Annotated in this window: 57 protein-coding genes and 1 other RNA gene (2 of these 58 cut by a window edge); 29 read left to right on the top strand and 29 right to left on the bottom strand. The window is 67.3% G+C overall.

The window, feature by feature from the left end; all coding sequences use genetic code 11:
- Positions 1 to 29, bottom strand: partial view of a peptidase gene (locus HNP02_RS39290; RefSeq protein ID WP_184446073.1) — the 5' end (the start) only. The gene continues 808 nt to the left of window position 1, outside the view; the window shows 29 of its 837 coding nt (coding positions 1-29); the start codon lies at positions 27 to 29; its stop codon lies beyond the left edge, outside the window.
- Positions 1 to 1137: the 5' portion of a peptidoglycan hydrolase RipC gene (ripC, locus tag HNP02_RS39285; RefSeq protein WP_221318522.1), read on the bottom strand. Its footprint begins 3 nt before the window's first position; only the first 1137 of its 1140 coding nucleotides appear in the window; the start codon lies at positions 1135 to 1137; its stop codon lies beyond the left edge, outside the window. The genes HNP02_RS39290 and ripC overlap by 32 nt, the downstream gene beginning before the upstream one ends.
- Before the next feature lie 151 nt (positions 1138 to 1288).
- On the bottom strand, positions 1289 to 1573 hold the full coding sequence (locus HNP02_RS39280) for a hypothetical protein (RefSeq protein WP_221318521.1): 285 nt from the start codon (positions 1571 to 1573) through the stop codon (positions 1289 to 1291).
- A gap of 91 nt (positions 1574 to 1664) precedes the next feature.
- Between HNP02_RS39280 and HNP02_RS39275 the strand changes: the two genes are divergently transcribed.
- Positions 1665 to 3488, top strand: coding sequence for a DEDD exonuclease domain-containing protein (locus HNP02_RS39275; protein ID WP_184446072.1), 1824 nt, complete (start codon positions 1665 to 1667; stop codon positions 3486 to 3488).
- Here the strand turns inward: HNP02_RS39275 and trpD are convergent.
- Complete coding sequence (gene trpD / locus HNP02_RS39270; RefSeq protein WP_184446071.1) at positions 3472 to 4557, bottom strand: anthranilate phosphoribosyltransferase; 1086 nt, start codon at positions 4555 to 4557, stop codon at positions 3472 to 3474. The genes HNP02_RS39275 and trpD overlap by 17 nt on opposite strands.
- Positions 4558 to 4666: 109 nt before the next feature.
- Between trpD and HNP02_RS39265 the strand changes: the two genes are divergently transcribed.
- The 4 genes from HNP02_RS39265 to HNP02_RS39250 are packed head-to-tail and all read left to right on the top strand — an operon-like array spanning position 4667 to position 8959.
- Positions 4667 to 5278 carry a heme-copper oxidase subunit III gene (locus tag HNP02_RS39265; RefSeq protein WP_184446070.1) on the top strand — a complete coding sequence of 204 codons (612 nt, stop codon included), beginning with the start codon at positions 4667 to 4669 and terminating at the stop codon, positions 5276 to 5278.
- Between the two features lie 32 nt (positions 5279 to 5310).
- Positions 5311 to 6132 (top strand): c-type cytochrome, encoded by an 822-nt coding sequence (locus tag HNP02_RS39260; RefSeq protein ID WP_184446111.1) that lies wholly within the window; start codon positions 5311 to 5313, stop codon positions 6130 to 6132.
- Positions 6129 to 7313, top strand: a complete 1185-nt coding sequence (locus tag HNP02_RS39255) for a ubiquinol-cytochrome c reductase iron-sulfur subunit (RefSeq protein ID WP_255507475.1) — start codon at positions 6129 to 6131, stop codon at positions 7311 to 7313. Before HNP02_RS39260 ends, HNP02_RS39255 begins: the two co-directional genes overlap by 4 nt.
- Entirely contained in the window at positions 7310 to 8959 is a 1650-nt protein-coding gene (locus tag HNP02_RS39250; protein ID WP_184446068.1) for a ubiquinol-cytochrome c reductase cytochrome b subunit, read from the top strand. The genes HNP02_RS39255 and HNP02_RS39250 overlap by 4 nt, the downstream gene beginning before the upstream one ends.
- Positions 8960 to 9054: 95 nt before the next feature.
- Here HNP02_RS39250 and HNP02_RS39245 read toward each other — a convergent pair whose 3' ends face one another.
- The 4 genes from HNP02_RS39245 to HNP02_RS39230 form a co-directional block, all read right to left on the bottom strand.
- On the bottom strand, positions 9055 to 9696 hold the full coding sequence (locus HNP02_RS39245) for a DUF2561 family protein (protein WP_184446067.1): 642 nt from the start codon (positions 9694 to 9696) through the stop codon (positions 9055 to 9057).
- Positions 9696 to 10508, bottom strand: coding sequence for a hypothetical protein (locus HNP02_RS39240; RefSeq protein WP_184446066.1), 813 nt, complete (start codon positions 10506 to 10508; stop codon positions 9696 to 9698). The genes HNP02_RS39245 and HNP02_RS39240 overlap by 1 nt, the downstream gene beginning before the upstream one ends.
- A gap of 158 nt (positions 10509 to 10666) precedes the next feature.
- Positions 10667 to 11086, bottom strand: coding sequence for a cytochrome c oxidase subunit 4 (locus HNP02_RS39235; RefSeq protein ID WP_184446065.1), 420 nt, complete (start codon positions 11084 to 11086; stop codon positions 10667 to 10669).
- Positions 11087 to 11095: 9 nt separating this feature from the next.
- The gene (locus HNP02_RS39230; RefSeq protein ID WP_184446064.1) at positions 11096 to 12127 is read right to left on the bottom strand and encodes a cytochrome c oxidase subunit II; all 1032 of its coding nucleotides are present in this window, start codon (positions 12125 to 12127) and stop codon (positions 11096 to 11098) included.
- A gap of 138 nt (positions 12128 to 12265) precedes the next feature.
- On the opposite strand from HNP02_RS39230, the gene asnB reads away from it, so the two are divergent.
- Positions 12266 to 14197, top strand: coding sequence for an asparagine synthase (glutamine-hydrolyzing) (gene asnB / locus HNP02_RS39225; RefSeq protein WP_184446063.1), 1932 nt, complete (start codon positions 12266 to 12268; stop codon positions 14195 to 14197).
- Here asnB and HNP02_RS39220 read toward each other — a convergent pair.
- A complete protein-coding gene (locus tag HNP02_RS39220) occupies positions 14194 to 15168 on the bottom strand; it encodes a carbohydrate kinase family protein (RefSeq protein ID WP_184446062.1) in 975 nt (324 codons plus the stop codon). The two genes, asnB and HNP02_RS39220, sit on opposite strands and share 4 nt — an antisense overlap.
- A 108-nt stretch (positions 15169 to 15276) precedes the next feature.
- Between HNP02_RS39220 and HNP02_RS39215 the strand changes: the two genes are divergently transcribed.
- Entirely contained in the window at positions 15277 to 15876 is a 600-nt protein-coding gene (locus tag HNP02_RS39215; RefSeq protein ID WP_184446061.1) for a hypothetical protein, read from the top strand.
- Positions 15877 to 15886: 10 nt separating this feature from the next.
- Here the strand turns inward: HNP02_RS39215 and HNP02_RS39210 are convergent, their stop codons facing one another.
- The gene (locus HNP02_RS39210) at positions 15887 to 16246 is read right to left on the bottom strand and encodes an iron-sulfur cluster assembly accessory protein (RefSeq protein ID WP_184446060.1); all 360 of its coding nucleotides are present in this window, start codon (positions 16244 to 16246) and stop codon (positions 15887 to 15889) included.
- Between the two features lie 19 nt (positions 16247 to 16265).
- Positions 16266 to 17378 carry a glycerate kinase gene (locus tag HNP02_RS39205; RefSeq protein WP_184446059.1) on the bottom strand — a complete coding sequence of 371 codons (1113 nt, stop codon included), beginning with the start codon at positions 17376 to 17378 and terminating at the stop codon, positions 16266 to 16268.
- Positions 17379 to 17459: 81 nt separating this feature from the next.
- On the opposite strand from HNP02_RS39205, the gene HNP02_RS39200 reads away from it, so the two are divergent.
- The 4 genes from HNP02_RS39200 to HNP02_RS39185 are packed head-to-tail and all read left to right on the top strand — an operon-like array spanning position 17460 to position 20487.
- Positions 17460 to 18137 carry a DUF3043 domain-containing protein gene (locus tag HNP02_RS39200; protein WP_184446058.1) on the top strand — a complete coding sequence of 226 codons (678 nt, stop codon included), beginning with the start codon at positions 17460 to 17462 and terminating at the stop codon, positions 18135 to 18137.
- A 6-nt stretch (positions 18138 to 18143) separates the two neighbouring features.
- Positions 18144 to 18695 carry a bifunctional adenosylcobinamide kinase/adenosylcobinamide-phosphate guanylyltransferase gene (locus tag HNP02_RS39195; RefSeq protein WP_184446057.1) on the top strand — a complete coding sequence of 184 codons (552 nt, stop codon included), beginning with the start codon at positions 18144 to 18146 and terminating at the stop codon, positions 18693 to 18695.
- A complete protein-coding gene (gene cobT / locus HNP02_RS39190) occupies positions 18692 to 19765 on the top strand; it encodes a nicotinate-nucleotide--dimethylbenzimidazole phosphoribosyltransferase (RefSeq protein ID WP_184446056.1) in 1074 nt (357 codons plus the stop codon). Before HNP02_RS39195 ends, cobT begins: the two co-directional genes overlap by 4 nt.
- Positions 19762 to 20487, top strand: a complete 726-nt coding sequence (locus tag HNP02_RS39185; protein ID WP_184446055.1) for an adenosylcobinamide-GDP ribazoletransferase — start codon at positions 19762 to 19764, stop codon at positions 20485 to 20487. The genes cobT and HNP02_RS39185 overlap by 4 nt, the downstream gene beginning before the upstream one ends.
- A 5-nt stretch (positions 20488 to 20492) precedes the next feature.
- On the opposite strand, the gene HNP02_RS39180 is transcribed toward HNP02_RS39185, so the two are convergent.
- Both HNP02_RS39180 and gcvT read right to left on the bottom strand, forming a co-directional pair.
- Positions 20493 to 21599 (bottom strand): branched-chain amino acid aminotransferase, encoded by a 1107-nt coding sequence (locus tag HNP02_RS39180; protein WP_184446054.1) that lies wholly within the window; start codon positions 21597 to 21599, stop codon positions 20493 to 20495.
- A 22-nt stretch (positions 21600 to 21621) separates the two neighbouring features.
- Positions 21622 to 22719 (bottom strand): glycine cleavage system aminomethyltransferase GcvT, encoded by a 1098-nt coding sequence (gcvT, locus tag HNP02_RS39175; RefSeq protein ID WP_184446053.1) that lies wholly within the window; start codon positions 22717 to 22719, stop codon positions 21622 to 21624.
- Between the two features lie 77 nt (positions 22720 to 22796).
- On the opposite strand from gcvT, the gene HNP02_RS39170 reads away from it, so the two are divergent.
- A complete protein-coding gene (locus HNP02_RS39170) occupies positions 22797 to 24335 on the top strand; it encodes a leucyl aminopeptidase (protein ID WP_184446052.1) in 1539 nt (512 codons plus the stop codon).
- 9 nt (positions 24336 to 24344) lie between these two features.
- Here HNP02_RS39170 and HNP02_RS39165 read toward each other — a convergent pair whose 3' ends face one another.
- Positions 24345 to 24698 carry an oxidoreductase gene (locus HNP02_RS39165; RefSeq protein WP_184446110.1) on the bottom strand — a complete coding sequence of 118 codons (354 nt, stop codon included), beginning with the start codon at positions 24696 to 24698 and terminating at the stop codon, positions 24345 to 24347.
- Between the two features lie 179 nt (positions 24699 to 24877).
- Between HNP02_RS39165 and sucB the strand changes: the two genes are divergently transcribed.
- From sucB to HNP02_RS39140, 5 genes are read left to right on the top strand one after another with little or no spacing between them, the layout of a single operon-like run.
- A complete protein-coding gene (gene sucB, locus HNP02_RS39160; RefSeq protein WP_184446051.1) occupies positions 24878 to 26620 on the top strand; it encodes a 2-oxoglutarate dehydrogenase, E2 component, dihydrolipoamide succinyltransferase in 1743 nt (580 codons plus the stop codon).
- A gap of 4 nt (positions 26621 to 26624) precedes the next feature.
- Positions 26625 to 27545: a TIGR01777 family oxidoreductase gene (locus HNP02_RS39155; RefSeq protein ID WP_184446050.1), complete on the top strand. Its 921-nt coding sequence runs from the start codon at positions 26625 to 26627 to the stop codon at positions 27543 to 27545.
- Positions 27546 to 27570: 25 nt separating this feature from the next.
- Entirely contained in the window at positions 27571 to 28248 is a 678-nt protein-coding gene (gene lipB / locus HNP02_RS39150; RefSeq protein ID WP_184446049.1) for a lipoyl(octanoyl) transferase LipB, read from the top strand.
- Positions 28245 to 29189, top strand: coding sequence for a lipoyl synthase (lipA, locus tag HNP02_RS39145; RefSeq protein WP_184446048.1), 945 nt, complete (start codon positions 28245 to 28247; stop codon positions 29187 to 29189). Before lipB ends, lipA begins: the two co-directional genes overlap by 4 nt.
- A gap of 4 nt (positions 29190 to 29193) precedes the next feature.
- The gene (locus HNP02_RS39140; protein ID WP_184446047.1) at positions 29194 to 29949 is read left to right on the top strand and encodes a DUF4191 domain-containing protein; all 756 of its coding nucleotides are present in this window, start codon (positions 29194 to 29196) and stop codon (positions 29947 to 29949) included.
- 3 nt (positions 29950 to 29952) lie between these two features.
- Here the strand turns inward: HNP02_RS39140 and HNP02_RS39135 are convergent, their stop codons facing one another.
- On the bottom strand, positions 29953 to 30429 hold the full coding sequence (locus tag HNP02_RS39135; protein WP_184446046.1) for an RDD family protein: 477 nt from the start codon (positions 30427 to 30429) through the stop codon (positions 29953 to 29955).
- Between the two features lie 120 nt (positions 30430 to 30549).
- On the opposite strand from HNP02_RS39135, the gene glnA reads away from it, so the two are divergent.
- Positions 30550 to 31986, top strand: a complete 1437-nt coding sequence (gene glnA, locus HNP02_RS39130) for a type I glutamate--ammonia ligase (RefSeq protein ID WP_184446045.1) — start codon at positions 30550 to 30552, stop codon at positions 31984 to 31986.
- Between the two features lie 522 nt (positions 31987 to 32508).
- Here glnA and merB read toward each other — a convergent pair.
- The 3 genes from merB to HNP02_RS39115 form a co-directional block, all read right to left on the bottom strand.
- Positions 32509 to 33126 (bottom strand): alkylmercury lyase family protein, encoded by a 618-nt coding sequence (gene merB / locus HNP02_RS39125; RefSeq protein WP_184446044.1) that lies wholly within the window; start codon positions 33124 to 33126, stop codon positions 32509 to 32511.
- Between the two features lie 80 nt (positions 33127 to 33206).
- Positions 33207 to 33506 (bottom strand): alkylmercury lyase, encoded by a 300-nt coding sequence (locus tag HNP02_RS39120; protein WP_184446109.1) that lies wholly within the window; start codon positions 33504 to 33506, stop codon positions 33207 to 33209.
- A complete protein-coding gene (locus HNP02_RS39115) occupies positions 33496 to 33933 on the bottom strand; it encodes a MerR family transcriptional regulator (RefSeq protein ID WP_184446043.1) in 438 nt (145 codons plus the stop codon). The genes HNP02_RS39120 and HNP02_RS39115 overlap by 11 nt, the downstream gene beginning before the upstream one ends.
- 520 nt (positions 33934 to 34453) lie before the next feature.
- Here HNP02_RS39115 and HNP02_RS39110 point away from each other — a divergent pair.
- From HNP02_RS39110 to HNP02_RS39100, 3 genes are read left to right on the top strand one after another with little or no spacing between them, the layout of a single operon-like run.
- On the top strand, positions 34454 to 34636 hold the full coding sequence (locus HNP02_RS39110; RefSeq protein ID WP_184446042.1) for a hypothetical protein: 183 nt from the start codon (positions 34454 to 34456) through the stop codon (positions 34634 to 34636).
- Between the two features lie 53 nt (positions 34637 to 34689).
- Positions 34690 to 35127, top strand: a complete 438-nt coding sequence (locus tag HNP02_RS39105) for a DoxX family protein (RefSeq protein ID WP_184446041.1) — start codon at positions 34690 to 34692, stop codon at positions 35125 to 35127.
- Positions 35128 to 35173: 46 nt separating this feature from the next.
- Positions 35174 to 35725: a class I SAM-dependent methyltransferase gene (locus HNP02_RS39100; protein ID WP_184446040.1), complete on the top strand. Its 552-nt coding sequence runs from the start codon at positions 35174 to 35176 to the stop codon at positions 35723 to 35725.
- A 3-nt stretch (positions 35726 to 35728) separates the two neighbouring features.
- Here HNP02_RS39100 and HNP02_RS39095 read toward each other — a convergent pair whose 3' ends face one another.
- The 7 genes from HNP02_RS39095 to HNP02_RS39065 form a co-directional block, all read right to left on the bottom strand.
- Positions 35729 to 36589 (bottom strand): TIGR03619 family F420-dependent LLM class oxidoreductase, encoded by an 861-nt coding sequence (locus tag HNP02_RS39095; protein WP_184446039.1) that lies wholly within the window; start codon positions 36587 to 36589, stop codon positions 35729 to 35731.
- Positions 36586 to 37218: a PaaI family thioesterase gene (locus HNP02_RS39090; protein WP_184446038.1), complete on the bottom strand. Its 633-nt coding sequence runs from the start codon at positions 37216 to 37218 to the stop codon at positions 36586 to 36588. Before HNP02_RS39090 ends, HNP02_RS39095 begins: the two co-directional genes overlap by 4 nt.
- Before the next feature lie 10 nt (positions 37219 to 37228).
- Positions 37229 to 40207: a bifunctional [glutamine synthetase] adenylyltransferase/[glutamine synthetase]-adenylyl-L-tyrosine phosphorylase gene (locus HNP02_RS39085; protein ID WP_184446037.1), complete on the bottom strand. Its 2979-nt coding sequence runs from the start codon at positions 40205 to 40207 to the stop codon at positions 37229 to 37231.
- 37 nt (positions 40208 to 40244) lie between these two features.
- A complete protein-coding gene (locus HNP02_RS39080; protein WP_184446036.1) occupies positions 40245 to 41582 on the bottom strand; it encodes a glutamine synthetase family protein in 1338 nt (445 codons plus the stop codon).
- A 55-nt stretch (positions 41583 to 41637) separates the two neighbouring features.
- Positions 41638 to 43170 (bottom strand): alpha/beta hydrolase, encoded by a 1533-nt coding sequence (locus HNP02_RS39075; RefSeq protein ID WP_184446035.1) that lies wholly within the window; start codon positions 43168 to 43170, stop codon positions 41638 to 41640.
- 98 nt (positions 43171 to 43268) lie between these two features.
- Complete coding sequence (locus HNP02_RS39070; protein WP_184446034.1) at positions 43269 to 44780, bottom strand: alpha/beta hydrolase; 1512 nt, start codon at positions 44778 to 44780, stop codon at positions 43269 to 43271.
- 45 nt (positions 44781 to 44825) lie between these two features.
- On the bottom strand, positions 44826 to 46217 hold the full coding sequence (locus tag HNP02_RS39065) for a wax ester/triacylglycerol synthase family O-acyltransferase (RefSeq protein ID WP_184446033.1): 1392 nt from the start codon (positions 46215 to 46217) through the stop codon (positions 44826 to 44828).
- 157 nt (positions 46218 to 46374) lie between these two features.
- Between HNP02_RS39065 and panB the strand changes: the two genes are divergently transcribed.
- Entirely contained in the window at positions 46375 to 47226 is an 852-nt protein-coding gene (panB, locus tag HNP02_RS39060) for a 3-methyl-2-oxobutanoate hydroxymethyltransferase (RefSeq protein WP_184446032.1), read from the top strand.
- Here the strand turns inward: panB and HNP02_RS39055 are convergent, their stop codons facing one another.
- Positions 47227 to 48006, bottom strand: a complete 780-nt coding sequence (locus HNP02_RS39055) for an enoyl-CoA hydratase/isomerase family protein (protein WP_184446031.1) — start codon at positions 48004 to 48006, stop codon at positions 47227 to 47229.
- Positions 48007 to 48029: 23 nt separating this feature from the next.
- Complete coding sequence (locus HNP02_RS39050; protein ID WP_184446030.1) at positions 48030 to 48713, bottom strand: TetR/AcrR family transcriptional regulator; 684 nt, start codon at positions 48711 to 48713, stop codon at positions 48030 to 48032.
- Positions 48714 to 48859: 146 nt separating this feature from the next.
- Between HNP02_RS39050 and HNP02_RS39045 the strand changes: the two genes are divergently transcribed.
- The 4 genes from HNP02_RS39045 (at position 48860) to HNP02_RS39030 (ending at position 53905) form a co-directional block, all read left to right on the top strand.
- On the top strand, positions 48860 to 49624 hold the full coding sequence (locus HNP02_RS39045) for a DUF1989 domain-containing protein (protein WP_184446108.1): 765 nt from the start codon (positions 48860 to 48862) through the stop codon (positions 49622 to 49624).
- Positions 49621 to 50217 (top strand): urea amidolyase associated protein UAAP2, encoded by a 597-nt coding sequence (locus tag HNP02_RS39040; protein ID WP_184446029.1) that lies wholly within the window; start codon positions 49621 to 49623, stop codon positions 50215 to 50217. The genes HNP02_RS39045 and HNP02_RS39040 overlap by 4 nt, the downstream gene beginning before the upstream one ends.
- Complete coding sequence (locus tag HNP02_RS39035) at positions 50214 to 52244, top strand: 5-oxoprolinase/urea amidolyase family protein (RefSeq protein WP_184446028.1); 2031 nt, start codon at positions 50214 to 50216, stop codon at positions 52242 to 52244. Before HNP02_RS39040 ends, HNP02_RS39035 begins: the two co-directional genes overlap by 4 nt.
- 146 nt (positions 52245 to 52390) lie before the next feature.
- Entirely contained in the window at positions 52391 to 53905 is a 1515-nt protein-coding gene (locus HNP02_RS39030; protein ID WP_184446027.1) for a CYTH and CHAD domain-containing protein, read from the top strand.
- Positions 53906 to 53912: 7 nt separating this feature from the next.
- Here the strand turns inward: HNP02_RS39030 and rnpB are convergent.
- Positions 53913 to 54312: RNase P RNA component class A (gene rnpB, locus HNP02_RS39025), an RNA gene on the bottom strand.
- A gap of 29 nt (positions 54313 to 54341) precedes the next feature.
- Between rnpB and HNP02_RS39020 the strand changes: the two genes are divergently transcribed.
- The 3 genes from HNP02_RS39020 (at position 54342) to HNP02_RS39010 (ending at position 55705) form a co-directional block, all read left to right on the top strand.
- Positions 54342 to 54794 (top strand): helix-turn-helix domain-containing protein, encoded by a 453-nt coding sequence (locus tag HNP02_RS39020; protein ID WP_184446026.1) that lies wholly within the window; start codon positions 54342 to 54344, stop codon positions 54792 to 54794.
- Between the two features lie 10 nt (positions 54795 to 54804).
- Complete coding sequence (locus HNP02_RS39015; RefSeq protein ID WP_184446025.1) at positions 54805 to 55224, top strand: VOC family protein; 420 nt, start codon at positions 54805 to 54807, stop codon at positions 55222 to 55224.
- Positions 55225 to 55312: 88 nt separating this feature from the next.
- Positions 55313 to 55705, top strand: coding sequence for a DUF6632 domain-containing protein (locus tag HNP02_RS39010; RefSeq protein WP_184446024.1), 393 nt, complete (start codon positions 55313 to 55315; stop codon positions 55703 to 55705).
- Here the strand turns inward: HNP02_RS39010 and HNP02_RS43435 are convergent.
- Positions 55692 to 55817, bottom strand: a complete 126-nt coding sequence (locus HNP02_RS43435; protein ID WP_255507474.1) for a hypothetical protein — start codon at positions 55815 to 55817, stop codon at positions 55692 to 55694. The two genes, HNP02_RS39010 and HNP02_RS43435, sit on opposite strands and share 14 nt — an antisense overlap.
- Positions 55818 to 56289 lie beyond the last annotated feature (472 nt).

The following is a 56289-nucleotide window of genomic DNA, read 5'->3' as shown; positions in this document are numbered from 1 at the left end:
GTACCGGCGGACGTTGTGAATCGGCGCATTGTCCACCGGGGCGACCCGAACCGGAGTCCCGTAGGTGGAGGCATGCACCATCATGCCGTCGCCGATGTAGATCCCCACGTGCGAGGCATCCGAGTAATAGGTGACGAGATCGCCGGGCTGCATCTGGTCCATCGATACCGACTGGCCACCCTGCGCAAGGGCCTGACTGGAGTGCGGCAGGTTGATGCCTGCCTGCTGGAACGCCCACATCACCAGACCGGAGCAGTCGAACGAGCCCGGCCCTGACGCGCCCCACGAGTACGGCGACCCGATCCGGGTGAGCGCTGCCTGCACGGCGACCATGCCCTCGGCGCCGGGGCCCGGCATGGGCAGGGCGGCTTCCGGCGGCGCGATGTCGCCACCAGGGGCGGCAGCCAGCACCTCGGGGCCACCGTCACCCGGCGGCACCGCGTCGGGTGCGGGCACTGCCTCGGGCGCCGGCGCGGGCGGTATGGCCGCAAGGGCCTCCCGCTGAGCCGGGGTGAGAATCGAGTACTGCGACTTGACGACGGCGATCTGCACCTGCAGCTTGCTTTGCTTGGATTGCAGGTCCGCGCGCACCGCGGCGGCCTGTTCGGCGGCAGTCTTGGCATCTGCGGCGGACTTGGCGGACGCCGCCTCCGCGCTGGCGGCCGTAACACTGGTGGTTTTGAAGTTCTGCATCTGCACCGACATCTCGGTGGCCATCACCCGCTGCACGGCGAGTTGGTCGATCAGGCCCTGCGGCGACGATGCGGTCAGCATCGCGTCGAGGCCGTCGGTACGGCCGCCCATGTACTGCGCTGCAGCAACCCTGTCGACGCCGCTCTGGAACGTTGCCAGTTGCACGGTGGCCGCATCGACGGCCGCCTGGTCGGCGGCGTGCTGGGCATCGGCGGTCTGCTGCGCTGCCAGCTTGTCCTTGAGGTCGAGCTCCGCGGAGTGCATGGCTTCGGTGGTCGACTCGGCCTGACGAGAAAGCTCGTTCAGCTTTGCCAGCGCGTCGTCTGCGGGGTCGGCGTGCACGCTTCCGACGAGGGCTCCGCCGAAGACCATGAGGCCGGCTATCGCACCGATGACGGGTCGTCGAATACCACCTGTGCTCCAGTGCGTGCAGTCAAGCCTCAAGTTTTGCGTCCTTACAACTGCCGTTGCGAGCCGCGTCGAACTGCTCTTAGGTCTCAGACAGGTTACGAAACGGCATCGGGGTTGTCCATTGGAAGCCGCAAATTTAACAGGCGCCCCGGAATAAATTTCGCTGTACCCGTGGCGCGTGTCGTCAAGCGACTCCCGATTGACGCCCGCGATGAATTGGCACTAGCCGCAGGCGCGGTGCCAACCCTACGTCGGCCAGCACGTCGAGCGCGCGACGTTCGTCATCCTGCAAGGTTTCTGGCACCCCGAGCAGGACACTCACCACGCAGTCCTTGCAGCCGTGTCCACGGACTGCGCAGTCATCGCAGTCGATGACGACGGACCCGGTATCGCCCCCGGTATGTCCTTCGTCCTGCCCCGGTGTCTCGCGTTGCGAGACATCCCTCGTCGCTTCGCTCGCCTCGTCCATCGCGGCGCTCCTTTCTGTTCGTTTGATCGCACGCTAACGACACGCTCTGACAAATCACATCGATGTCAGTCGAGCGCCCTACGGTCACGACATGGCTGGATCTCGCCTCGCCAACGCCGAGCAACTGGCCTTCGACATGGACGAGGTATCGCTGCGCGACACGACGTTCGTCGTGGTCGACCTGGAGACCACGGGCGGGCGGGCCAGCGAGTCGATGCCGGGCCGGGGCGACCACGACCAGATCACCGAGATCGGCGCCGTCAAGATCCGCGGCGGGGTCGTGCTCGGCGAACTGGCCACCCTCGTCGATCCCGGCCGGTCCATCCCTCCGCAGATCGTCGCGCTCACGGGCATCACGACCGCCATGGTGTGCGACGCCCCGCGCATCGAGTCAGTGCTGCCCGCGTTCCTGGAGTTCTCCCGCGGCGCGGTTCTGGTGGCGCACAACTCCGGTTTCGACATCGGCTTCCTCAAGGCCGCGGCCAAGCGGTGCGAACTCGCCTGGCCGCAGCCGCCGGTGCTGTGCACGGTCAAGCTGGCGCGCCGCGTGCTGACCCGCGACGAGGCGCCAAGCGTGCGCCTGTCCGCACTCGCGCAATTGTTCGGTGCGACAACAACACCGACCCACCGCGCGCTCGACGACGCCCGCGCCACCGTCGACGTGCTGCATGCCCTGATCGAACGGGTCGGGAATCAGGGCGTGCACTCCTACGCCGAGCTGCGGTCGTATCTGCCCGACGTGACGCCGAAGCAGCGCGCCAAGCGCCACCTGGCCACCAGCCTGCCGAACCGGCCGGGGGTGTACCTGTTCCGCGGCCCCGCCGACGAGGTGCTCTACGTCGGAACTGCGGTGGATCTACGGCGGCGCGTCGGTCAGTACTTCAACGGCGCCGACCCGCGCACCCGGATGAAGGAAATGGTGGCGCTGGCCACCCGCGTCGACCACGTCGAGTGCGCGCACGACCTCGAGGCGGGCGTGCGGGAACTGCGGCTGCTTGCCGCACATGCGCCGCCGTACAACAAGCGATCGAAGTTTCCGCACCGGTGGTGGTGGGTGGTCCTCACCGACGAGCCCTTCCCCCGCTTCTCTGCGGTGCGGGCGCCCAAGCACGACCGCGCCATCGGTCCGTTCCGGGCCCGCGCCGACGCCATCGAGACCGCGACGCTGCTGGCTCAGTTCACCGGGGTGCGCACCTGTGGCGCGCGACTTGGCCGTTCGGCACGGCACGGGCCCGCCTGCGTCGAGCGCGAGCTGTCGCCGTGCCCGGCGCCACGCGATGTCGCAGCCGACGGGTATGCCGCGGGACCACTGCGCGCGCACCGCCTCATCGCAGGCGACGACGGCGCGGCGCTCTCGGAGGCCCTCGCCCACATCGAGGACCTGGCCGCCCATGGCCGATACGAGAGCGCTGCCCGCCTGCGCGATCACACCGCGACAGCCATCGATGCCCTGTGGCGCGGTCAACGACTGCGTGCCCTGTCCGCGGTGGCCGAACTGGTGGCGGCCCGCCCCGACGACAGCGGCGGCTGGCATCTGGCGGTGATCCGCCGCGGCCAGCTCGGCGCGGCGGGCAACGCACGGCGCGGAGTTCCGCCGATGCCCGTGGTCGACGCGATTTGCGCTGCGGCGCAAGTGATTCTGCCTGCCGCGGCACCGCTGGGTGGCGCGCTGGTCGAGGAGTCGGCACTCATCGCCCGCTGGCTGTCCCATCCTGGAGTGCGGATCGTGCGCACCGACAATGACTCCGAATCCGGTTACGCCACACCGCTCGCTGCGGCAGGACGGTTGGCCGAGTGGGCGGCCCAGGCCCGATCGGCGAGGATCGCCGCCGAGCAGGCCGTTGGGGACGACTACGACGTCCTCTACGGACCGCGCCGGGCGTCCCTGCGGCCTGCGCTCAGACCTTCTGGGTGAACCGCGCCCACTTCGCGAGCAGCTTCTCGGCCGCGCCCGAGTCGATCGCCTCACTGGCACGCGCCAGCCCGGCCTCCCATGCGGGCACCCACTTGGCATCGCTGGACAGCCCGGCGTGGGCGACCATCGCGCCCGCCGCGTTGAGCGCCACCGCGTCGCGCACCGGCCCCTTGGCCCCGCTGAGCACGGCGCGCACCGATGCCGCGTTGGCCTCGGCGTCACCGCCGATCAGCTGGCTCAGGTCGGCGCGCTGGAAGCCGAACGCCGCGGGATCGAACGTCAGCCGCTCGACGGTGCCCTTCTGCACCCGCCAGATGGTGCTGGTCGTGGTGGTGGTCAGCTCGTCGAGTCCGTCGTCGCCGTGTACCACCAGCACGCTGGACCCACGCGTGGCGAACACCCCTGCCATCACCTCGGCGAGGTCTCCCCAGGCGCACCCGATCAGGCCTGCGCGCGGCGCGGCCGGATTGGTCAGCGGCCCAAGCAGATTGAAGACCGTTGGCACACCGATCTCGCGGCGCACCACGGACGCGTGCCGGTAGGACGGATGGAACTGCGGTGCGAACGCGAAGCCGATGCCGACCTCGGCCACGCAGCGGGTGACCTCGTCGGGTCCAAGATCGATCCTGACGCCGAGGGCCTCGAGCGTGTCGGCACCGCCGGACAGCGACGACGCCGCCCGGTTGCCGTGCTTGACGACGGGGATCCCGCTGGCGGCAACGACGATGGAAGCCATCGTCGACAGGTTGACGGTGTTCGCCCCGTCGCCTCCGGTGCCCACCACGTCGACGGCGTCCGCGGGGATCGAACCCGGCGGCATGCGGCGGGCGTGCCGAAGCATGACCTCGGCCAGCTCGGTCACCTCTGCCGAAGTCGGACGCTTCATCTTCATCGCCACGGCGAAGCCGGCGATCTGGGCGGGCGTCGCGGACCCCGTCATGATCTGATCCATGGCCCAGCCGGCCTGTCCGGTCGCCAGCGTCTGACCGGTCGTCAGACGCCCGAGAATCTGGGGCCAAGTGGGGGAAACGTCGGATGCCACGCGGCTGAGCCTAGCCGTCGGCCACATGCCCTCCGTCTGCTCCCGGAACGGACCCTCCGTCTCCTCCCGGAACAGAAAACGACGAATCTCGCGACCCGGGTGGAGTTAATCAACTACAAAGCGTCATACTTCATGTGTGACGAGTGCTGTAGGGACCTCGGGAACCGCGATCACTGCCCGCGTGCATTCGCTGAACCGGCCCAATATGGTCAGTGTCGGCACCATAGTCTGGCTTTCCAGCGAATTGATGTTCTTTGCTGGGTTATTCGCCATGTACTTCACCGCACGCGCCCAAGCTGCCGGTGACTGGCCGCCGCATCCCACCGAGCTGAACCTGTATCAGGCAGTGCCGGTGACCCTGGTGCTCATCGCGTCGTCGTTCACCTGTCAGATGGGTGTGTTCGCGGCCGAGCGCGGCGACGTCTACGGCTTGCGGCGCTGGTACCTGATCACCTTCCTGATGGGCGCCTTCTTCGTCGGCGGTCAGGCCTACGAGTACTACCACTTGGTCACCCACGGCACGACGATCCCCGGCAGCGCCTACGGCTCGGTCTTCTACCTGGCCACCGGATTCCACGGCCTGCACGTCATCGGCGGCCTGGTTGCGTTCATCTTCCTGCTGATGCGGACGACGATGAGCAAGTTCACCCCTGCGCAGGCCACCGCCGCGATCGTCGTGTCGTACTACTGGCACTTCGTCGACATCGTGTGGATCGCTCTGTTCGCCACCATCTACTTCGTGCGATGAGCTCTACTGACGAGCAGCCAGCCAAAAAGCCGATGAGAAGGGGTTCGATGACCAGCAAGTCCCGCCGTCGGCTACGCCGACGCCTCTCGGCAGCAGTGTTGCTGCTGATCGGACTCGCCTTCGCCGGTGGCCTCGTTGCCATCCTGACGCCGCAGCCGCAGGTTGCCGTCGCCGACGAGTCGCAGCTCGGCCTGCTGCGCACCGGCAAGCAGCTCTTCGAGACCTCGTGCGTGACGTGCCACGGCGCCAACCTGCAGGGTGTGCCCGACCGCGGCCCCAGCCTGATCGGTACCGGCGAGGCCGCCGTGTACTTCCAGGTGTCCACCGGTCGCATGCCTGCGATGCGTGGCGAGGCGCAGGCCCCGCGCAAGGACCCGATCTTCGACGAGCATCAGATCGACGCGCTCGGCGCCTACGTGCAGGCCAACGGTGGCGGTCCGACCGTCCCGCGTGATCAGAACGGCACGGTGGCCCAGGACATGCTGATGGGTGACGACGTCGCCCGTGGTGGCGATCTGTTCCGGCTCAACTGCGCGTCATGCCACAACTTCACCGGCAAGGGTGGTGCGCTGTCCTCGGGCAAGTTCGCGCCGCCACTCGACGAGGCCGAGCCGGCGCAGATCTACACCGCGATGCTGACCGGCCCGCAGAACATGCCGAAGTTCGGCGACCGCCAGCTCAGCCCCGAGGAGAAGCGCGACATCGTCGCCTACGTCCACGAGGCCACGAACACGCCAGATCCCGGCGGCTACGGCCTCGGTGGCTTCGGCCCGGCGCCGGAGGGCATGGCGGCATGGATCATTGGGATGGTCGCGATCATCGGCGTGGCCATGTGGATCGGATCGCGAGCATGAGCAACTCGGAGGGCACGCCCAACGAACTTGAGCCGACCGAGGCCCAGCTGGCAGAGATGTCACGCGCGGACCTCGTGCAGCTCGGCGGCCGGATCGACGGCGTCGAGACGGTCCTCAAGGAGCCACGCTGGCCGGTCGAGGGCACCAAGGCCGAGAAGCGCGCCGAGCGCTCCGTGTCGTATTGGCTTCTGTTCGGCGGCCTTTCGGGTCTCGCGCTGCTGCTGGTCTTCTTGTTCTGGCCGTGGGAGTACAAGCCGTTCGGGTCCAAGGGCGAACTTCTCTATTCGCTCGCCACCCCGCTCTACGGCGTCACGTTCGGCCTGTCGATCCTGGCGATCGGCATCGGAGCCGTGCTTTTCCAGAAGAAGTTCATCCCCGAGGAGATCTCGATCCAGGATCGCCACGACGGCGCCTCCCCCGAGCTCCAGCGAAAGACCGTGGCGGCCAACCTCACCGACGCACTCGAGGGTTCGACCCTCAAGCGGCGCAAGCTGATTGGCCTGTCGCTTGGCGTCGGGCTCGGCGCGTTCGGGCTCGGCACGGCCGTCGCGTTCATCGGTGGCCTGATCAAGAACCCGTGGAAGCCGGTCGTCAAGACCGCCGACGGTCTGAAGGCCGTGCTGTGGACGTCGGGCTGGACCCCGCGGTTCCACGGCGAGACCATCTACATGGCGCGGGCGACCGGCGTGCCAGGCGAGTCGCCGTTCGTCAAGATGCGGCCAGAGGACATCGACGCGGGCGGCATGGAGACCGTGTTCCCGTGGCGCGAGTCCGACGGTGACGGAACGACTGTCGAGTCGCACGAGAAGCTGACCGAGCTCGCGATGGGCGTGCGCAACCCGGTGATGCTGATCCGCATCCGGCCGGAGGACGAACACCGCGTCGTCAAGCGACAGGGCCAGGAGAGCTTCAACTTCGGCGATCTCTACGCATTCACCAAGGTGTGCTCGCACCTGGGCTGCCCGTCGTCGCTCTACGAGCAGCAGACCTACCGCATCCTGTGCCCGTGCCACCAGTCGCAGTTCGACGCCCTGCATTTCGCACGGCCGATCTTCGGCCCTGCGGCACGCGCGTTGGCCCAGCTTCCGGTAACCATCGACAAAGATGGCTACCTAGTGGCAAACGGAGACTTCATCGAACCCGTCGGACCGGCCTTCTGGGAACGGAATTCAATGTCATGAGCACAAAACTTGCAGAGATGGCAGCCGCACAAGGCGATGCGATCGACTCGCGCTACCACCCCTCGGCTGCGGTGCGTAGACAGCTCAACAAGGTCTTCCCGACGCACTGGTCGTTCCTGCTCGGGGAGATCGCCCTCTACAGCTTCATCGTCCTGCTCCTGACCGGCACGTACCTCACGCTGTTCTTCGATCCGTCCATGGCCGAGGTCACCTACCACGGCGTGTACCAGCCGCTCAACGGCGTGCAGATGTCGCGCGCCTACGAAACCACGCTCGACATCAGCTTCGAGGTCCGCGGCGGCCTGTTCGTGCGCCAGATCCACCACTGGGCCGCGCTGCTGTTCGCCGCGTCGATCATGGTGCACCTGGCCCGCATCTTCTTCACCGGAGCGTTCCGCAGGCCACGTGAAGCCAACTGGGTCATCGGCTCGATCCTGTTGATCCTGGCCATGTTCGAGGGTTACTTCGGCTACTCGCTGCCCGACGATCTGCTGTCCGGCACGGGCCTGCGGGCGGCGTTCTCGTCGATCACGCTTGGCATGCCCGTGATCGGAACCTGGCTGCACTGGCTGCTCTTCGGCGGCGACTTCCCCGGTGAGATCATCATTCCGCGCCTGTACGCCCTTCACATTCTGCTGATTCCCGGAATCATGTTGGCGCTCATCGGCGTTCACCTGGCGCTCGTGTGGTTCCAGAAGCACACCCAGTTCCCCGGGCCCGGCCGCACCGAGAAGAACGTCGTCGGCGTGCGCGTCATGCCGGTGTTCGCGGTCAAGTCCGGTGCGTTCTTCGCCATGACCGTCGGCATCCTCGGCCTGATGGGTGGCCTGCTGCAGATCAACCCGATCTGGCAGCTTGGCCCATACAAGCCCTCCCAGATCTCGGCAGGCAGCCAGCCTGACTTCTACATGATGTGGACCGACGGCATGGCCCGTATGTGGCCGGCGTGGGAGATCTATCCGTTCGGCCACACGGTGCCCGCGGCCGTCGCGGTCGCGCTGATCATGGGCCTGGTCTTCACGCTCCTGATCGCCTACCCGTTCCTCGAGAAGAAGTTCTCGGGCGACAACGCGCACCACAACCTGCTGCAGCGGCCGCGTGACGTTCCGGTGCGTACCGCGATCGGCGCCATGACCATCGCGTTCTACATGGTGCTGACCTTCGCGTGCATGAACGACATCATCGCGCTCAAGTTCCACATCTCGTTGAACGCGACCACGTGGATCGGCCGCATCGGCATGGTGGTGCTGCCCGCGATCGTCTACTACCTCACCTACCGGTGGTGTGTCGGACTGCAGCGCAGCGACCGCGCGGTGCTCGAGCACGGCATCGAGACGGGCATCCTCAAGCGCCTGCCCCACGGCGCCTACATCGAGCTGCACCAGCCACTCGGCCCGGTCGACGACCACGGCCACCCGATTCCGCTGGAGTACCAGGGCGCACCTCTGCCCAAGCGGATGAACAAGCTGGGCTCCGGCGGCGCAACGGGTACCGGCAGCTTCCTCTTCGCCGACCCCGTGTCCGAGAGCGACGCCCTGGCCGAGGCCGCACACGCGACCGAACGCAAGGGAATCATCGCGCTCAAGGAATACCAGGACGACGAGCACGGCTCCAACGGGAACGGCTCCTCGAACGGTCATCACTGATCGGTCGGGGCTAGCTTCTCGCCGCGCCGACATCTGCACCACGGCTGTGGAATTGCGCTGCCAACGACCCTCGGACAGATCTCGCCGACGTAGCGTCAGGCCAGGACGTCGCGCAGCTGGCGCAGGAAGAACCACGGGACGGCCGGCATCCCCACCGTGACGATGGCGGCCAGCCCGTAGGCGACCCATCCCGCAGTGTCGCTCTCGGTCGCCATGAGATACGTGCCGACACCGATCAGCGCCGTCGCCGCGCCGATCGCGCCAGCAATGACGAGGGAGCTGCGCAGCCAAATCTGGTCGACGGCAGCGGTCGGGAAGCCGACGCGGCTGCTCGCAGGCGGCACCGCGCTGCGGCGGATGGCCGGACCGCCCACCGTGCTCAGTCTGGTGGTGGCCGCGACCGGATCGCCGAACCCGGCCCGTTCCGTGGTCGCGGTGCGGGCGGCGGGTCGCGGGGTGCCGCCGACGGCGGAGCGCCTGGCCCGGATCAGCAGCGGCACCGCGCCGACGATGACGGCGGCCGAGATTGCGATCACCGCGTACAGCAGCCACGGCGTATCCGAACCGGAGGTGGTGGCCGTGTGGTCACTGCCAAGGTCCACCAGAGCCACGACGGCGGCCACTCCCGCCCCGAGGGCGGCCAACCAGAGCGCCGCACACACGGCGGCCAGAATGCGGTCGGTTTGGTCCAAGGTGCCGGGATTGAGCCGCGGTCGGCTCGTGTCGTCTTGTGTCATCAACAGTTGGTCTGCCAGTCGTTGTTGTTCTGCGACGCGATCGTCTGACCGTCGCTCGTGGTGATCGAACAGTTCAGCCTGCTCAACCGCAACAGGCTGGAGGCCTGCACCGAGCCGAATTCAGACATCGAGATCGGGGTCACCGTCAGTGACCACGGGATGTACACGTTCTGTTGGGTGCGCTGGCGACCCGACGCATCGGTGTAGGTGACCGAGATGCGGTCCAGCGGCGCCTTCGTGCCGGTGACGGTATAGGTGATGAACCTCGGCCCGGCCTGCACGCTCGTCGTGGGCAGCACAGCCGACGGCGGCGGCGGTGCCGGTGCTTCGACGACGGGCGGCGCGGGCTCCTGGGTCACGGTGACCGTCTCCGGCGGCGGGGGCGGCGGTTCCTCGGTGGTCGGGGGCGGCGGAGGAGGCGGTGGCGGAGGCGTCGTCGTGCTGGTGGTCGTGGTGATCTCGTCCTGCACGGGAGGCGCGGACTTGCTGGTGCTCGTCGACGGCGTCGCAAGGTTTTCGTTATCGGTACGGGCGACAAGCACCGTTACCGACGTGACGAGCGCGACTGCGGCGATGATGGCAACCACGCCGACGATCCACGGCCAGCGCGGTGGCGGTTCATCGTTGGCCAGTTCGTTCACCGGCTCGTGGGTGTCGTAGTCGTAGAGCGCCGGGTCGGGCGGTACGTACGGCCCGCTGGTGAACTGCTCGGATTCGGGAGCGGAGTACGCCCGCGAATAGATCTCGGTCTCGCCGGTGCTGGTCTTTTCCTGCGCCGGTTCGTCCGACCCAGGAGGATTCGGCCCGCTCATCTACGCCTGTCCTTCTCGACTGCCAATCGGCGCGACGTCACCTCGGAGACTGTGACTGACCGTGCCTCGGCAACAGTACCCAACGGGACGGTTGAGCGGATCTCGTGATGCCGTACGTCGGTCAACTGGGGCCGTATCGTGACCCGGCCCGGTGCGGGTCAGTGCTTCTCGGGTCCGGTGTAGTACTCGAACACCAGGCCGGCAGCCGTCGCGAGCACGAGTACCGCCCCCGCGGCGATCAACCATGGCAGCCACAACGCGACCGCGACCGCGGTCACCGACGCGGACAGCGCGATCAGCAGCGGCCACCAGCTGCCCGGGCTGTAGAAGCCGAGCTCCCCCGCGCCGTCGGAGATCTCGGCGTCCTCGTAGTCCTCGGGTCGGGTGTCGAGACGGCGCGCGACGAACCGGAAGAACGTGCCGGTGATGAGGGTCAGGCCCGTGGTGAGCACCAATGCGGTGGTGCCCGCCCATTCGATGCCGCCATAGGCGTAGAGGGCCGTCAGCGTCCCGTACAAGACGGTGCAGAGGGCGAAGAACGCGGTCAGGAACTCGAACAGCCTGGCTTCGATGTGCATGCGATGTCCCTACTTGCTCGCCTGGGGTGCCTGCTCGCCGCGACGCGTCTCGAACGGGTGCGTGGTGACCGCCTCCGGCGGCAGACCGATGGCCCGCAGCGCGTCGGCGTTCGTCCCGTTCGGGTGGTCCTCGCGGTACTGAAGGTAGGCCTTGAAGTCGTTGGGCTCAACGACGCGCACCTCGAAGTTCATCATCGAGTGGTAGGTGCCGCACATCTCGGTGCAGCGACCGACGAATGCGCCGGTCCGCTCGATGGTGCTGATCTGGAAGACGTTGTCCGAGTGGTTGGCCGCGGGGTCGGGCATGACGTCGCGCTTGAACAGGAACTCGGGCACCCAGAATCCGTGGATCACGTCGGCCGACGCGATCTGGAATTCGATGCGCTTGCCCTTGGGCAGCACCAGAATCGGGATCTCGGTGCTGGTGCCGATGGTCTCGACCTTGTCGAAGTTCAGGTAGGTGCGGTCCTCGGGGTTGAGGCCGCGGATCGGGCCGACGATTTCCTCACCGTGGGCGTCCACCCCCTCGGGCTTGGACGCCATGGCGGCCTTGCGGGCCGGGTCGGCGCCGTCGTAGCTCAGCGTGCCGTCGGTGAAGGCGATCTTTTGGTAGCCGAACTTCCAGTTCCACTGGAACGCCGTGACGTCGATCACGACCTCGGGATTGGGGTCCTTGTGCAGCATCTTCTCCTGCACCACGACGGTGAAGTAGAAGAGCACCGAGATGATCAGGAAGGGCACCACGGTGAGCACCAATTCCAAAGGCATGTTGTAGCCGAACTGGCGCGGCAATTCGGTGTCGGTCTTCTTCTTCCGATGGAACGCGCTAGTCCAGAAGATCAGGGCCCAGACCATGACGCCGACCACCAGTGAGGCGATCACCGAACCGATCCACAGCTCGCGGTTTAGCTTGCCTTCGGGAGTGATGCCGTACGGCCATCCGAGGCCGAGCACCTCCGACCAGCTGCACCCGCTGAGCAGGAGCGTCGTCCCACCCAAAACCACTGACAACGCGACCAATCGGAGCCCACGAGCGGACACGTTGGCGCCTCCTAGAAGTCGGTGAAGCTAGGCGAATACTACGCAGCGTAGACCACCGTGGAGGGCAGGAGCGAAGCGACCGGGGAATGTGGTGGAACCGAGTCTCGATACACCTCACCGAACCGGCATACTGGCGCGGTGTGCGGACTTCTGGCCTATCTGACTGATCCGTCCATCGACGTCACCACCGAGGCCGTCGACGCGGTGTCGGGGGCCTCCCACCTGATGCGTCATCGCGGCCCCGACGAGCCGGGCACCTGGTCGGACGGCTCCGTCGTGCTGGGTTTCAACCGGTTGTCGATCATCGACATCGCGCACAGTCACCAACCGCTGCGCTGGGGCCCGCCCGAGGCATCGGACCGCTACGTGCTCGTGTTCAACGGCGAGATCTACAACTACCTCGAACTTCGCGACGAGCTCGCCCGTGACCACGGCGCGGTGTTCGCCACCGAAGGCGACGGCGAGGCGATCCTCGCCGGCTACCACTACTGGGGCACCGCGGTTCTGACCCGGTTGCGGGGCATGTTCGCCTTCGCGCTGTGGGACACGGTGGAAGGCGAGTTGTTCTGCGCACGTGACCCCTTCGGCATCAAGCCGCTGTACATGGCGACAGGTCCTGGCGGCACCGCCGTCGGCAGCGAGAAGAAGTGCCTGCTCGACCTCGCGCCCACCGCAGGCTTCGACGTCGCCATCGACGAGCGCGCCGTACAGCACTACACGGTGTTGCAGTACGTGCCGGAACCCGAGACGCTGCAGCGCGGCATCCGACGGCTCGAATCGGGCAGCTACGCCCGCATCCGGCCAGGGCAGGCACCCGTCGTGACCCGGTACTTCGAACCGAAGTTCAAGGCCGTCGCCTTCAACGCGGGCTCCGAGCAGGAGCGCTACGACGAGATCACCGCGGTCCTCGAGGACTCGGTCGCCAAGCACATGCGGGCTGACGTCACGGTCGGCGCGTTCCTGTCCGGCGGCATCGACTCGACCGCAATCGCGGCGCTGGCGATGCGGCACAACCCGCGGCTGATCACGTTTACCACCGGGTTCGAACGCGAGGGCTTCTCCGAGGTCGACGTCGCGGTGGCATCGGCGGAGGCCATCGGGGCGCGGCACGTGACGAAGGTGGTCAGTCAGGCCGAATTCGTCGCGGCGCTGCCCGAAATCGTCTGGTATCTGGACGAACCCGTCGCCGACCCCGCTCTGGTGCCGCTGTTCTTCATCGCGCGAGAGGCGCGCAAGCACGTCAAGGTGGTGCTCAGCGGTGAGGGCGCCGACGAGCTGTTCGGTGGCTACACGATCTACCGGGAACCGTTGTCGCTGAAGGCATTCGACTATCTGCCCCGGCCGGTGCGCCGATCCCTCGGCAAGGCCAGCAAGCCGCTGCCCGCCGGGATGCGGGGCAAGAGCCTGCTGCATCGCGGATCATTGACGCTCGAGGAGCGCTACTACGGCAACGCGCGCAGCTTCTCCGACGAGCAGTTGCGGGCGGCGCTGCCCGGATTCCGGCCGGAGTGGACCCACACCGACGTCACCGCGCCGCTCTACGCGTCCTCCGATGGGTGGGATCCCGTCGCGCGCATGCAGCACATCGACCTGTTCACCTGGCTGCGCGGCGACATCCTGGTCAAGGCCGACAAGATGACCATGGCCAATTCACTGGAACTGCGGGTGCCGTTCCTTGACCCCGAGGTGTTCGCGGTGGCAAGCAAGCTGCCGTATGACCAGAAGATCACCCGGTCCACGACGAAGTACGCGCTGCGCCGCGCGCTGGAGCCGATCGTGCCCGCGCACGTGCTCAACCGCCCGAAGCTCGGCTTCCCCGTGCCGATCCGGCACTGGCTTCGTGCGGGCGAACTGCTCGACTGGGCTTATGCGACGGTGGCGGCTTCGCAGGCAGGCCATCTGGTTGACCTCGACGCCGTGCGCCGGATGCTCGACGAACACCGCAACGGCGTCACCGATCACAGCCGCAGACTGTGGACCGTGCTGATCTTCATGCTGTGGCACGCGATCTTCGTCGAGCACAGCGTCACGCCCGCGATCAGCGAGCCGACGTACCCCGTACAGCTTTAGGACAGCGCAGCGGCGATTTCGGTGCCTGCGTCGGCACCGTAGGCATCGGAGATCCTGGCGATCGCCGCTGCCTTGTCCCACGTCCACTCCTGCGGGCCGGGCGCCTCGAACACCAGCACGGCGACCATCGAAGCGAGCTGCGCGGCTCGCTCGAGGCTCAACCCGGCGCTGCGCCCGGTGAGGAAGCCGGCCCGGAACGCGTCACCGATGCCGGTCGGATCGGCCTGATGCGTCTCGGGGACGACTCCGACGTGGACGACGTCTCCGGTGGAGGACACCAGGTCGACGCCCTTGGGGCCGAGCGTAGTGACGCGCAGGCCGATCTGGCTCATCACCTCGGCTTCGCTCCAGCCGGTCTTCTGCAGCAGCAGTTCCCACTCGTAGTCGTTGGTGAACAGAATGGCGGCGCCGCCGATCAGCCGCCGGATGTCTTCGCCCTTCATGTACGCCAACTGCTGCGACGGATCCGCGGCGAACGGCAGCCCGAGTGCACGGCACTCCTCGGTGTGCAGGAACATCGCCTCGGGGTCGTTGGCGCCGATGATGACGAGTTCCGGTGTGCCCGTTCTGGATACGGTGTCGGCGAGCTTGATGGTGCGGGCCTCGGACATCGCACCGGGGTAGAACGACGCAATCTGGGCCATGTCCTCGTCGGTGGTGCAGACGAACCGCGCGGTGTACGCCGATTCGGCGACGAGCACGCTCTCGCAGTCGACACCGTGCGACGTCAGCCAACCCTGGTAGTCGTCGAAGTCCTTGCCAGCCGCTCCGATCAGGGTCGCGTCTCCCCCGAGCACGCCGATCGCGAACGCCATGTTGCCCGCGACGCCGCCGCGATGGATGACGAGATCGTCGACCAGGAAGCTCAACGACACCTTCTCCAGATGGTCTGCCAGCAACGCTTCGGAGAACTTGCCGGGGAACCTCATCAGATGGTCGGTCGCGATCGACCCGGTCACAGCAATGGTCACGAAACGTCACCCTTCATTTCATTAAGCACGTCTACATAAGCGTACCGAGACGGGCGGCTGCGCTGGACCCGCGGTCTCCGCAGGACGGTGCGCTAGCCTAACAACGACATGGCAGGTCCATACCCGTACCCCGAATCGTTCCCTCAGCACACGCCCTATCCGAATCAGGTGCCGTCGCCGTATCCAGGTGCGCTGCCGCCGCCCGTGCCCTACCCGGGCAAGCCGCGCCGCCGTGGCTTTCTGATTGCCGGTATCGCCCTGCTGGTGGTCGTCGCACTCGCCGCCGCGGCGGTGACGGTCTTCTTCGTCCTGCGGCGCAACGACGCCGCGGAGGCCCCACTCACGCCGGCGTCGGCGAAGACGTCGATCCAGGGCTTCCTCGACGCACTCAGCAGGGGTGACGACGAAGAGATCGCGCGGCACGCATCGTGCGGCGTCTTCGACGAGATCAAGGACAAGAAATCGGACATGGCGCTGGCGAATTTGGCCAGCGATGCCTTCCGCAGGCAGTTCGGCAGTGCCAAGGTGACGTCGATCGACAAGATCGTGACATGGTCGCCCAACCAGGCTCAGGTGCTGTTCACCATGCAGGTGACGCAGGCCGGGCGGTCGCAGGCCGAGTCCTCACGGCAGGCCGTAGCTCAACTGCTGATCCAGAGCCACGAAGTCCTGGTGTGCTCGTACCTACCGCGAACCGGCCAGTACTAGGCCGCTGCGCTCAGTTGAACGAGTCGCCGCAGGCGCACGACCCGGTGGCCTGCGGGTTGTCGATCGTGAAGCCCTGCTTCTCGATGGTGTCGACGAAGTCGATGGTGGCGCCCGTCACATAGGGGGCACTCATCCGGTCGACCGTCAGCCTGACGCCGCCGAAGTCGGCGTTCAGGTCACCGTCCATCGTCCGGTCGTCGAAGAAGAGGTTGTACCTCAGGCCCGCACACCCGCCGGGCTGGACTGCGATGCGCAGCGCCAAATCGTCGCGACCCTCTTGGTCCAGCAGCGACTTCGCCTTGGACGCGGCCGCATCGGTCATTACCACGCCATGGGTGGTTGTGCTGACAGCTTCGTCCTGAACGCTCATTGCTTCTCCCTGTGCATACTCATGCCTCGGATGTCTCAACGGTACCTTGTTCTCCGGGTATTCCCGACTCCAGCGGCCACCCGGCCCCGGTTCTGCGCGCCAGTCCGGTCAACTGGTTCGCCGCATCGTCCATGGCCAGCTGGATCGAGCCCGCGTAGTCCGTGATCGAGTGGGCGGCGGCGATTCCCGCGGCGTGCAGCGCATCGGCGTCGAGCGTGACCTGGCCTGCCAGGACCAGCACGGGCGTATCGCGTGCGCCGGCGGCCAGCGCGCTGACCACCTTGCCGTGCAGCGACTGATCGTCGAACCTGCCCTCACCGGTGATGATGAGCTCGGCGACGTCGAGGTCGGCGGCCAGCCCGGTGTGTTCGGCGATCACCGCGGCTCCGGATTCCCTGCGGCCGCCCAGCGCCAGCAGCGCGGCTCCGATCCCGCCTGCCGCACCAGCGCCGGGTTCGGCACCGACGTCACGGCCTGCCACCGCGTTGAGCTCGACGGCCCACGCGGCGAGCCTGGCCTCGAGCAACGCGACCGTGTCGGGGTCCGCACCCTTCTGCGGCCCGAACACCGCCGCGGCCCCCATCGGGCCGAGCAGTGGATGTTCGACATCGGTCGCGGCGATCAGCTCGACGCCGACGAGCCGGGCTCTGGCGGCAGACAAACCGCCGAGCGCGTCGACCAGCGCGCGGCCCCCGTCGGTACACGAGCTGCCGCCGAGGCCGACGACGATGCGCTCGGCGCCCGCATCGACCGCGTCGCCGATGAGCTGTCCGACTCCCCCGCTGTGCGCCTGGATGGCGGTATCGACGGTCGGCGGTCCTCCGAGCAGGGCCAGACCACACGCCTGCGCACATTCGACGTAGGCCGTCGCCGACGCGTCGTCGAACACCCACTCCGCGGTGACGTCATCGGCGAGGGGGCCGCGCACGGTCGCCGTGCGCAGTCCGCCGACACGGCTGGCCAGCACTCCGACGAAGCCGGGGCCGCCATCGGACTGCGGTGCGGAGATCAGCACGTCGTCGGGCCGGGCGCTACCCCAGCCAGTCGCGATCGCGTCGGCGGCCTGCACGGCGGTGAGGCTGTCGCCGTAGCAGTCCGGGGCGATCAGCACGCGTAGTACGGGGCCCGTCATGCCAGCAGAGTAGGTGCCGGGTTGACGGGGTGCATGCCCGGGCGGGAATAACCAGCACGGGACTGAAGTAACCTGGCACACGTGAATCTGCTGGGCCGCAAGAAGGCCAATCCCGCACCGGAGGAGTCCGGAGCGGTCGAGTTGGGCGTCGAGGACGATGCCGCAACCCGCGAGGCCACCCCCACGGCCCCGAAGGGTAGGCCGACTCCCAAGCGCAGCGAGGCCGCACGCAAGCGCGGACCGGTCGCTCCCGCGCCGATGACGTCGGCCGAGGCCCGCAAGCGGCGCAAGGAGCTGGGCGGTCCGAAGCTCAGCAAGGATGAGCGCAAGGCGGAGAAGGTCACCCGTCGCGCCGCCATGTCCGAGCGTCGCGAGAAGATGATGGCAGGCGAGGACGCCTACCTGCTGCCGCGTGACAAGGGTCCGGTCCGCCGTTTCGTCCGCGACATCGTGGACTCCAGGCGCAACATCCTCGGCCTTTTCATGCCCGCCGCGCTCGGCCTGGTGTTCATCATGCTGTCGGTGCCGTCGCTCAAGGTTCAGCAGATGCTGTCGCCCGCGATGCTGGCGCTGGTCCTGATCATGGCCATCGACGGGTTGATGATCGGCCGTCGGGTGAACAAGGCGGTCGACGCGAAGTTCCCCGACAACGTCGAAAGTGGTTGGAAGCTGGGCTTCTACGCCGCGAGCCGTGCCTCTCAGCTGCGCCGGATGCGGGCGCCGCGCCCGCAGGTCAACCGCGGCGACAAGATCGCCTGAGCCGCGGTGCGTGCGCTGGTTCTCGGCGGAATCCGCTCAGGCAAGTCGCAGTGGGCCGAAGGCGCGATCGCACGGGCTGTATCCCCGACCCAGCCGGTGCGTTACCTGGCCACCGGAACCGTCGCCGCTGACGACCCCGAATGGTCGGCACGGGTCGCCATCCACCGGAAGCGACGCCCCTCACACTGGTCGACCGTCGAAAGTCAGGACGTGGCAACGCAGTTGCGCGCCGAATCCGATACCGCGACGCTGGTCGACGACATCGGCGGCTGGCTGGTCGCGGTGATGGACCGGCGCGACGCCTGGACCGGCGGCCTGGTGAGCAATGACGTCGACGACCTGGTGGCGGCCGTCGGCGCGTTCCGCGGACCGCTCGCCTTGGTCAGCCCCGAGGTCGGGTTGACGGTGGTCCCGGCGACGCAGGCGGGACGACGCTTCGCCGACGAGTTGGGCGTGGTAAACCAACGCCTGGCCGCGCAGTGCGACCGGGTGGTGCTCGTCGTCGCCGGGCAGCCGCTGACGGTCAAGGACACATCGACGCGCGAGGAAGAATCATGACGCAATTTCCCGACATCGCGGCACCCGACGCGGCAGTCGAGGCCCAAGCACGGGCCCGTCAGGAGACGCTCACCAAGCCGTCCGGCGCACTCGGCAGGCTCGAGGACCTCTCGGTGTGGGTGGCGGCGTGCCAGGGCGTGTGTCCGCCACGCCAGTTCGAACGGCCGAGGGTGGTCGTCTTCGCAGGTGATCACGGCGTCACGGCCGCGGGGGTTTCGGCCTACCCCGCCGAGGTAACCGCGCAGATGGTGGCCAACTTCGACACCGGTGGGGCAGCCATCAACGTGCTGGCCGAGCTGGCAGGCGCCGGAGTGCGGGTGGTCGACGTGGCGGTGGACAGCGAAGCACCGCTGTCGCCGTCGATCGGCGCGCACAAGGTGCGCCGCGGCAGCGGAAACATCGCCGTCGAGGATGCGTTGAGCGCCGACGAAACCGACGCCGCGATCGAGGCAGGCCGCCGGATCGCCGACGAAGAGGTGGACGCCGGGGCCGACCTGTTGATCGCGGGCGACCTGGGCATCGGAAACACCACCGCCGCAACGACGTTGATCGCGGCGTTGACCACTTCCGAGCCGGTCGCCGTGGTGGGCCGGGGCACGGGCGTCGACGACGCAGGCTGGGCCCGCAAGACCGCGGCCATCCGGGACGCCCTGTTCCGGGCCCGCGCGGTCCGATCGGATCCCGTTGGGCTGCTGAGGGTTTGCGGCGGCGCCGACCTTGCGGCCATGGCGGGATTCGTGGCACAGGCAGCCGTGCGGCGCACGCCGGTGTTGCTCGACGGCGTCGTGGTGACGGCCGCGGCGTTGGTCGCCGAGCGGATGGCGCCGGGCGCGAAGCAGTGGTGGCAAGCCGGCCATCTGTCCACCGAGCCCGCGCATACGCTGGCCTTGCAACAGCTGGCGCTGGACCCGATCGTCGATCTCGGGATGCGCCTCGGCGAGGGCACGGGAGCAGCCATAGCGCTGCCGGTCCTGCGGGCTGCGGTGGCCACGCTGGCGTCGATGGCGACGTTCGGCGAGGCCAGCGTGTCCGAGCAAGTAACCGAGCAAGTCACCGACCCGGCGCCGTGATCGGTTCCCTCGCTTCGGCGTTCGCCTTCGGCACGGTGATCCCGGTCCGCGCCAGGCAACCGCTTGGGCGAGGCACTCTGACCGCGCTCCCCGTGGTCGGGGTCGCGCTGGGTGGACTCGCCGCGGGGACGACGTGGATGGCGGCCGAGGGCTTCGGCGAGGGCAACGCCCTGACCGGCATCCTTGCCGTGGCCGTGCTGCTGCTCGTCACCCGCGGCCTGCACATCGACGGGTTGTCGGACACCGTGGACGGCCTCGGCTGCTACGGACCGCCAGAACGTGCGCTGGCGGTGATGCGAGATGGAACGGCGGGCCCCTTCGGCGTGGCGGCGGTCGTCGTCACCATCGTGGTGCAGGGCCTGGCGTTCTCCACGGCGAGCCTGGTCGCGATCGTGGTGGCCGTCGCCGCGGGCCGGGTGGCCGTCGTTCTGGCCTGCCGCCGATCAATACCCGCCGCCGAAGGCAGCTCACTGGGCGCGCAGGTGGCGGGCACCCAACCGGCGTGGGTGGTGGCGGGGTGGATCGTCGCCGTCGCGGCGGCGGGCGCGCTCGCCACGCCGCGACCGTGGCAGGGGCCAATCGCCGTGCTGGTGGCAGTGGCGGTCGCCGCGTGGGTGGTGGCGCACTGCGTCCGACGGTTCGGCGGCATCACCGGCGACGTGCTGGGTGCCGTTGTCGAAGTGAGCACCACCGTGGCCGCGCTTGGCCTTGCGGTGCACTGACCGATCTAACCCAGTTGGGTCATCCAGCCGTGAGTATCGGCGAAGGTGCCCCGCTGAATGCCGGTCAGCGTGTCGCGCAGCGCCATGGTGACCTCGCCCGGTTCGCCGTCGGCGATGGTGAACTCGCCGTCACCGGACTTCACCCGGGCCACGGGCGTGATGACGGCGGCGGTACCGCACGCGAACACCTCGGTGATCTCGTGCGCCGCCGCCTTCTTCTGCCATTCGTCGACGTCGATCTTGCGTTCCTCGACGCCATAGCCCGCGTCACTTGCCAACTGCAGCAACGAGTCCCGGGTGATTCCCGCCAGAAGCGAACCGCTCAGCTCGGGCGTGACGAGCCGTGCCGACCCGCCGCTGCCGAACACGAAGAACAGGTTCATCCCGCCCATCTCCTCGACGTAACGGCGTTCGATCGCGTCGAGCCAAACCACCTGATCGCACCCCTGCTCGGCGGCTTCGGCCTGGGCAAGCAGTGAGGCCGCGTAGTTGCCGCCGAACTTCGCCGCGCCGGTGCCGCCGGGGCTGGCGCGCACGTATTCGGTGGACAGCCACACCGACACCGGCTTGATGCCGCCCTTGAAGTACGCACCGGCCGGAGAGCCGATCACCATGTAGCGGTACTGCGTGGCAGGGCGCACGCCAAGGCCCGGTTCGGTGGCGAAGATGAACGGCCGCAGGTACAGCGACTCCTCGCCGCCTGCCGCTGGCACCCAGTCACCATCGACGGCGATCAGCTGGCGCAACGACTCGATGAACAGCTCGGGAGGCAATTCGGGTATGGCAAGCCTGCGCGCGGAGCGGCCCAGCCGGGCGGCGTTCGCATCGGGCCGGAACGACACGATCGATCCGTCCGTCCACCGGTAGGCCTTGAGCCCCTCGAAGACTTCCTGGGCGTAGTGCAGCACGATCGCCGACGGGTCCAACTCGATCGGGCCGTACGGGACCACGGCGGGGTCATGCCAGCCGCTGCCCTCGGTGTAGTCGATCGACACCATGTGATCGGTGTGGAAGCGGCCGAAACCGGGCTCGTGCAGGATTTCGGTACGTACCTCGTCGCTCGCCGGAGTCGCATTGCGGGCAAGCGTGAATTCGAGGGGGCCATCGGTCATGTGCCGATTGTATAACCCGTGACTAGCGAGTTTTGGCCTCCACGAACGGTGGCGCGACGACCTCGCACTCGAGCGACCTGCCGCGCACGTCGACCGCGACCCGCTGGCCGTCGACGACACCGGCGTCGGTGTCGATCAGAGCCAGCGCAACACCGAGTTTCAGTGTCGGAGAGAAGGTTCCCGAGGTCGTCACCCCGACCGGCCGACCGTCGACGAGCACGGTCGTGTCGGCACGCAGCACCCCCCTTCCGACGGCACGCAAGCCACGGAGCAACCGGCGCGGGCCTGCTTCCTTCTCGGCGAGCAACGCCTCGCGGCCCCAGAAGGCGTCCTTCTTCCATCCGATCGCCCATCCGCAGCGCGCCTGTAGCGGCGAGATGTCCAGCGACAGTTCGTGCCCGTGCAGCGGATAGCCCATCTCGGTGCGAAGGGTGTCGCGGGCACCGAGACCCGCAGGCTGCCCGCCCGCTGCCGTGACTTCCTCGACCAGGGCGTCGAACACCACCGACGCGCGGTCCCAGGCCGGCAGCAGTTCATAGCCGTGTTCTCCGGTGTAGCCCGTGCGGCAGACCCTGACGGGGACGCCACCGAACTCGGCGTCGGCGTAGCCCATGTAGTCCATGTCGGTCGGGAGCCCGAGCCGGGAGACCACGTCGGCGGCCTTCGGACCCTGCACGGCCAGCACGGCATAGGAGCGGTGCTCGTCGGTGATCGTCAACCCCGCGGGCGCGCGCTCCTTCAGTGCGGCCACGACGGCAGGCGTGTTGGCGGCGTTGGGCACCAGGAAGATCTCGTCGTCGGAGACGTAGTACGCGATCAGGTCGTCGATGACGCCACCAGAATCGTTGCAGCACAGGGTGTATTGCGCCTTGCCCGGTGCGATCCGGCGGAGGTCGTTGGTGAGCGCGGAGTTGACGTACTCCGCCGCGCCCGGCCCCCGCACCAGGGCCTTGCCGAGGTGGCTGACGTCGAACAGCCCGACCGCCGACCGCGTGGCGTTGTGCTCGCTGACCGTTCCCGCATAGGACAGGGGCATCAGCCAGCCGGAGAATTCAGCGAAACTCGCCCCGAGCTCGCGGTGCCGGTCCTCGAGCGGACCGGACAGCAGGTTGTCACTCACGCCAGGCACAGTAATGCCCCCCCGGTCGCTGCGCTCCTGCCCCGCCGGTTCGGTGCCCACGAGTAGGCTCGATCCCCGTGAGCACTCTTCCCGGCCACCAGTCCCCCGCCGTCACCGTGTCCGCCACCCTCCCCAAGCGCCGTGCGGCCTCGGCAGTGCTGATCGTCCCCGTGGTCACGGGTGACGACGACACCGCGACGGTCGTATCGAACCCCTTCCTCGACGCCGAGGCCGTCGGCGAGATCGAGGTGGCGCTGAAGGCACTCGGAGCCAAGGGCAGCACCGAGCAGATCACCCGCGTGGTGGCGCCGTCGCTGCCGGTGTCCAGCGTGCTGGCGGTCGGCCTTGGCAAGTCGTCCGACGCGTGGTCCTCCGACGTGATCCGCCGGGCAGCAGGCGTGGCCGCACGTTCCCTTTCCGGCACCGAGGCCGTCGTCACCACTCTGTCCGAGCTCGATCTGGCGGCCACGATCGAGGGGCTGATCCTCGGTGCCTACCGGTTCACCGACTTCCGCAGCGCCAAGACCGCTCCCAAGGAGCCCGGGCTGGCCACCATCACCGCGCTGTCCACCGCGAAGGGCGCCAAGGCAACTGCGGCGCGCGCGGCCAACATCGCCACCGCGGTGGCGACTGCCCGCGATCTGGTCAACACCCCGCCGAGTCATCTGTTCCCCGACGAGTTCGCCAAGCGCGCAAGGGCTTTGGGAGAATCGGTCGGCCTGGAGGTCGAGGTCCTCGACGACAAGGCGCTGGCCAAGGCCGGCTACGGCGGCGTGGTTGGCGTCGGCAAGGGATCGTCGCGTCCGCCCCGGCTGGTCCGACTGACGCACAACGGGGGCAAGTCGAAGGCGCGCACGCAAGGAGCAAAGGCAGCCAAGGCCAAGAAGGTGGCGCTGATCGGCAAGGGCATCACCTTCGACACCGGCGGCATCTCGATCAAGCCTGCCGCCAACATGCATCAGATGACCTCCGACATGGGCGGAGCCGCGGCGGTCATCGCCGCCGTGGTGCTGGCCGCCAAGCAAGAACTGCCGATCGACGTGGTGGCCACCGTTCCGATGGCCGAGAACATGCCGTCGTCCACCGCGCAGCGGCCCGGCGATGTGCTGACGCAGTACGGCGGCATCACGGTGGAGGTGCTCAACACCGACGCCGAGGGCCGGCTGATCCTGGCCGACGCAATCGCGCGGGCGTGCGAGGACGACCCCGACTACCTGATCGAGACCTCGACGCTGACCGGCGCGCAGACGGTCGCACTCGGTGCGCGCACGCCTGGCGTGATGGGCAGCGACGAGTTCCGCGACCGCGTTGCGGCGCTGTCGCAGGGCGTCGGCGAGAACGCATGGCCGATGCCGCTGCCCGAGGAGCTCAAGGACGATCTCAAGTCGACGGTCGCCGACCTCGCCAACGTCAGCGGTTCCAGGTACGCGGGCATGTTGGTCGCCGGGGTGTACCTGCGCGAGTTCGTCGCCGACGGCGTGCAGTGGGCACACATCGACGTCGCGGGCCCGTCCTACAACACCGGCGGGCCGTGGGGTTACACCGGAAAGGGTGGCACGGGGGTGCCGACGCGCACCATGTTCGCGGTCCTCGAGGACATCGCCGAAAACGGGTAGCTGCGAGCGTCAGCCGTCCTCGAGTTGGCGACGCAGTTCGCGATCTCGCAGGATGCGCTGCCGCGCGTCGTAGTCCCGCATCCGTTGCGGATAGCCGACCTTCTGCACGTCGTAAACCGGGATCTTGAGCCGGTCGCTGAGCTTGCGGGCGCCCGAGTCGCCGCCCGTCCGACGCCGGGTCCATTGGCCGTCGGCGGCTACCAGACAGACGGTCACTTCCGTGACCGTGGTCTTGGGTTCGACGAACGCCTCAACGCCCTCGTGCGCGGCGACCCAGTTCCGCAAATACGTCAGATCAGCCGCAGCATCGCGGCCGTCAGAGCGCTTGGAACCGCTGCGGCGCAACTTGTCGAAGAGTCCCAACTCGGTGTGACTCCCTTCGCTGTGCAGGTGGCGTGATACCGGGTTAGGCCACATCGCCTCATTCGATAGTGCCAGAGCGGATAGTCCACCGGTCTGCGGCGAACGAAGCGCGCGGACGTGACAGGATGGGGGCCGACATTCGGCAGGTGACGAAGACCATTCGAGGGAGTCAAGAAACTATGGCCATCTCCGTTCAGATGCCCGCACTCGGTGAGAGCGTCACGGAAGGGACCGTCACTCGTTGGCTGAAGCAGGAAGGCGACACCGTCGAAGTCGACGAGCCCCTGCTGGAAGTCTCAACGGACAAGGTCGACACCGAGATCCCGTCGCCTGCGGCCGGTGTGTTGACGAAGATCGTCGCCCACGAGGACGACACCGTGGAGATCGGCGGCGAGCTGGCGCAGATCGGTGAAGCAGGCGAAGGCGGCGGCGACGCTCCCGCCGCGGCGAAGGAACCAGAGCCAGAACCCGAGCCCGAGCCCGAGCCGGAACCGCAGCAGGCCGCCGAGCCAGAGCCCGAGAGCGCGCCGGCGCCCGCAGCCGACGGCGGTGGCGGTGATGCGACCTCGGTGACGATGCCCGAACTGGGAGAGTCGGTCACCGAGGGCACCGTCACGCGTTGGCTCAAGAAGGTCGGCGACAGCGTCGAGGTCGACGAGCCGCTGGTCGAAGTATCCACGGACAAGGTCGACACCGAGATCCCGTCCCCCGTGGCAGGCACGTTGGTGTCGATCACGGCGGAGGAGGACGACACCGTCGCCGTCGGTGGCGAGCTCGCCAAGATCGGCGCCGCGGGATCGGCCCCGGCGCCAGCCGCGAAGCCCGAACCCAAACCGGAGCCCAAGCCCGAGCCGAAGCCGGAACCCAAGGCCGAGCCGAAACCCGAGCCCAAGCCGGAACCCAAGCCCGAGCCGAAGGCCGAACCCAAGCCCGAGCCCGCCGCGCCCGCTGCTTCGTCCGGTTCAGCGGACTCCGACGCCAACCCGTACGTCACACCGCTGGTGCGAAAGTTGGCGACGGAGAACGGCATCGATCTGGCCTCGGTCAAGGGCACCGGCGTCGGTGGCCGCATCCGCAAGCAGGACGTGCTCGCCGCGGCGGAGGCCAAGAAGGCTCCCGCACCGTCGGCACCCGCACCCGCTGCGGCCGCGACGAAGGCCGCACCTACAGCAGCCACCCCTGCACCCGCGCTGGCGCACCTGCGCGGAACCACGCAGAAGGCCAACCGGATTCGGCAGATCACGGCCAAGAAGACCCGGGAGTCGCTGCAGACCACCGCGCAGCTGACGCAGACCCACGAGGTCGACCTGACCAAGATCGTGTCGCTACGGGCAAGGGCCAAGGCGAGTTTCGCCGAACGCGAAGGCGTCAACCTGACGTTCCTTCCGTTCTTCGCCGTTGCGGTGATCGACGCGCTCAAGGCGCACCCGAACGTCAACGCCAGCTACAACGAGGACACCAAGGAGATCACCTACTACGACGCCGAGCACCTCGGCTTTGCGGTCGACACCGACCAGGGTCTGCTCTCCCCCGTCGTGCACAACGCGGGCGACCTGTCCATCGGCGGCCTCGCCAAGGCGATCGCCGACATCGCGGCGCGTGCCCGGTCGGGCAACCTGAAGCCGGACGACCTGTCGGGTGGCACCTTCACGATCACCAACATCGGCAGCCAGGGCGCGCTGTTCGACACCCCGATCCTGGTGCCGCCGCAGGCGGCGATGCTGGGCACCGGTGCGATCGTCAAGCGGCCACGCGTCGTCGTCGACGACAACGGCAACGAATCGATCGGTGTCCGGTCGGTGTGCTACCTGCCGCTGACCTATGACCACCGGCTGATCGACGGAGCCGATGCGGGACGCTTCCTGACCACCATCAAGCGTCGACTGGAAGAGGCAGCGTTCGAGGCCGACCTGGGGCTCTGAGCCGGTGGCCAACGGAACCAGTCGAACCGCAGTAGCGATCGCGGGTTCCTCCGGACTGATCGGGTCGGCGCTGACGTCCGCCCTTCGCGCGGCCGACCACCAGGTGTTGCGAATCGTCCGGCGGGCACCGTCGAGCGCCGACGAGGTGTTCTGGAATCCCGACACCGGCGAGTTCGACTCCGACGCACTGCGCGGGGTCGACGCCGTGGTGAACCTCTGTGGGGTCGGCGTCGGCGAGAAGCGCTGGTCGGGTGCCTTCAAGCAGAGCCTGCGCGACAGCCGGATCGGCCCGACCGAGGTGCTGTCGAGCGCCGTCATCGCGGCCGGTGTGCCCACGCTCGTCAACGCCAGCGCGGTCGGTTTCTACGGCGACACCCGTGGCCGCATCGTCGACGAGACGTCGCCTGCGGGAAGCGGCTTCCTGGCCGGACTGTGCGAGGACTGGGAGGCGGCGACGGAGTCCGCACAGCATGCGGGCACGCGGGTGGTGCTGGTGCGCACCGGTCTGGTGCTGTCACCCGCCGGCGGGATGCTGGGCCGCATCAAGCCGCTCTTCTCGCTGGGTTTGGGCGCCCGCCTCGGCAACGGCAAGCAGTACTTGCCGTGGATCAGCCTCGAGGACGAAGTACGGGCGCTGCTGTTCGCCATCGCCCACGACGACGTTGCCGGTCCGGTGAATCTGACCGGACCCGCACCGGTGACCAATGCCGAGTTCACCGCCGCGCTCGGCCGGGCCGTGAACCGTCCGACCGCCCTGTTGGTGCCAGGGTTCGTCTTGCGCACCGCGCTTGGCGAGTTCGCGGACGAAGGTCCGCTCGGCGGGCAGCGGGCGATCCCGGCCGCACTCGAGCGGGCCGGGTTCGAGTTCCACCACAACACCATCCGCGAGGCGCTGGCCTACGCCACCGCCCCCAAGGACACCTAGACCGGCGCCGAGTACCGTCGAATCCGTGGCGGCATCATCGGTTCGGTCAGCACGCACCCCCCTTGACGTGCGCCGGTTGGGCACCATCGACTACTCCAGCGCATGGGAACTGCAGCGCGAACTGGCCGACGCGCGCGTCGCTGGCGGTCCCGACACCCTGCTGCTACTCGAGCATCCGTCGGTGTACACCGCGGGCAAGCGCACCGAGCCCCACGAGCGGCCGGTCGACGGCGTCCCCGTGATCGACACCGATCGTGGCGGCAAGATCACCTGGCACGGCCCCGGCCAGCTGGTCGGATATCCGATCATCGGGTTGGCCGAGCCCATGGACGTCGTGAAGTTCGTTCGCCGCCTTGAGGATTCGCTCATCGCGGTGTGCGCATCGCTCGGGTTGTCAACCGGAAGGGTCGAGGGCAGGTCAGGTGTGTGGGTTCCCGGCCAGGACGGCCGACCGGCCCGCAAGGTCGGCGCGATCGGCATCCGGGTGGCCCGCGCGACGACACTGCACGGCTTCTCGCTGAACTGCGACTGCGACCTTGGCGCGTTCTCGACGATCGTGCCGTGCGGGATCTCCGACGCCGGGGTGACGTCGCTGAGCGCCGAACTCGGCCGCCCGATCGGGGTGAGTGATGTCACGGACGCGGTCGCCGATGCCGTCGGCGCCGCTTTGGACGGCCGACTGGAAGTAGCATTGACCCCGTGAGTGTCGAACCGGGAAGCCGCAAGTTGTTGCGCCTCGAAGTCCGCAACGCCGAGGTACCGATCGAACGCAAGCCACCGTGGATCAAGACCACCTTGAAGACGGGCCCGGAGTACAAGGAGCTCAAGGCTCTGGTGCGTCGTGAAGGCCTGCACACGGTCTGCGAAGAGGCAGGCTGCCCCAACATCTACGAGTGCTGGGAGGACCGCGAGGCCACCTTCCTCATCGGCGGCGAGCAGTGCACCAGGCGGTGTGACTTCTGCCAGATCGACACCGGCAAGCCCGCCGAGCTGGACCGCGACGAGCCCCGCCGCGTCGCGGAGAGCGTGCAGGCGATGGGGCTGCGGTACTCGACGGTCACCGGTGTGGCCCGCGACGATCAGCCCGACGGCGGCGCGTGGCTCTACGCCGAGACGGTTCGGCAGATCAAGGCACTCAACCCGAACACCGGCGTCGAGTTGCTGATCCCCGACTTCAACGCCATCCCCGAACAGCTCGAGGCGGTCTTCGAGACGCGCCCGGAAGTGTTGGCGCACAACGTCGAAACGGTGCCGCGGATCTTCAAGCGGATCCGTCCGGCATTCCGCTATCAGCGCAGCCTCGACGTGATCACCGCGGCGCGCGACTACGGCTTGGTGACCAAGAGCAACCTCATCCTCGGCATGGGCGAGACGCCCGACGAGGTGAACGTCGCGCTGACGGATCTCTACGAGGCCGGCTGCGACATCATCACCATCACGCAGTACCTGCGGCCCACGGTGCGCCACCACCCGGTGGAGCGGTGGGTCAAGCCCGAGGAATTCGTCGAGCACGCGAAGTTCGCCGAAGGACTTGGCTTCGCCGGTGTCCTTGCTGGTCCGTTGGTGCGATCGTCCTACCGGGCCGGTCGGCTGTACGCAGAAGCAGCACGTCTGCGGATGAAGAACAGTCCACCCGTATCCTGACCCAATGGCGAAATCCAGCAAGCCCGCCGTCAACAAGGCCGCAAAGGCCGAGGCGAAGGCCGCCCGAAAGGCGGCGTCCAAGCAGCGGCGCAGCCAGCTATGGCAGGCGTTCCAGATGCAGCGCAAGGAAGACAAGCGGCTCCTTCCCTACATGATCGGCGCGTTCGTGCTGATCGTGGCTGCAGCGGTAGTAGCCGGAGTGTTCAGCGGCAGCACGTTCACGATGGTCACGCTGATCCCGCTCGGCGTGCTGCTCGGCGCATTGGTGGCGTTCATCATCTTCGGCAGGCGCGCGCAGAAGTCCGTCTACAGCAAGGCCGAGGGCCAGACCGGCGCCGCGGCGTGGGCGCTGGACAACATGCGCGGCAAGTGGCGAGTCACCCCAGGCGTTGCCGCCACAGGACACTTCGACGCCGTGCACCGCGTGATCGGCAGGCCCGGCGTGATCTTCATTGGCGAAGGCTCCGCGGCCCGGGTGAAACCGTTGTTGGCGCAGGAGAAGAAGCGCACCGCGCGCCTGATCGGCGATACCCCGATCTACGACATCGTCGTCGGCAACGGCGAGGGTGAGGTGCCGCTGTCCAAGCTGGAGCGCCACCTGACCAAGTTGCCCGCCAACATCACCGCCAAGCAGATGGACGCGCTCGAATCCAAGCTGGTCGCGCTCGGCTCGCGGATGGGACCCGCCGCCATGCCGAAGGGCCCCCTGCCGGCGAACGCCAAGATGCGCGGCGTGCAGCGGACCGTGCGCAGGAAGTAACCGCTACCGCCTCACGACGGCGGTGTTCGTCGCCCGATCCTGCAGCCCGCGCGGGTCTGAATCGGTGACCACCGCAGGTATCACCAGCGCGATCAGCAGGCCCCGCACGACGGCCCGTCCGATGCCGACGTGCTCCCGACCGTCCACGGGGACAACGAGGAGCCCGCACGCCAGCTGACCAGGCGTGAAGCCGAACAGCCGCACCGAGATCGAGCCGAGCACGAACCAGACGATCAAGACCGCGGTCGACAGCGTCGCCATCGAAACGAGGCCGAAGGTCATGCCGAGGGCGGCCAGTCCGTACGCGATGAGCCAGTCGATCAGCAATGCACCGATGCGGCGGCCCATCCTGGCCAGTGAACGCGGTCCGGTCTTGGGCAGACCGAGCCGCTGACCCGGATACTCGTCAGCGCCTCCTGCGCGAGCACCGGCCTCGGACGGTGACGAACCAGACAGCCAGGAACCGAAGGTGCGGGGCATGCCACCAGCATATGGTCGACAGGCATTGCGTAACGTCGGCGCAACATGCGGTTGACGGCAGTGCAACATCGTGTCCCTAGCGTCAACCGGCGGGTTTATCAGATCAAAGGAGATTTCTCAGTGGCAGACAAGACGGCCGACGACATCATCAAGCTGATCAAGGACGAGAAGGTCGAATACGTCGACATCCGATTCTGCGATCTGCCCGGTGCCGTTCAGCACTTCTCGATCCCGGCTTCGGCGTTCGACGAGAGCATCTTCGAGGACGGCCTAGCCTTCGACGGCTCCTCGATCCGCGGCTTCCAGTCCATCCACGAGTCGGACATGATGCTGCTGCCCGACGCCGAGACCGCACGCATCGACCCGTTCCGCGCCGCGAAGACCCTGAATCTCCAGTTCTTCGTGCACGATCCGTTCACCCGCGAGGCGTACTCCCGCGACCCCCGCAACGTCGCTCGCAAGGCCGAGAACTACTTGACCAGCACCGGCATCGCCGACACCTGCTACTTCGGCGCCGAGGCCGAGTTCTACATCTTCGACTCGGTGAGCTTCGACTCGAAGATCAACGGCACGTTCTACGAAGTGGACTCGGAATCGGGCTGGTGGAACACCGGCGAACCGTTCGAGAACGACGGCAGCCCCAACCTGGGCTACAAGGTGCGGCCCAAGGGCGGCTACTTCCCCGTCGCGCCATACGACCACTACGTCGACCTTCGCGACGAGATGGCCACCAACCTGCAGAACGCCGGATTCACCCTGGAGCGCGGCCACCACGAGGTGGGCACCGCAGGCCAGGCCGAGATCAACTACAAGTTCAACACCCTGCTGGCAGCTGCTGACGACGTCCTGCTGTTCAAGTACATCATCAAGAACACGGCGTGGAAGAACGGCAAGACCGTCACCTTCATGCCCAAGCCGCTGTTCGGTGACAACGGCTCAGGCATGCACGCCCACCAGTCGCTGTGGAAGGACGGCAAGCCGCTCTTCCACGACGAGTCGGGCTACGCCGGCCTTTCGGACCTGGCGCGCCACTACATCGGCGGCATCCTGCACCACGCGCCGTCGCTGCTGGCGTTCACCAACGCCACCGTGAACTCCTACAAGCGTCTGGTGCCGGGCTACGAGGCCCCGATCAACCTGGTGTACAGCCAGCGCAACCGGTCGGCATGCGTGCGCATCCCGATCACCGGCAACAACCCGAAGGCCAAGCGTCTCGAGTTCCGTTGCCCGGACAGCTCGGGTAACCCCTACCTGGCGTTCGCGGCCATGCTGATGGCGGGCATCGACGGCATCAAGAAGAAGATCGAGCCGCTCTCCCCGGTCGACAAGGACCTCTACGAGCTGCCGCCGGACGAGGCCGCCAACATTCCGCAGGCGCCCACCTCGCTGGCAGCGGTGATCGACCGTCTCGAGGAGGATCACGAATACCTCACCGAGGGTGGAGTGTTCACGCCCGACCTGATCGAGACCTACATCTCGTACAAGCGGGAGAACGAGATCCTTCCGGTCCAGATCCGGCCGCACCCGTACGAGTTCGCGCTCTACTACGACGTTTAATCGGGGGCTGACCCGCCGAATCAGGCGCGTCAATCCGCAGTAGATTCAAACGAGTCCATCCGTTCGGCGATCACAGCATCGATTGTCGGGCGGGTGGACTCGTCTGCGTGGGCCACAAGTACCCGTATGCGTCCAAAGTCGTGGGCGCGGAGACGTGGCCCATCCGGTCCTGCACTGTCTTGATGTCATTCCCATCGTGAATCAGCGCATCGACGCCAGGTAGTGGCGCAGATCGTGGAACTCGATCCACCCCTTACCCTTCGAGTGCTCGCGGAGGGCCATCTGGTTCGTTCGACGGAGATTCCTCGACAATCTCGGCGTCGATGGGGTCGCCGTCATTCGTGCCGTCAGGTTTGGCAGTCTGTCCTGCACCCAGCTGAGGTCTGGACCTAGCGCCGATTTCTGTTGATCCACTTGCCAATTCGGCGAGGTGAGACCAGAACGTCAGGACCCCTTCGAGCAGACCGTTGGCGTCGTCAGCGCGCCACGGTCTACCGCGTGCTTGGCGGTGACATCGAAAACTCAGTCAACTAGGCCGCTCTCCGTATGACAATTTCGGCTCGACTGGACCCCTATCAGGGTTTGGTCAAGCCCGACCGCCAATTGTCCGAAAGTGCAATCGGCAAAGGCGATTGCTTCGGCTTGGTCGGCGATGCGGCCCGTTATCTCGGGATGTTTGTCGAGGTGGCACTGCGCAGTTTCGCAGTCGGTGTGAAACGTGATCGCCCCGCACACGGTATCGGCGAGGATTCCACGACAGTCGGTGTGGCCGATCACGATCACGCAGGTCGGGGGTTGCCATGTCCATTCATCGCCACGGCGTTCGATGCGGATCGGTGCCCCAGAGGTGGGGTCGGTGGAAACGACGACGCCGTCATGGGCAGTCATCAATGGGATTCCGAGCGCGTCGATTGCACACATTGCTGCGGCCTGCGAGTAGCCGGTGAGCTGCACTGTGTGGCCGGTCGGCAGCGCAGAAAAGGGATAGGCGACTCTGATCGATCCGTCAGGTGCGGTGTGGACCAGGTCTGCGGTGGCCAGCTGTTGCAGCGCGTCCTCGATGTCGAGGCCCAGCGTGGTCGCAGTCTGCCGCAGACCGTCGCAATGTGCATTTCCGTTGAAACAGAAGTCGCGCAGCACTGCTCGGTGAAGTTCCTGGATCGCTGGTGGAAGCTGCCGAGCTACGGTCAGGATCGGCTGGGGAGCGCCAGGCAGATCGTTCATGTGTCGGAGATTCCATTGGTGTGGAGTTGTTTTCGTTCATCGCCCGTGTTGGTGCGCAAGGCGTCCAGAACTCTTGTGGTAGTCGGCAGGTCGAGTCGGCAAGAGTTACCGGTCGGCGCGCCGTCTTCGGGCCGCATCACGTCGACGCCGTCGATGAGGATTGTCGGCGACGGATATGGACCCACGCGGTCGATGATCGGCGTATCGATGCCGAGGGCGGCAAGGCAGTCAACGACAGTTTCTTTGGCTGCGGCAGCGTTGGGGCATCCCAGCGAGGTCAATACTTCAACACGCATGGCAATCATTCCGCAGTGTGGACGTTGTGGCGGCGGCGACGGTTTCGATGTCGTGCAGGATCGGGCAGTCGCGTTCGGCGCGGGGTTGATCACAGGTGTCGATGAGGCGGGCCAGGGCGTCACGCATGCCTGCGAGTTCGTCGATGCGCCGTTGTAAGTCGGTGATACGGGTGCGGGCCATCGCGAGTGTGTCCTCGCAGGAGGCGGGACCCCCGTCGGCGAGGTGCAGGAGATCTTCGATGTCGCCGAGGGTGAAACCGAGTTGTTGGGCGCGCTTGACAAAGCGAACCACCCGTACAGCGTCCGGGGTGTACGAACGATACCCGGCGTGGGTCCGCTCGGGTTCGGGCAGCAAGCCTCGGCGTTCGTAGTACCGCAGGGTCTGGGCGTTGACGTGTGCCTGGGCGGCGACCTCGCTGGTTCTCACTTCATCAGCATGAACCCTGTACCCAACTACCGAGTCAAGCGCAGGCAAGCCCGTCCCGTTCGTGGTGATCACGCGCCGACCTCGAGGCGGATACCTCCAGCGGCAGTGTTGACGCTTTCGGCGGGGTCGGTGAGTTCGTTGTCCGGCGGAAGGGTGCGGCTACCGGATTCTGGGCCGCAACATTCGGGGGTGTCGTCTGTTGGAGTCGTGCAGATGCCGTTGTTCGTGGTTCTGCGGTATCGCCACGCGGCGCTGACCGCGGCCAGGACAACCCCACCGAGGCCAGACTGGCAACGATGGTCGTATGAGTTTGGAGACAGGTGGACACCGACGCGGAGACCTGCACCAGCCCAACGCCGTTCAACTGACCGCCGTCGATGACTGCTGGCAACCGGCGGCCTGACGACCGAACCAGTTAGTCCCTAGCCGACGCATTGCGGACGACTCACCTCGTCCGCAGCGCGTCCGTTGTTTCGATGTTTCGCGCCAATGATCTTGTTTCAGGACCATCATCGAACCGGTGAAGCTCAACATCTCCCGGCCCTCGGCCGATGCACCCGATTCGATGGCGATCTACGACAGGTTGCGCCAGATGTCCGCCGACGAGAACGCGGCTCATAGCGATGAGGACATCTTGAGCGAGGTCGTCAGCGGCCTCTTCAACATCGTCGCCAAACTCGAGTCCGAAAGCGGCGGAGCCTAGCCACGCCCGGGGAGCCGACGGTATTCGGACCCTGGTCCGTATAAGCTGTGAGCATGTCGAAACTGGACGCCAAACTCACCTCGTTCTCGCCGTATGTGCTGAGTATCTTTCGCATCGTGTTCGGCCTGCTGCTGACCATTCACGCCACGCAGAAGCTGTTCGCCTGGCCGGTGGGCTCTCCGGCCGCGGACGGCACGCTCACCGGCCCCGCCGTGCCGTTCGGCATGTGGCCGTATTGGTGGGGCGGGCTCATCGAGATCGTCGTCGGGCTGCTGCTCATGGCGGGGCTGGTCACCCGGCTTGCTGCCTTCGTCGGGTCGGGCGAGATGGCCTTCGCGTACTTCACCCAGCACCAGCCGACTGGGCTGTGGCCGATCGAGAACGGCGGCGAACTGGCCGTGCACAACTGCTTCGCGTTCTTCCTGCTGGTCTTCACCGGCGGTGGCGCCTGGGCCCTCGACGCCCTGCGGGAAGGGAAGACGAAACGCTAGGCCCCGCTTCCACGACTATCTGGACGACAAGCCGGTGGATCTCGCCATGGTGAGTGCCTTCACCGGACTGGTCTCGATGAGCGGGAACAAGCGGGTGGCCGACGTCGGCTGCGGCACGGGCGTCACCACCGCCAAGTTGCGCAGCTACGGTATCGATGCATTCGGGATCGACTTGTCCCCCAACGTGATCGCCGAGGCGCAACGACTCAATCGCGACATCGAATTCAGCGTGGGATCGATGACCGACCTTGGCGTCGCCGATCTGGCCGTCGGCGGTGTCTGCGCCTGGTACTCCATCATTCACGTGCCCGACGACCACCTACCGCGGGCATTCGACGAGTTCTACCGCGTGCTGATACCGGGCGGCTTCGCCCTGCTCGCGTTCCAAGTCGGCGACGAGCCCCTCGTCCTCGACGAGGCCTTCGGACAACGCGTGGAGCTGACGTTCATCCGAAGGCAACCCGACCACGTCCTTGCCCTGTTGGAGCGGGCAGGACTGCGGCCCTACGCCCACCTGGTCCGCGAGCCCGCCGACGGAACACACGAATCCACCAAGCAGGCGTACCTCGTCGTCAGGAAACCCGATACGCCTGCGTGAGGATCAGCCGTCGAGGCGATTGTCCTTGCGGAAGCGCTTCATGGAGTCGATCTTGTCGGCGGTGCTCGACGCAGGACCCGTGTAGAACATCCACGGCATCGTGATGACGCCGTGGATGCCCGCCGCCTCTGCGCGCGCGTAGTGCTCGGGGAGGTAGGCATCGGCCAGCGGCGTCAGGATCGTGAAATCGTCCATGGTCAAGCCCTTTTCGGCCCGTAGCTCACTGAGCCGGTCCACCGACGCGATCGCCCGGTCGGTGCTGATCAGGTCGCCGATCCAGCCGTCGTTGCGCGCTGCGCGGCGCAACGCGATGTCGGACAAGCCGCCGACGTAGATCGGAATGTGCGGTGGGGTTGGCTCCATCTCCAGCCGCGGCGTTTGGTAGAACTCACCGTCGAACTCCGTCCAGCCGGGCTGCCAGAGGGCGCGCATCAACTGCAGGATCTCGTCGGTGCGCTTGCCGCGGCGGTCGAACCGCTGGCCCATCAACGTGAACTCTTCCTCGCACCACCCGACGCCGATGCCCAGTTCGAGCCGGCCGTCGGCCAGACATGCCGCCGTCCCGATGGCCTTCGCCGCCGAATAGGGATCGCGCATGCCTGGCAGGTACACGGTGGTGACGAAGCGCAGCCTGCTGGTGGCCAGCGCGATCGCCCCGATCATCACCCACGGATCGGGCCAGTGCGTGAACGGCTCCCACCGGCGCGAGCCGTCCTCCGTATACGGGTACGGCGTCTCAAGGGTCTCCAGGTTGACGACGTGGTCGGCGATGCCCATCCCGTCATACCCGAGTTCGTCTGCAGCCTTGGCGATTTCGACGACCTCCTTGACGTCGAGGAACGCGGTGCTCACGTAGAACTTCATCCGGCGTCACGCGCCCACGCAGGCCTGATGAATACCCCGTCGGCCTCGACGGTCGGTCCGTCGGCATCGCCGAGGAAGCCCCGCGCGAAGGTCTTGATGCCCTCGGTACGTTCGATGTAGGCCTCGGCGCGCAGCGGCCCCAGCGGTGTGCCCCGAAGATAGCGCAGCGTGATGGTTCCGGTGAACAACGGCTTGGTCAGGCCTTCGCTGGCCGCCTCGCCGAGGATGTGATCGAGAACGAGTGCGCCGATGCCACCGTGCACCAGACCGGGCGGCCCTTCGTAGGCCACGCCCAAGGTGAACTCCGACCAGTACCGTCCGTCGCCATCCTCATGGATCTCCATGGGCGGCGCCATCGCATTGCGAAGCCCGACAGCCGGATTGGTCCACGCCAGTGGACGTCCGGTGCCTGCGTGGCGCAGGGTCGAGGTGTCGGACTGGGCGCGCTCGAGCGTTTCGGTCGTCGCATCGATGGCGGCAATGGCGTCGCGGATTGTGTCGTCGTCCACGCCGGTGCGGATGCCCGCGCCGATCAGCCTGCGGATGGATTGCGTCAGCGGTTCGTACACATCGCGGAGCCGGTCGTACTCCTCGGCGCCGATGAAGTCGAACTGAATGTCTCTATTCAAGCTCCCCACCTCATGCTCCAAAGACCTTTCGTACCACTGTTTTCGCCCGGCGGGTCACCCGCAGGTAGTTGTCGAGGAACTCGCCACCATCGTCGTTGTGCCAGCCTGCGGCCAACGCCACCGCGTTGAGCTGACGGCCAGGGCCCGGCAGCTGATCGGTTGGCTTGCCGCGAACCAGGACCAGCGCGTTGCGCGCCCGCGTCGCGGTCAGCCACGCCTGCCGCAGCAGATCGATGTCTCCCTCGGCGATCAACTCTGCCGCACCGATGGCGTCGAGCGTCTCCAGCGTCGACGTGCCGCGCAACGATTGCACCCTGTGCGCGTGGCGCAGTTGCATGAGCTGCACGGTCCACTCGATGTCGGCCAGCCCGCCGCGGCCGAGCTTGGTGTGGGTGTTGGGATCGGCGCCGCGCGGTAGACGTTCGGCGTCGACGCGTGCCTTGATGCGCCGGATCTCCTGCACCGCTTCGGCAGATACGCCGCCGGCGGGATAGCGGGTCTTGTCGATCATCAACAGGAAGCGCTCACCAAGGTCGGGATCGCCTGCAACGCGGTGTGCCCGCAGCAACGCCTGGATCTCCCACCCCTGCGCCCACTGCGCGTAGTACGCCTCGTAGGACGCCAGCGTGCGGACCAGCGGGCCGTTCCGACCCTCCGGCCTCAGGTTCGCGTCGACCTCCAAAGGTGGGTCCGCGCTTGGCGTCCCGAGCCGCGCGCGCACCTGCTCGGCGATGGTCACCGACCACTTGACGGCGACGGACTCGTCGACGCCGTCCACCGGTTCGCACACGAACATCACGTCGGCGTCGGAACCGTAGCCGAGTTCTCCGCCACCGAGGCGGCCCATGCCGATGACCGCGATCCGCGCTGGCGGCCCCGACGGCGGGGTGTTGGCACGCACGACCGCGTCGAGGGCGGCCTGCAGCACGGCCACCCAGACCGAGGTCAGCGCCTTGCACACGTCGGTCACCTCGAGCATGCCGAGGAGGTCCGCCGACGCGATGCGGGCCAGTTCCCTGCGCCGCAGGGTGCGGGCGGCCATGATGGCGCGCACGGGGTCGGCGTGCCTGCCTGCCGACGCGACGAGGGCCTTCGCCATGCTTTCCGGTTCGGTCTCCAACAACTTGGGTCCCTGTGGCCCGTCGGCGTACTGCTGGATCACCTCGGGCGCGCGCAGCAGTAGATCGGGCACGAACGCCGACGTGCCGAGCACGCGCATCAGTCGCTTGGCCACCGCGCCCTCGTCGCGCAGCGTCGCCAGGAACCAGCGCTGCTCGGACAACTCCTCGCTGAGCCGCCGGTAGGCCAGCAGCCCCGCGTCGGGGTCCGGGGTGTCGGACAGCCAGTCAAGCAGCGTCGGCAGCAGCACCTGCTGCACCCGGCCGCGCCGCCCACTGTGCCCGGTCAGCGCCGCCAGGTGGGTCAGCGCACTCTGCGGGCCCTCGTAACCAAGTGCGGCGAGCTGACGTTCGGCGGCCTCCGCTGACAGGGACGCCGTCAGCTCGACGCCCGCGCCAACCACCGACTCGAGCAGCGGTTGGTAGAAGAGCTTCGCGTGCAGCCGCGACACCCGCATGCTCTGCCGCTTGAGCTCCTCGCGCAGCACGCCGAGCGCGTCGTGCTGACCGTCGGGCCGCATGTGCGCGGCGCGTGCCAGCCAGCGCATCGCCTCCTCGTCGTCGGCCTCGGGCAGCATGTGCGTGCGCTTGAGTCGCTGCAGCTGTAGCCGATGTTCGAGCAGCCGCAGGAACTCGTAGGACGCCGTCATGTTCGCGGCGTCGTCGCGTCCGACGTAGCCACCCTCGCCGAGCGCGGCCAGCGCATCGACGGTCGACGCGACGTGCAGCGAGTCGTCATTGCGGCCGTGCACCAACTGCAGCAGCTGCACGGCGAATTCGACGTCGCGCAACCCACCGGTGCCGAGCTTCAGTTCACGGGCCCGCACCCCCGCGGGTACCAGTTCCTCGACGCGGCGCCGCATCGCCTGCACCTCTGGTACGAAGTCCTCGCGCTCGCAGGCGGTCCATACCATCGGGTTCAGCGCGGCCATGTACTGCGCGCCGAGCTCGGCGTCGCCAACCGCGGGGCGCGCCTTCAGCAGCGCCTGGAACTCCCAGGTCTTGGCCCACCGCTCGTAGTACGCGACGTGCGACTCCAGCGTGCGGACCAGCTCACCGCGCTTGCCCTCGGGCCGCAGCGCCGCGTCCACCTCGAAGAAGGTCTCGGAGCCCAACCGCATCATCTCGCCTGCGACGCGGGTGGCGACGGTCAGGTTGGTGTCGGCCGCCGAGCCAGCCACGAAGATGACGTCGACGTCGCTGACGTAGTTCAGCTCGCGCGCGCCGCACTTGCCCATCGCGATGACAGCGAGTCGCGGCGGCGGGGTGTCGTCCCCGCAGACCGTACGGGTGGCGACGATCAGCGCCGCTCCCAGCGCGGCGTCGGCCAGGTCGGCGAGGTGCTCTCCAACGGTGGCGAAGGGCAGTACCGGCTCGTTCTCGACGGTCGGTGACACGTCAAGAGCAGCCAGCACCAGCATTCGGTCCCGGTAGAGAATCCGCAGCGACGACTGAATTGACCTTGCGTCGGTGGCACTTTCAGCCACTGCCGCGAACTCGCGGCGCAATTGCTCGGCCGACGGCAGCGTGACGTTGCCTGCGAGCAGATGCCAGGACTTCGGGTGTGCGACCAGATGGTCGCCGAGCGCCAGCGAGGAACCAAGTACGGCGAACAGCCGCCCCCGCAGCGAGCGGTCCTTGACCAGCGCGCGGTTCAGCTCGTCCCAGTCACCGCCGAGTGCGTCGGCGATGCGCACCATTGCGCGCAGCGCGGAGTCGGCGTTGGGCGCGCGCGACAGCGACCACAACAACTCGACGTGGGCGTCGGTTTTCCAGCCCAGCCGGTCTAGATCCGCACGCGCGGGAGGTTCGACCAATCCGAGCCTGCCGACGCTGGGCAGCGTGGGTCGCTGCGTCGCGGGTTTGGCCATGCCGTCACGTTAGCGCAGCCGTTATTCCACGCGTTTCCTACAACGACAGGTACGTCTTGAGCTCGAACGGCGTGACGTGGCTGCGGTAGTTCTCCCACTCGGCGCGCTTGTTGCGCAGGAAGAAGTCGAAGACGTGCTCCCCCAACGCTTCCGCGACCAATTCGGAGCTCTCCATCTCGCTCAGCGCCACCCCGAGGCTCGACGGCAGCTCGCGGTAGCCCATGGCGCGCCGCTCCTCCGGGGTCAGGTTCCACACGTTGTCCTCGGCCTGCGGCCCGAGCGTGTAGCCCTTCTCGACGCCGCGCAGACCCGCCGCCAGCAGTACGGAGAACGCCAGATACGGGTTGCATGCCGAATCGGGGCTGCGCACCTCGACACGGCGTGACGATGCCTTGCGCGGCGTGTACATCGGTACCCGGACGAGCGCCGAGCGGTTGGCCGCACCCCACGACGCCGCGGTCGGGGCCTCGCCGCCGTGCACCAGCCGCTTGTAGGAGTTCACCCACTGATTGGTGACGGCGCTGATCTCGCTCGCGTGCTCGAGCACGCCCGCGATGAACGACTTGCCGACGTCGGAGAGCTGCAACGGATCGTTGGGATCGTGGAAGGCGTTGTTCTCGCCCTCGAAAAGGCTCATGTGGGTATGCATGGCCGACCCGGGGTATTCGGCGAACGGCTTGGGCATGAACGATGCCCGCACGCCTTCGGTGAGTGCGACCTCCTTGACCACGTAGCGGAACGTCATGACGTTGTCCGCCATCGACAGCGCGTCGGCGTAGCGCAGGTCGATCTCCTGCTGCCCAGGGGCGCCCTCGTGGTGGCTGAACTCGACCGAGATGCCCATCGACTCCAGCGCTTCGATCGCGTGGCGGCGGAAGTTCGGTGCGGCATCGTGAATGGTCTGGTCGAAGTAGCCGCCGTTGTCAGCTGGGATCGGCGGCTCGTCGTCGGAGCCCGGCTTGAGGAGGAAGAACTCGATCTCCGGGTGCACGTAGCAGGAGAAGCCGAGGTCTGTGGCCTTGGCGAGCTGGCGGCGCAGCACGTGCCGGGAGTCGCCCCACGACGGCGAGCCATCCGGCATGGTGATGTCGCAGAACATCCGAGCCGAGTGGTGCTTGCCCGCGCTCGTCGTCCACGGCAGAACCTGGAACGTAGACGGATCGGGACGCGCGACCATGTCGGATTCCGACACGCGGGCGAAGCCCTCGATGGACGAGCCGTCGAAGCCGATGCCCTCTTCGAAGGCTCCCTCGAGTTCGGCCGGCGCGATCGCCACGGATTTGAGGTATCCGAGCACGTCGGTGAACCACAACCGCACGAACCGGATGTCGCGTTCCTCCAGCGTGCGCAGCACGAATTCCTTCTGGCGATCCATGTCCGCAGCGTAGGCACCGGCTGTTAATTCTGTGTTACGGCGCCGCTTCGTGTCACTAACAGTGCAGGTCTTGCGGGGGCTGCACCGAATCGACCAGAAAGGCGACCACGGCGGGATCCACACACGCGTCGCCGTTGAACACCACGGTGTGTTGCGTTCCGTCGAAGGTGATCAGCGCGGCATCCATCTCGCGGGCGAGATCGACACCGGCCTGATACGGCGTCGCCGGATCGCGGGTCGTGGACACCACGACGACCTTGCCCGCACCCGGTGACGGCACGTCGTGGGGTGTCGACGTCGGCGGAACGGGCCACATCGCGCAGTTGTCACGCGGGGCGAACCCGGTGAATTCGCCGTAGGACATGAACGGCGCCGCCTCGCGGGCCCGGCGGTCGGCGTCGGCCCACGCGGCCGAGTCGGCGGGGTACGGCGCGTCGACGCAGCGGATCGCGAGGAAGGCGTCCTGCTGGTTGTCGTAGTGACCGCTGGGGTTGCGGTGTTGGTAGTCATCGGCCAGCAGCAGCAGGTCGCCGGCGTCGGTGCCGCGCTGCAGACCGAGCAGACCACTGGTCAGGTACTTCCAATATCGCTGCGTGTAAAGGGCGTTGACCGTGCCCGTGATCGCGTCCTGGTAACTCAGGCCGCGTGGATCGGAGGTACGGCCGAGCTGTTGCACCAACGGGTTGACCAGCTCGTGGTAGCGCGCGTCGAACTGGGTCGGGTCGGTACCCAGTGGGCAGTCGGTGGATCGCGCGCAGTCCATGGCGTAGTCGTTGAAGGCCATTTGGAATCCGGCCAACTGGCGGATGCTCTCGCCGATCGGGTCCGAACCGGGGTTCACCGCACCGTCGAGCACCATCGCCCTGACCCGGTCGGGGTACTTCTCGGCGTAGGTGGCGCCGAGCTCGGTGCCATAGGAGTAGCCAAGGTAATTGATCTGCTGCTCCCCCAGCGCCGCACGCACGACGTCCATGTCCCGCGCCGTGGACGACGTCCCGACGTTGGCAAGGAAGTCCATCCCGGTCTTGTCGACGCACAGCTGGGCGAGGTTCTGGTACAGCTGCTCGATGCGCGCGACACCCTCTTGGCTGTAGTCGGTCATCGGCTCGCGCCGGTACGCGTCGAATTCGGCGTCGCTGCGGCAGCGCACCTGCGGAGTGGAGTGTCCGACGCCGCGCGGGTCGAAGCCAACCAAGTCGAAGCGCCGGCCGATGTCGGTGTTGGCCAGTGCCGCACCCATGCCCGCAACGGTGTCGACGGCCGACGCCCCCGGCCCGCCGGGGTTGACCATCAGGACTCCGATGCGATCGCCGCTCGCGGGCACCCGGATGACGGCCAACTGGGCCTGCGGCCCGTCGGGTCTGCTGTAGTCGACGGGGACCGAGACGGTGCCGCACTGGGCGGTCGGGATTGCGGTGGCGGCGTCGGAGACGAAGCTGGTGCAGCTACCCCAGAGCGGGGTTTGCCCGTACTGCTGTTGGGAGGGCTCCACCTCCGGTGACGCCAACGCCATCGGGCACACCATGACGGAGACCGCGAGGATCGCGAGTGGCGCCGCTAAGAGTCCGCCCACCCGCATGGCGAACATGTTCGCACGCAACGCGCTTCGGGTCTGTAGCCGATCCCGGGCAGAGATACGCCAGCAACCATTCAGTGATGCGATGGTGACCTAAGACCGTTCTACGGTCAGCATTTTGCGCCAGGCGGCGGCACTGCGACGTCGACCAGATACTTGGCCGCGATGTCGTCGACACAGGCATTGCCCTGAAAGACCACGGTGTGTTGCGTGCCGTCGAAGGTCAGCAGCGCGCCCCCGAGTTGCTTGGCGAGGTCGACGCCTGCCTGGTACGGCGTTGCCGGGTCGTTGGTGGTCGACACCACAAGGGTGGGCGGCAGTCCGTCGATCTTCAATTGGTGCGGCGTCGACGTGGGCGGCACGGGCCAGAACGCGCACGTGCTCAGCGGGGCGTTCCCGGTGAACTGCCCGTAGCTCATGAACGGTGCAACCTCACGGGACCGACGGTCCTCGTCGACCGTCTTGGCGCGGTCGGTCACCGGCGGTTCGTCGACGCAGTTCACCGCGACTCGCACGTCGGTGGAGTTGTTGTAGTGTCCCTTCTCGTCGCGGCCCATGTAGAGATCGGCCAGCGCGAGCATGGTGTCGCCGTCGCCCCTCTTGAGTTCGGTAAGGGCCTGCGTGAGGTGGCGCCACAGGCTGGGCGAGTACAGCGGCAATATGGTGCCGACGACGGAGTCGCTGTAGCTGAGGCCACGCGGGTCCTTGGTCTTCGCGGGGTTCTGGACCAACGGGTCGACGAGGCTCTTGTAGACGTCGACGGCCTTGGCCGGGTCGGTGCCGAGCGGGCAGCTCGCAGCCTTCGCGCAGTCGGCCGCGTAGTCGTTGAATGCGGTCTGGAAGGCCGCGGCCTGACGGATGTCGGATTCGATCGGATCGGCGTTGGGGTCGACGGCGCCGTCGAGGATCATGGCGCGCACGTTCTGCGGGTAGGCTTCGGCGTACGCCGACCCGATCCTGGTGCCGTAGGAGTACCCGAGGTAGGTCAACTTCTGGTCGCCGAGTGCGATCCGCATCGCATCGAGATCCTTGGCCACGCTTGCGGTTCCGACGTTGGCGAGGAAGTCCTTGCCCATCTTGTCCACGCACCGCTGTACGAAGTCCTTGGTCTCGGACTCGATGTGGGCGACGCCCGCAGGCGAATAGTCGACCTGGGGATCGGCCCGCAGCCGGTCGTTGTCGGCATCGGAGTTGCACCACACCGCGGGCGTCGACGAGCCGACCCCACGCGGGTCGAAGCCGACCACGTCGAAGCGCTGCCGCACCGATTCCGGCATGGTTCCCACGATCGAGGCGGCCGCCTCGATACCGGACTCGCCTGGGCCGCCCGGGTTGAGGATCAGCGAGCCGATCTTGTTGCCGGTCGCCTTGAACCTGATCATCGACAGCTGCGCGATGTCGCCGTCGGGCTTGGAGTAGTCAACCGGTACCGAGAGCATTCCGCACTCGGCACCCGCGGGGATGTCGGTGGCGTCGGACGAGGCGGACTCGCAGTCCTTCCACGTCACGGGTGTGCCCGGCTTGGGGGCACCGATGACCGCGTGTCCGTCGATCACCTTGCTACAACCAGCCACCAGCAACATCAGCGTGGCGGCCACGAGTAGCCCGTTCCGAAGCCTCATGGCTGCACATGCTGCCATGCGCCCACATCACCGCTGTTGAGGGCGCTACCGCGTCGCGTCGAGCAACTCCTGAAGAGCGACCTGGAAATCGTCGGCCATGTCCCATAAATCGGGCAGCAGTTCGGGACAAGAGATGAGGCCGACGTCGAGCGTTCCGTTCAGCGACATCACGGTGATGTTGAGGCCCGAGCCGTGGAAGATCGGGCCAAGCGGGTACATCGCGTTGACCTTGGCGCCCAGGAAGTACAGCGGCACCTGTGGGCCGGGGACGTTGGACACGACGAGGTTGTGCACGGGCGCGGCGCTGGTGAGTCTGCTGGAGGCGTAGACCCGCATCGCGATGCCGAACACCGCGGGTGCGGCGAACTGCGACCAGTCCTGCAGCAACGTCGCGCCGATCGCGGCACTGTGTTGCTTGGCAACGGAATTCGCCTCGGCGATGGTCTTCACCCGCTCGGCCGGGTCCTCGATGTTCGTTCCCAGGCTGGAGAACATGCCCGAAACCTGGTTGCGGCCTGGCCGATCCGACTTGTCGTGGACCGACACCGGCACCATCGCGACCAACGTGTTTTCGGGGAGCTCGTCCTTGTCGAGCAGGAACGTCCGCAGCACGCCTGCCACCATCGCCATCACCACGTCGTTGACCTTGACGCCGAAGTGGTTCTTGACGGTCTTGATGTCCTCGAGGTCGAGCTGGGCGAACGCGACGTTGCGGTGCCCGGTGACCTTGGCGTTGAAGCGGGTCTTCGGTGCGGCGAACGGGGCCGCCATGGTCAGCCCGCTGCGCGCGCGCTTGACGGTGTCCACCACCGTCGACACCGTCGAGGGCAGCATGTTCATCAGCTTGAGCGGGCGGGTGGCGTATTTGATTGCGCCGCTGACCGCGATCTCCAGGTCCGAGCCTCCGCCCACCCCTTCGACCGGGTCCGGCGGTGGCGCGTCGGCTTCGGTGGTGCACAGCTGCGACATCAGGTTGGCACCGGTGACGCCGTCGACGCCGGCGTGATGCACCTTCGTCATGACCGCGAGCCGACCGCCGTCGTGTGCATCGGTGCCCGCGACGTTCTCGATCACCCACATCTCCCACAACGGTCTGCTGCGGTCCAGGTTCAGGGAGGCGATGTGACCGCAGATCTCGCCAAGCTCGACCCGTCCGCCAGGGGCGGGCAGTCCGATGCGGTGCACGTGCCGGTCGACGTCGAAGTCCTCGTCCTCCACCCACACCGGATGATCGAGATTGAGCCGGTTGTCGGCGAGCTTCTCGCGGAACTCCGGCATCGCCTTGATCCGCAGGCCAAGGGCGTCGCGCAACCGGTCGAAGCTGTACCCGCCGGGAATGGTCGAGGTGTCGAGTTCCAGTACCGAGCACACGTGCAGTGGCTGGGTCGCGGTCTCGAGGTAGAGGAAGCTGGCGTCGAGTCCGCTGAGCCTTTGCATGCGCCGATCGTAGGCCCGCCGCACATCGACGTGTGAGCAAATCCACTGCGCATGCGGTTCATCTTCGCCGCCGCAAGTGGCAGACTTTCAGGTGTCAGACGAACCCGGGGACCCGGTCAGGGCCTCGAGGATCGACCAGACCAGATTAGGGACAACGATGTCTGAGCAAACGGTTTACGGTGCTGCAACCAGTTCGAGTGAGACGCGGGCCCCGCGAGTCAAGGTCCGGACTCACCACCTGCAGAAATGGAAGGCCGAGGGCCACAAGTGGTCCATGCTGACGGCCTACGACTACTCCACCGCCAGGGTCTTCGACGACGCCGAGATTCCGGTGCTCCTCGTCGGCGACTCCGCGGCCAACGTCGTCTACGGATACGACACCACGGTGCCAGTGACCGCCGACGAGCTGATCCCCCTGGTGCGCGGCGTAGTCCGCGGTGCACCGCACGCCCTGGTGGTCGCCGACCTGCCGTTCGGCAGCTATGAGGCAGGCCCGCAGCAGGCGTTGGCCACCGCGACGCGTTTCCTCAAGGAAACGGGCGCGGCAGCGGTCAAGTTCGAGGGCGGCGAGCGGGTCGCCGAGCAGATCGCGGTTCTGACGCAGGCAGGCATCCCGGTCGTCGCGCACATCGGCTTCACGCCGCAGAGCGTCAACGGACTCGGCGGTTTCCGCGTACAGGGCCGCGGCGATGCCGCCGAGCAGACCATTCACGATGCGATCGCCGTTGCCGAGGCAGGCGCGATCGCAGTGGTGCTCGAGATGGTGCCCGCCGAGCTGGCCACCCAGATCACCGGCAAGCTGACCATCCCCACCGTCGGCATCGGCGCAGGCCCCAACTGTGACGCCCAGGTGCTGGTGTGGCAGGACATGGCGGGTATGACGGCGGGCAGGACCGCGAAGTTCGTCAAGCGGTTCGGCGACGTCGGCGGCGAATTGCGCCGTGCCGCAGTGCAATACGCCCAGGACGTGGCGACCGGGACGTTCCCGGCCGAGGAGCACTCCTTCTAGTTAGATGAACTCGGGCGCGCGCTTTCCGACGAAGGCGGCGATGCCCTCCTGCCCGTCGGCGGAGCGTGCGCAGTCAGCGATGTAGCGACCCTCGAGCTCCATCTGCTCCTCGATGCCGGTGCGGTAGGTGCCGAGCAGCAGTCGCTTGACCGCGGCGTTCGACGTGCGCGAGGTGCGCGCCATTTCCTCGGCGAGTGCGTCGGTTCTGGTGGCGAGGTCGGCGTCGGGCACCACCTCGGTCAGAAGGCCCCAGTCCAGCGCCTCGGCGGCGGACAACGTCCGGTTGGTCAGCATGAGTTGCTGCGTGCGCCGGATGCCGATGAGCCGGGGCAGGTAGTACGACGAGCTTCCGTCGGGGCTCAGCCCTGCCTTCGTGTAGGCCATCGTGAACTTGGCCGATTCGGCGGCAAGCACCAGGTCACCGGTGACGGCGACGCTGAAACCGGCACCCGCCGCGACGCCGTTGACCGCGGTGATCAGCACCGCGTCCATCCTGGCGAACGTCGACAACGCGCGGTGCAGGTCGACGGCGATGCCCTTGACGAAGGCCGCGGGGCTTGGCGCGGCGGCCATCGACTTGAGATCGCCGCCCGCACTGAAGAAGCGGCCAGCGCCGGTCAGGGTGACGACCTTGGTGGCCTCGGTGTCACACAGCTTCGCCGCGATCGCGAGTTCACGGGTCAACGTGTCGTTCATGCCGTTGCCGGCGTCGGGCCGGTTGAGCACGATCGTGGTGATCGGACCGGACTGGGCAAACGTCAGCGCGTCGAAATCGGGCATGGCGCAGACGGTATCGCAAGCTGTTACGTCATCGCATCGACGTGTAAGGCCAGCCGCTTGGCGGTCGCCTCCCGCAGTGCGGCGAAGTCGCCGTCGAACCCGAGGGTCCGCAGGGCGCCGTCGGCGATGATCCATGGCAGCTCGGCAGGCGCGTCTCCGTCGTCGGAGCGGCGGTTGATCACCGACTCGGCGAGACGGAACGGGAGTTCGTCGGCGTCGGCGGGCCCGTGCGATTCGGCGATGGCGGCCGCCGCCAGCTCGCGGTAACGGTCGCGCAGCTCGGCGCGGCTGATGCGGAACCGGTCGAACCGGTCCACGCGGAGTTCGGGAAGCAGGTAGAGCGCGCCGAGATTCCAGGTGCTCTTGCACAGCTGCGTCACGTCGGCCACCACCAACGTGTGCAGGCGTCCTGCGGCGGACCCGCGTTCGGTGATGAGCTGGGCTGCCAGCTGGAGCGGCTCGTCGACCGTTCCGGCCAGCAGTGCCTCGAGGATGTCGTCCTTCGTGGCGAAGTGGTGGTACAGCGAGGCTTGCCGGACGCCGACGGCATCGGCGATCTTCCTGGTGGACGTGTTGGCGTAGCCGTGGGTGGTGAACAGCTCGGCGGCGGCGTCGAGGATTTCTTCGCGGGCGTTCTTGCCGGGTCGCCGCGACTGCTCCAACCTCGGACGACCACGTCCTTCACTGCTACGGCCTTCGCTGCTCATGGCCCACATTCTGTCACCGGTCGTCCGGCGGTCCCACATTTTCTGTCACTTGATAGAAATAATTTTCAACGCGTCCGTAACAGGCCCGACACCCACAGGGAACGCTCGGCCCGAAAACTTTCAAGTGACAGTTAAGGAGGCCAATGATGTCGAGCACCAACTCGACCCACGGCGCCCGCTCGCACGCCCGCGGACAGGCCGCGGCCGCTCGAATGCGGGTGCCCGCAACCCCGACCGGCGTCGATGAGGTCACGTGGGCCGAAGCCATCCCGCCAGGGTCGTATGCCACCAAGGTGCTTGGCCGGGGCTCGCGCCTGCAACTGGCCGACCCCGAAGGCGGCGCGTGCGCGCACCTCCTGATGTTCCGCGCCGACGCATCGTGGGAGCGGCTCAACGTCGCCGACACCATGAAGGTCCCGTGGCAGGCCTATCTCGGCGCAGGCCATCCCCTGCTCTCCGACCAGGGCAGGGTGCTGGCGACCATCGTGACCGACACCTCCGGCCACCACGACACGCTGTGCGGCATGACGGCCGCAGGCCGCGCCCAGATGCTGCTCGGCGTGCACAAGCACGGCATGGACGTGCGCGACATCGCCCCGTCGGCGTCGTTCTTCAAGGGCGCGCGGGTGAGCGACGACGGCGCGCTGACGTTCACCGGGTCGGCAGGCCCGGGAACGACCGTCGACCTGCTGATCCACCTGCCCGTGGTGGTGGTCCTCGTCAACGCGCCCCATCCGCTCGACCCCTCGCCCGCGGTCACCGACCTCGACGTGGTGGCCTGGCGAGCCGACGACGAGCTGACCGTCCCCGTTACCGGTGAACCCGAGTACCTGCGCGCCTTGTTCAACACCGAAAGCACTTGGGCCGCAGCACGCAGTGCCGTATCACAAGAGAGCGAGGCGATGACATGACCGACGACATCGTCGCCGCCTGCGCACCGTGGTCGGCCGTGGTGAAGGCCGGCCAGCAGCTGCAGATCATCGACCTGCACGGAAACCAGGCCGTCGACACGCTGTTCTACTCGGCGCACGACCACGCCGTGCGGTACAGCGCTCAGACCACCGTCGCCGCGCAGGGCAACGTCTTCCTGACCACGGGTTCGGTGCTCCGCGCCACCGACGGCACCGCACTGATGACGATCGTCGCCGACGAGGTGGGCAACCACGACACCATCGCGGGAGCGTGCTCGAAGGAGTCCAACACGCTGCGCTACGGACACCACACCGTGCACCAGCACGGATGCGCCGAGAACTTCCTCGCCGAGGCGACCAAGTGGGGAATGGGCAAGCGCGACATCGTCTCCAACGTCAACTTCTTCATGAACGTGCCGGTGGAGGCCGACGGCACACTGGGCATCGTGGACGGCCTGTCCGCGCCGGGCAAGTCGCTGACCCTGCGGGCCGACATCGACACCCTGGTGCTGGTGTCGAATTGCCCGCAGATCAACAACCCCTGCAACGGATTCGACCCGACGCCGGTCCGAATGGTGATCACCGGCCCATGACGCAGCCCAATGTCGCCGCCGGTGCGGCTCCGATCGACGTGCTGCGGCCGGGCATGCTCACCACCGTGCAGGACTGGCCGGGCCGAATCGGCTACTGGCACATCGGCGTTCCGCCGTCCGGGCCCATGGACGATCTGTCCTTCCGGATCGGAAACCGGCTGCTCGGCAACCCCGAGGGCGCGGCGGGCCTCGAATGCACTAGGGGCGGGCCTGCATTGCGGTTCCCCGACGGCGGCCGGGTGGCCGTCACGGGCGCACCGGTCGCGGTCACCGTCGACGGCGTCGCGGTGCCACAGTGGCAGTCGGTGGCCATCCCGGCCGGGGGCGTGCTCGACGTCGGCATGCTGACCGGCCCTGGCATGCGCTGTTACGTGCTGGTGGCGGGTGCCCTCGTCGAAACCGAATACCTCGGCAGCGCAGCCACGTTCACGATGGGTACGTTCGGCGGGCACGACGGGCGTGCGGTTCGGGTCGGCGACGTGCTGACCGTCGGCGATGATCCAGGGCCGCACGAGAGCAGGCCCGACCGGGCGGCCCGCGCGGCGATCGACGAGCAGCCGAGCATCGGACATCGCTGGGAGATCGCCGTGACGGAGGGGCCGCACGGCGCTCCGGAGTTCTTCACCCGCGCCGACATCGACACCGTCATCGACACCGACTACATAGTGCACTTCAACTCCGACCGCACCGGAGTGCGCCTCGACGGGCCGAAGCCACAGTGGGCCCGCACCGACGGCGGCGAGGCGGGCCTACACCCGTCGAACATCCACGACAACGCGTATTGCGTTGGTGCGCTGGACTTCACCGGCGACACCCCGATCCTGCTCGGGCCGGACGGGCCGAGTCTGGGCGGCTTCGTTTGCCCCGTCACCGTCGTCGGTGGTGACCGGTGGAAGCTGGGCCAGATGGCCCCAGGCGATGCGGTGCGGTTCGTCCCGGTCAGGGCCGACCGGGCACCGTCGCTGCGGACCATCGACATCGACCGGCGCGCGTCGTTCCCTCTGGTGATCTCGACGTCGAGCGATCACGACGACGGCGTGCTGACCCGATTCGAGGCCGTCGACGGCACCGCTGTGACGCTGCGGCGCGCCGGTGACGGCGGCGTGCTGGTCGAATACGGCCCGATGACGCTCGACCTGGCCATGCGCGCGCGTGTGCACGTACTGCACGAGCATCTGGTGTCCCTCGGCGTCCCGGGGATCACCGAGATCACCCCAGGGGTCCGCTCGCTGCAGGTGCAGTTCGACCCTGCCGCGCTGCCGATGGCCGAGGTGGTCGATCTGCTCGCCCGGCTCGACGGCGAAATGCCGCCGTCGGATCGGCTCGTCGTGCCCAGCCGCACGGTGCGGCTGCCGCTTTCGTGGGACGACCCCGCGACGCACGAGGCCATCCAGCGGTACATGCACGGCGTCCGCGCCGACGCGCCGTGGTGCCCGTGGAACATCGAGTTCATCCGGCGGATCAACGGCCTCGCCGACGTCGAGGCCGTGCACGACATCGTCTACGACGCGCAGTACCTGGTGCTCGGCCTCGGCGACGTCTACCTGGGTGCGCCGGTGGCCACTCCCCTGGATCCGCGGCACCGCCTGGTCACCACCAAGTACAACCCGGCAAGGACGTGGACCCCGGAGAACGCGGTCGGCATCGGCGGGGCATACCTGTGCATCTACGGCATGGAGGGGCCTGGCGGCTATCAGTTCGTCGGCCGCACCACCCAGGTGTGGAACCACTGCCATCCCCACGACGCCCGCTCCTTCGAACCCGGCACGCCGTGGCTGCTCCGCTACTTCGACCGGATCAGCTTCTACCCGGTGAGCGCCGAGGAACTTCTCGACCTGCGTGCCGACATGGCGGCGGGCCGCGGTGACGTCGACATCGCCACCGGAGAGTTCTCGCTGGCGGCCTACACAGACTTCCTGGCCGCCGACGCCGAGGGCATTGCGGAATTCCGGCAACAGCAGAGTGTCGCGTTCAACGCGGAACGCTCCGCGTGGGATCGCGCGGGCGAGGTACAGCGAGCGAGTTGATCGCCGCCGAATTCATCTTGGTCTGGTAAACAGTCAGCGCCGCCACCAGGTGGCTTTGATTCTCGTTCACCCGAATGTGGCAGCCTGTTCACGAGATTCGACTCACGAGATTTACCCACGTGCCGACATCAGACCCGAAGGTGAGAATGGCAGCCGATAAGCGCGAGGCGTCCCGTCACACCGAGATCGAGCGCAAGTTCGCGGTGACCGACGCCACCGTGTCACCGTCGTTCGCGGGCCTGGCATCGGTCGCCAAAGTCGAGCGATCGCCGGTACAAGAGCTCGACGCCATCTACTTCGACACCCCGGATCGCGACCTGGCCGGGCACCGCATCACACTGCGGCGCCGCACAGGCGGCACCGACGCCGGATGGCATCTCAAGCTGCCCGCCGGGCCCGACGCGCGAACCGAAGTGCACGCACCGCTGAACGACGCCGCAGACGCTGACACCGTGCCCTACGAGCTGCGCGACGTCGTGCTCGCGATCGTCCGGCTTCGCTCGCTGCGGCCCGTCGCGAGGATCTCCACGACCCGGACGGTCGACGTGCTGTACGACGCCGCCGGCGCCCCGATCGCCGAGTTCTGTGACGACGTGGTCACCGCCGCCACCGAGCCCGACGGCGAACAACAGACCTGGCGGGAGTGGGAGCTGGAACTCGCCGAGGACGCCGACGTCGCACCCGACCTGATGGACCGGTTGAGCAACCGCCTTTTCGACGCGGGCGCCGAGCCGGCGGGCCACGGCTCCAAGCTGGCCAAGGTGCTCGATGCTGCCCGCGGCGATGACGGCGATGACTCCGACGACGACGAGCCGGCGCGTTCCATCGATCCCGTGCGCCGGGCGATCGCCGATCAGGTCGACGAACTGCTGGTGTGGGACCGCGCCGTGCGGGCCGACGCCTGGGACTCGGTGCACCAGATGCGGGTCGTCACCCGCAAGATCCGCAGCCTGCTGCAGGAGTCCGAGGGTTCGTTCGGAATCTCCGACGACGCGTGGGTGCTCGACGAGCTGCGCCTGCTCGCCGGGGTGCTCGGCGTGGCTCGTGACGCCGAGGTGCTCGCCGAGAAGTATCAAACGGCCCTCGATGGGCTGCCCGCCGAGCTGATAAGGGGCCCGGTCCGTGAGCGCCTGGTGGACGGCGCCAGGAACCGCTACCAGACCGGATGGCGACGGTCGTTGACCGCGATGCGCTCGGAACGGTACTTGCGGCTGCTCGACGCGCTGGAGGCGCTGGTCGCCGCCGACCTCGAACCTGCGGCACCCGGCGAGGAGGCAGCACCGGTCACCATCGGATCGGCCTACAAGCGGATCCGCAAGGCGGCCAAGCGGGCGGACGCGGCGCAGGACGAGGATCGCGACGAGGCGTTGCACCGAATCCGCAAGGGCGCCAAGCGGCTTCGCTACACCGCGGCGGCGACGGGCGCAGGCAAGGTCGCCGAGCGTGCCAAGGTCGTTCAGACAGTGCTCGGCGATCACCAGGACGCCGTCGTCAGCCGGACCCATCTGTCCCAACAGGCGGAGGCGGCTCACGCGGCAGGCGAGGACACCTTCACCTACGGCGTGCTGTACCAGCTGGAGGACGATCTCGCCACGCGCTCAAGGGAACAGCTCGGCGATGCGCTCAAGCAGCTGAACCGGTCGGTGCGCGACTCGGATTAGGTGCGGGCGGACGAGTTGGCCTGTAAGCCGGATTCTGTTCCTCACCACCACGACTGGCAGCGAGGCGGCGACCATCCATCTGGACACACCGTCGCCGGGTGCCTCAAGCGGCCTACCCGCAGGCTCGGGCGAGCAGCCCTCGAACGCCTGCGCGACCGCAGCCAGGCTGCGGCCTTCTTGGCCTTGCTTCGGGTGGGGTTTGCCTAGCCACTCCGGTCACCCGGAATGCTGGTGCGCTCTTACCGCACCGTTTCACCCTTACCACTGGCGAGAGTGGCGGTCTGTTCTCTGTGGCACTTTCCCGCGAGTCACCTCGGATTGCCGTTGGCAATCACCCTGCTCTGTGAAGTCCGGACTTTCCTCGAATCCCAGTCGAGACTGAGACCCGCGGCCGCCCGGCCAACTCGTCCGCGCAGATCACCGTACTCTTATCGACATGCCGCAGGTGCCACCGGCCCGCTATCTGCTCCGCGCGAAGGACCTGGTCGACGCCCGCTACGCAGAGCCGATCACGGTGGACGACCTCGCCGCCGCGGCCGGGCTGTCCCGAGCCCACTTCTCCCGCATGTTCACCCGTACGTTCGGGGAATCCCCGCGCGCCTACCTTCAGACCCGGCGGCTGGAACGGGCGGCTTCGTTGCTGCGCTACACCGATCGTTCGGTCGCCGACATCTGCGTGATGGTCGGCCTGCAGAGCGTCGGATCCTTCACGACCACCTTCGCGCGGGTGTACGGGAAACCGCCTGCGGCCTACCGTGCCAGCCTGCCGTCGGCGGCCAGCCGGGTCCGGGTGCCGAGTTGCGTCCTGGCGCGCGACACCCGGCCGCTCCCTCGATCCCGGGTCAAAAGAGCACACGGGGAGAAGACGGGCCGCGACGACCGACCGTAGCGTCAGGCCCGTGATGAAAATTGCATGTGCCCATCTGTGGGTTCACGATCAGGAAGTCGCACTCAAGTTCTGGACCGAGAAGGTCGGCATGGAGGTGCGTGAGGATGTGTCGTTCCCTGAGGAGATGGGCGCCTTCCGGTGGCTCACCGTCGGGCCGCCAGGACAGGACGACGTCAGCATCGTGCTGATGGCGGTGCCCGGTGAGCCGTTGATGGACGACGACACCCACAAGCAGGTACTCGACCTGACCGCAAAGGGGTTCGCGGGCACGGTGTTCCTCACCACTGACGACGTTCAGGCCAAGTACGAGGAGCTCACCGCCCGCGGCGTCGACTACAACGAGCCGCCCAACCAGATGCCCTACGGCATCGACTCCGGGTTCCGAGACCCGTCGGGCAACAGCGTGCGGTTGACGCAGCTGAACCCGTAGCCGGCTCGACGATTCAACGAATCCGACGACCACCGAGGCTGCACGATGGGAGGCTTTTCCAACTAAGCCGCCGACCTTGGAGCGCGCAATGGCACCCTCAAAGAGCTACCGATTTCTTCAGATCGCGCTCGTCGCCTTTGGCGCGGTGATGATTTGTCTCTATCCACTGGCCGTGGTGTGGCCGTCGGGGTGGGCGTGGCATGCCGGTGCTCCCCACGAGTCCGATTACTTCATGATGATCGTGGGCCTGTACTTGACTCTGGGCGTGTTCCTTTGGAACGCAGCGCGGCGCCCCGAGGCCAACATCAGCCTGATCTGGTTCACCGTGGTCTCGAGCCTCGTCCACGCCGTGATCATGACGTTTCAGTCGTTCGGCGGCGGCCACCACATGGGACATCTCGCGGGAGACGTCCCTGCCCTACTTCTCGCGGCCATCGTGTTGTCGGTCCTCGTACGGACTTCCGGCCTCACCACCAGGTGAGCACGTCCATGCTGCGCACGGTAAAGCCACGTTCGGCAAGTTGAGCCACCTCGTGGTCGAGTGCTTCGCTTGGCAGCGGCACGACGACGAGCGCGGTTCCCGGCCTTACCATCTCGATGAGCCAGTCGGCGTTGGATCGCCTCGATCGCGGCTTGGCCAATCTCTCGGTCGGACTCGTCGTCGTGAGTCGAACGCGCAATGACTCGTAGCATCAATTCTCTATCGCCGTAGCCAGATTCGATGTTTTCAGCGTGTCAGTTGGCTCGCGCGAGAAGACGTTCCGGAAGGGAGGCCAGAGCCTCGGGACGCATCGTCAACCACGTCCCTGCACCAACCCAGCCGTCCAAGAGGCGCCGACAGGACCTCCGCCACCCAGGACGATACCCTCGCGGCGCGATGTCCCAGATCGGCTAGTGCAGCGGCACTCTCCTGCGGGATGCCGGACTGCCGGCACATGAACCTTGCCGGCCAACGACTTTGACCTGGATCAGAACGGTGGTGGGATCGACTCTCGGTCCTCGGGGAAGGTGTCGAGGTAGGACAGGTATTCGTCGGGAATGTAGGGCGGTGGCCTGGGTGTGGTG

Source organism: Mycobacterium sp. AZCC_0083, from assembly GCF_014202335.1.
In the GTDB taxonomy this organism is placed as follows: domain Bacteria; phylum Actinomycetota; class Actinomycetes; order Mycobacteriales; family Mycobacteriaceae; genus Mycobacterium.
This window is presented reverse-complemented; position numbering and strand designations above follow the sequence as displayed.

Excerpts from the sequence above, each read along its gene's own strand:
- HNP02_RS39280 (WP_221318521.1), bottom strand. The coding sequence starts at position 1,573 with ATGGACGAGGCGAGCGAAGCGACGAGGGATGTCTCGCAACGCGAGACA.
- HNP02_RS39275 (WP_184446072.1), top strand. The coding sequence starts at position 1,665 with ATGGCTGGATCTCGCCTCGCCAACGCCGAGCAACTGGCCTTCGACATG.
- trpD (WP_184446071.1), bottom strand. The coding sequence starts at position 4,557 with ATGTGGCCGACGGCTAGGCTCAGCCGCGTGGCATCCGACGTTTCCCCC.
- HNP02_RS39260 (WP_184446111.1), top strand. The coding sequence starts at position 5,311 with ATGAGAAGGGGTTCGATGACCAGCAAGTCCCGCCGTCGGCTACGCCGA.
- HNP02_RS39255 (WP_255507475.1), top strand. The coding sequence starts at position 6,129 with ATGAGCAACTCGGAGGGCACGCCCAACGAACTTGAGCCGACCGAGGCC.
- HNP02_RS39250 (WP_184446068.1), top strand. The coding sequence starts at position 7,310 with ATGAGCACAAAACTTGCAGAGATGGCAGCCGCACAAGGCGATGCGATC.
- HNP02_RS39245 (WP_184446067.1), bottom strand. The coding sequence starts at position 9,696 with ATGACACAAGACGACACGAGCCGACCGCGGCTCAATCCCGGCACCTTG.
- HNP02_RS39240 (WP_184446066.1), bottom strand. The coding sequence starts at position 10,508 with ATGAGCGGGCCGAATCCTCCTGGGTCGGACGAACCGGCGCAGGAAAAG.
- HNP02_RS39235 (WP_184446065.1), bottom strand. The coding sequence starts at position 11,086 with ATGCACATCGAAGCCAGGCTGTTCGAGTTCCTGACCGCGTTCTTCGCC.
- HNP02_RS39215 (WP_184446061.1), top strand. The coding sequence starts at position 15,277 with ATGGCAGGTCCATACCCGTACCCCGAATCGTTCCCTCAGCACACGCCC.
- HNP02_RS39210 (WP_184446060.1), bottom strand. The coding sequence starts at position 16,246 with ATGAGCGTTCAGGACGAAGCTGTCAGCACAACCACCCATGGCGTGGTA.
- HNP02_RS39205 (WP_184446059.1), bottom strand. The coding sequence starts at position 17,378 with ATGACGGGCCCCGTACTACGCGTGCTGATCGCCCCGGACTGCTACGGC.
- cobT (WP_184446056.1), top strand. The coding sequence starts at position 18,692 with ATGACGCAATTTCCCGACATCGCGGCACCCGACGCGGCAGTCGAGGCC.
- HNP02_RS39180 (WP_184446054.1), bottom strand. The coding sequence starts at position 21,599 with ATGACCGATGGCCCCCTCGAATTCACGCTTGCCCGCAATGCGACTCCG.
- sucB (WP_184446051.1), top strand. The coding sequence starts at position 24,878 with ATGGCCATCTCCGTTCAGATGCCCGCACTCGGTGAGAGCGTCACGGAA.
- HNP02_RS39140 (WP_184446047.1), top strand. The coding sequence starts at position 29,194 with ATGGCGAAATCCAGCAAGCCCGCCGTCAACAAGGCCGCAAAGGCCGAG.
- HNP02_RS39135 (WP_184446046.1), bottom strand. The coding sequence starts at position 30,429 with ATGCCCCGCACCTTCGGTTCCTGGCTGTCTGGTTCGTCACCGTCCGAG.
- HNP02_RS39120 (WP_184446109.1), bottom strand. The coding sequence starts at position 33,506 with ATGCGTGTTGAAGTATTGACCTCGCTGGGATGCCCCAACGCTGCCGCA.
- HNP02_RS39105 (WP_184446041.1), top strand. The coding sequence starts at position 34,690 with ATGTCGAAACTGGACGCCAAACTCACCTCGTTCTCGCCGTATGTGCTG.
- HNP02_RS39100 (WP_184446040.1), top strand. The coding sequence starts at position 35,174 with ATGGTGAGTGCCTTCACCGGACTGGTCTCGATGAGCGGGAACAAGCGG.
- HNP02_RS39095 (WP_184446039.1), bottom strand. The coding sequence starts at position 36,589 with ATGAAGTTCTACGTGAGCACCGCGTTCCTCGACGTCAAGGAGGTCGTC.
- HNP02_RS39085 (WP_184446037.1), bottom strand. The coding sequence starts at position 40,207 with ATGGCCAAACCCGCGACGCAGCGACCCACGCTGCCCAGCGTCGGCAGG.
- HNP02_RS39080 (WP_184446036.1), bottom strand. The coding sequence starts at position 41,582 with ATGGATCGCCAGAAGGAATTCGTGCTGCGCACGCTGGAGGAACGCGAC.
- HNP02_RS39075 (WP_184446035.1), bottom strand. The coding sequence starts at position 43,170 with ATGTTCGCCATGCGGGTGGGCGGACTCTTAGCGGCGCCACTCGCGATC.
- HNP02_RS39070 (WP_184446034.1), bottom strand. The coding sequence starts at position 44,780 with ATGAGGCTTCGGAACGGGCTACTCGTGGCCGCCACGCTGATGTTGCTG.
- HNP02_RS39065 (WP_184446033.1), bottom strand. The coding sequence starts at position 46,217 with ATGCAAAGGCTCAGCGGACTCGACGCCAGCTTCCTCTACCTCGAGACC.
- panB (WP_184446032.1), top strand. The coding sequence starts at position 46,375 with ATGTCTGAGCAAACGGTTTACGGTGCTGCAACCAGTTCGAGTGAGACG.
- HNP02_RS39055 (WP_184446031.1), bottom strand. The coding sequence starts at position 48,006 with ATGCCCGATTTCGACGCGCTGACGTTTGCCCAGTCCGGTCCGATCACC.
- HNP02_RS39050 (WP_184446030.1), bottom strand. The coding sequence starts at position 48,713 with ATGAGCAGCGAAGGCCGTAGCAGTGAAGGACGTGGTCGTCCGAGGTTG.
- HNP02_RS39045 (WP_184446108.1), top strand. The coding sequence starts at position 48,860 with ATGTCGAGCACCAACTCGACCCACGGCGCCCGCTCGCACGCCCGCGGA.
- HNP02_RS39040 (WP_184446029.1), top strand. The coding sequence starts at position 49,621 with ATGACCGACGACATCGTCGCCGCCTGCGCACCGTGGTCGGCCGTGGTG.
- HNP02_RS39035 (WP_184446028.1), top strand. The coding sequence starts at position 50,214 with ATGACGCAGCCCAATGTCGCCGCCGGTGCGGCTCCGATCGACGTGCTG.
- HNP02_RS39030 (WP_184446027.1), top strand. The coding sequence starts at position 52,391 with ATGGCAGCCGATAAGCGCGAGGCGTCCCGTCACACCGAGATCGAGCGC.
- HNP02_RS39020 (WP_184446026.1), top strand. The coding sequence starts at position 54,342 with ATGCCGCAGGTGCCACCGGCCCGCTATCTGCTCCGCGCGAAGGACCTG.
- HNP02_RS39010 (WP_184446024.1), top strand. The coding sequence starts at position 55,313 with ATGGCACCCTCAAAGAGCTACCGATTTCTTCAGATCGCGCTCGTCGCC.
- HNP02_RS43435 (WP_255507474.1), bottom strand. The coding sequence starts at position 55,817 with ATGGTAAGGCCGGGAACCGCGCTCGTCGTCGTGCCGCTGCCAAGCGAA.